Below are 57,671 nucleotides of genomic sequence, written 5' to 3'. Positions count from 1 at the left end.
TCGGTTCGGTAATGGTGCATCTGTGCTATTATCGTCCCTCTATACTCATTATTACTTACTTTCTTAAACGATTCTGATTCCTCACGGACTAAGGTATTCCCAATCCAAATATACGGGTTTTCAATCAAACTTTTAGTATTCGAACTAACTTGTATATTTGAATTTGCGTTTATCGTATAATGCAGCTGAATGTCTTGGCCATGGTTTATGATCGAATAGTCATTGATGGTTAACCTGATTCCGTTATCCTCGGATGAACCTAACCCTATACTTGATTGAGCATTAGTCAAAGTTGGGCAGGCAAATCCAAAGACTAAGGAAATACATAAGGCGGCACCAATGAATCGCACGGTATAATTCAGTAATTTCCTCATTTTACACCATCCTTATTTTTCGTGAATATCTCATGTTTCGCCAATCTATATTCATCCTTTTAAGAAACAATCTAGTAAAAATCATTTCTTTTTGGATAGCCAATCCGCTAGTGCTTCAGCCTCTGCACCTTTAGCCATGCCTGCTGGCATGCGGTCGCCACCATTTAGAATTTTATTCAATATGTCCTCTTTGGACATAGTTTTACCTATATGTTGAAGATTTGGAGCTGTTGCGCCTTGAAGATTATCCCCGTGACAGGAAATACAACTTCTTTTGTAAACCTTTTCCGGATCAATAACTACGTCTGCTTCTCCTTGTAATTTTGCATTTTTATTTATAGCTCCAGGTTTTAACTTGCCCCCGAGACCATAAACAACAACCTTCGTACCACCAGTAATAACTGCAACATATTCATGGCCGTCAACTGTATATATAGAAGGTGCCATTTTGATTTGTTTTCCTCCACTTTGCATACTCCATAATACTTTACCTGTTTTAATATCAAGAGCATTTACATTTCCACCCAATTCCCCGTAAAAAGCAAGACCGGCAGCAGTACTTGTGAATCCGCCATACATCGGATCGTCCGTTTTATTTTGATATACTTTTTTTCCTGTATTCATATCAATTGCTGTAATGGTACCAGAAACATCAACATCCTTTGGCAAAGGAAGTATCTTTGTTCCCGGGAAGGTATTATTATCTTTTGCAATCTCTTCTGCATCCTTAGCTGCCACCATTAAATTAGGACTATTAATACCTGGAATAAGCACATAGTTGGTTGCAGGGTCATAAGTCTGTGGAGCATAGCTTTCTCCACCTGGTGTTCCTGGCCATTGAAGTACAGCTTTACTCTCATCGCTTGGTATGTCCGAATGTTGAATTTTCACAAAAGGTACCCCATCATAAATGGTTTTCCCTGTTTTTGCGTCCCAAGCATACCACTTTCCATTCTTACCGCCTTCAACCACAACCTTTTGCTTTTTCCCACCGACCTTTGCATTGAGGATCATCGGTGTTGCGGCAGCGTCATAATCCCATATATCGTGGTCAACTTGACCAGCTGCCCACTTAAACTTCCCTGTTTTACTATCTAAAGCAACGATAGAATCGGTATATGGATTTTTTCCTTTTCTATCTGCATCGTAAAAGTCCGGAGCGGGATTCCCTACTGCAAAATACATCATATCAGTATCTGGATCAAACGACATCGGTGTCCATACGGAACCTCCGCCCGTATATTTACCTTTCGCCCAGCCCGTTCCTCTTTCAGGAACGGTCCAAAACGGCTCTTTCCATAGCGGTTCCAGGGTATCTGCTTTAAACGCCCAAACAAAACCTCTTGTACCATTATCACCGCCGCTGCTTCCGACGTAAACGTTGCCATCATAATACATCGGAGCTGAAGATTCATAATATCTGTTTTCTAACTTGATAGAAGGTTCATGCTCCCAAAAGTTGACCATTTTTAACAGTTTTCCGTTCTTTGCATCAAGTTTGGCCAGCCGATTATCTATCATCAAGACAAATACATTTCCATTGGCCACTGCAACACCCCTGCTTGCCACATTGGACTGCCATGGCAAACCATTAATATGATCAAGTACGTCTTTGGGCGGTGTCCATGCCCAGAGCTTCTTTCCACTTGCAGCATCGATCGCAAACACATGATTTTTCGCACTAGTCACATACATGACCCCGTCGTGGACAACAGGGAAATCTTCTTGTAAATTTGGAACATCCTTATTCCAATCTAATATATCCTGCTGCCATGCAATCCCCATTTTTTTTACATTATCTTTTGTAATCTCTTTATAGGGCACATGTCGGGTATGTTGAAAATCATATCCCCAATTTGGGAATCCTATCTCATCTTCCTGTTTTGCCTGGTTGGATTCCTTGGTTTCCCCTTTGTTTTTTGCATTATTCTTGTTATTTGACTGACAGCCAACTATAACCATACTCGCTAGCAAAACTAAACCTAATGACTTTAAAAATCGCATTACGGAAATATCCTCCTGGCATTATGAAATAATAAATTGATTTTTGATGATGAATTATTCCACTTAGAGTCTTTATACCTCCTTAAGACATTCTAATTTTTATAAGAACATTGGTATAATTACCTAAAGCACAAAAATTATACAAATAGTGCCTAATTCTTCCTTTCCTCTTTTAAAACTGTTGTACGACCAATTATTTATTTTAAGCATAAAAAAAGACCCCCAGCCAAAATGACTGAGAGTCTTTGAAACGCAATATTAACGTTTTGAGAACTGAGGCGCACGACGAGCACCTTTAAGACCGTATTTCTTACGCTCTTTCATACGTGCATCACGAGTTAATAAACCTGCGCGCTTTAATGATGGACGGAATTCTGGGTCAGCTTGAAGTAATGCACGAGCAATACCGTGGCGGATTGCGCCAGCTTGACCAGTGTATCCACCGCCGCTTACGTTTACAAGAACATCATAGCTGCCAACTGTTTCAGTTGCAACTAGAGGTTGTCTTACAACAACACGTAATGCTTCAAATGGGATATAATCTTCGATTTCACGACCATTAACTACAATTTTACCAGTGCCTGGAACTAAGCGCACACGTGCGACAGAGCTCTTACGACGACCAGTACCGATATATTGAACTTGTGCCATAATTTGTCCCTCCCTCTAAATTAACCGCGAAGTTCGTAAACTTCTGGTTGTTGTGCTTGGTGTGGATGCTCACTGCCAGCATACACGTGTAACTTTTTGAACATTGCGCGTCCTAGAGAATTCTTTGGAAGCATGCCTTTAACTGCAAGCTCGATCATTTTCTCTGCATAGTTAGTACGCATTTCTAGAGCAGTTCTAGTTTTTAAACCACCTGGGTGCATTGTGTGACGGTAGTAAATTTTGTCAGTTAATTTCTTACCAGTTAGTTCTACTTTAGAAGCGTTAAGAATAATTACGTTATCACCAGTGTCAACATGTGGTGTAAAAGTTGGTTTGTTTTTACCGCGTAAGATTGAAGCTACTTCAGAAGCAAGACGACCAAGAGTTTTGCCTTCTGCATCAATCACATACCATTTACGCTCGATATTGTTGGCATTTGCCATAAACGTTGAACGCATGAGTTTCCCTCCTATTAAATCCATTAAAGATTATTATTTTCGCACTTTTAAAGCTATCAGCGTTCGATTCTGTTCCGGGAATAAACATCTGATATCCTCGTGCAGTCATTTTCAAAATCATATATTTTCAATCACGATGAAGACTTTCCGGGGCTTTATCGTGGGATTAAAAACACGCACATCTAATATAATAAATACTACAGGTCAAAATGTCAAGAAAATGTTACACCAGGTTAGGTTGCTTTATAAGAAAGGCGGAAGTGCCTGTTTAGCGACATATGGACTGGAGCGCTCCAACTGAGATAAAGGAAACACGAAGAGCAATAGCGATTCGATGTTGACTTATCGTAGGGCGGAGCGCGAAGTACACTAGTCGCTGGGCACTGAAGCCAGCCACTGCTCAAAGTACCATGTTAATAAAATACTTTCCACAGATATAATCCCTGAGCCGGAGCAGTTTTACCAGCAAAACGGCGGTCTACTTTAACCAGGATATCCGGCATTTCTTCTGGCTTTCGTTTTCCTAAACCTACTTCCAATAACGTTCCTGTCAGGATACGAACCATATTATATAAAAATCCATTGCCCACAAAACGCAGCGTCAGAAAATCGTTGTCTTGTAAAAAATCAATGGTTTCAATGGTCCGAATTCTATCTTCAACTTCTGTCTTTGCTGAACAAAAACTAGTAAAATCATGAGTTCCTATGAAAAAGCAGCTAGCTTCCTTCATGGCCGCTATATTTAAGTCATAAGGGTAATGAACAGAGAAATTCCGTTGAAAAGGATCCCTCATTTTTGAAAGCTGCAGAACATAGCGATATTCTTTTCCAACCGTATCAAAACGGGCATGAAAGGAGGAATCTGCTTTTATAACTGAAAGAACAGATATATCCTGCGGCAGCAGCGAATTAAGAGCTATTTCCCATTTTTCCTCCGAAATCGGAAGTGGAGAATCAAAATGAATGACTTGTCCCTTTGCATGAACCCCCGCATCTGTTCTACCTGATGCAAAAACTTTAATATGTTCTCCTTTATGCATCTTGGCTAAGGCAGTTTCTAGTTCAAATTGAACGGTTCGTTTATTGGGCTGTACTTGGTAACCAAAGAACCCTGAACCATCATAAGAAATAATCGACTTATACCTTTGCATTATTTCGCTCCATTATGACCGTAATATGATAAGTAAAATAGTTAATACAGCTAATAAAAGGATTTGGAGCGTATCTACTGGCCTCCAGCTAAGTTGACGGTACTTTGTCCTTCCCTCACCGCCGCGATAGCCACGTGCCTCCATCGCAATGGCTAGCTCCTCCGCCCGTTTAAAGGCACTGACAAACAAAGGAATCAAAAGTGGAATAACTGCCTTTACCCGCTCCTTTATTGGACCGCTGTCAAACTCCACTCCACGGGCAATTTGCGCTTTCATAATCTTATCGGTTTCCTGCATCAGCGTTGGAATAAACCGTAAGGAAATAGACATCATTAACGCCATCTCATGGACCGGAAACCGGACCTTCTTCAACGGATTTAAAAGAGTCTCCATCCCATCGGTAATTTCTATCGGACTAGTTGTTAGTGTTAATAGAGAAGTCATGAGAATTAAGAAAAAGAATCTTAATGAAATAAAAATTCCCTGTCTTACCCCCTCTTCATAAATCTCCACCGGCCCCCATTTAAAGAGAAGGTCACCCTGTTTTGTAAAAAACAACTGCAGTACTAACGTAAATAAGACAAGCCATATGACCGGTTTGAGACCGCCATATAAAAAGCGGACAGGAATTTTCGACATACCAAGCATATAAAAAGTATAAATTCCAATAAGTACATAAGTAATCCAGTTATTAGCAAAAAAGATGATACAAACAAATAAAAAGATAATTAATAGTTTTGAACGAGGATCCATTTTGTGAATGGTCGAATCAGCAGGGACATAACGGCCAAAAATCATTTTTTCCATCATGAGCGAACACCCCTGGTTAAAACCTCGGCAACCTTTGATGATAACTCATCAATAGTGAGATAAATTTTGTCTAACTTTATGCCTGTTTGTTTTTCTAGTTTCAACTGAAAGCGAACTACTTCCGGAACATCGAGGCCCATTTGTACTAATTCGGCTGGAGCTGAGAAGATTTCTTCCGGTGTCCCTTTTTTTGTCACTCTCCCCTGCTGCATGATAACGATTTGATCCGCATACCTTGCTGCATCTTCCATACTATGGGTTACTAATATAGTAGAAAGCTTTCTTTCTTTATGAAGTTCATAAAACATATCCATAATTTCTTTACGGCCTCTCGGATCTAGCCCTGCAGTTGGCTCGTCTAAGACAATCACATCAGGCTCCATTGCCAGCACTCCAGCAATGGCCACACGACGCATTTGCCCGCCTGAAAGATCAAATGGCGACTTTGCCAAAATTTCCTCTGCAAGACCAACTTGTTGTAATGCCAGCCGCGCTCGTTTCTTAGCCTCTGTTTCAGGAACGCCAAAATTCATTGGGCCAAATATAATGTCCTTTTCCACAGTTTCCTCAAATAATTGATGTTCCGGAAATTGAAAGACGATTCCAACCTTTTGTCGGACAGGCTTTAAATGTTTATTTTTCTGTCCAGATTTAATTTCATGACTACCAATCTTCACAGTCCCCTTGGAAGGCTGCAACAATGCATTCAAATGCTGTAAGACCGTTGACTTACCTGAGCCCGTATGACCAATGATTGCCATGTAAGTGCCAGCTGGAATATCAATCGAGACATCTTCAATCGCCAGCCGTTCAAAAGGGGTATTTGCCTGATATCGATATTCTACTTGCTGAAGCGAGATGTCCATAACTCTGTCACCAACTCTTCTTCCGTTAAATAGTGCTTTGATAGTGTCATTCCATTTTGACGGAAAGCTTTGCTCATCTTTACAGAGAAAGGGATGTCCAATCCTAACTGGATCAATTGTTCATCCATGGCAAAAATCTCTTCCGGTGTTCCCTCACGAAATACTTCTCCTCGGTTCATGACAATAATTCGATCAGCTTTGGCGGCCTCATCGAGGTCATGGGTAATGGAAATGACAGTAAGAGACTTTTCTTGTTTAAGCAGACGTACAGTCTCTAAAACCTCTTCGCGGCCTCTTGGGTCTAGCATTGAGGTGGCCTCATCGAGGATAATAATGGAAGGTCTTAAGGCTAATACACCTGCAATCGCTACACGCTGCTTCTGTCCACCAGATAGATGGTGCGGCTCTTGATATAGAAATTGATCCATTTTTACTCTTTTTAATGAATCTTCTACGCGATGCACCATATCTTCTCGAGGTACCCCATTATTTTCTAAACCAAAAGCCACATCATCCTGGACAGTTGTCCCTACGAATTGGTTGTCAGGATTTTGAAAGACCATGCCAATCTTTTTACGAACATCCCAAATTGTCTCTTCATTCAGCTTTATGCTACCAATGGTGATTTCGCCTTCTTGAGGAAATTGAAGACCATTTAATAATTTCGCCATTGTTGATTTACCAGACCCATTATGTCCGACAATCGCAAGCCATTCCCCTTCATAAATATCAAAGCTTACATTTTTTAAGGCATACCTTTCCTGTGTATCATATTGGAAGGATACACCCTTAAGAGATACAATTGACTTTTTCATCGCGCCATTCTCCTAGCTAAACTATTCTCCGCTCAGATGCTGCTAAAATCATTTTATCTTGAATATAACAAAAAAAGCCTGCACCTCGTCCCTAAGCAGCACGTATTCATCTGCAAGTAAAGGGATTTCTAAAAAGAAATGGGAGGAGGTGCATGAGCTAGACGAGACGTGAAGAAGAAAACAATAAATAGGTTTTCATTCCGAAGAGTATAAAGTACCTCCTGATGGCTCTTAAGATAAGAGTCACGCTCATCATAACACTCGTTTGGCTTGTGTCGAACAATTATAAAAATTTCTTTTACAGAAAAAGGGCAAAGAACAAGTTTGTTTGTAAACTGTCCAGCGCCCTTGTTGTCTGTTTAAGTGTATTAAACTAACTCGATAATAACCATTGGCGCACCGTCACCGCGGCGAGGTCCAAGTTTCATAATACGAGTGTATCCACCTTGACGCTCTTGGTAACGTGGAGCGATATCAGCGAAAAGTTTTTGAACTGCATCTTGACCATTTTCAGCATTAGCAACTTCATTACGAACGTAAGAAGCAGCTTGGCGGCGAGCATGTAGATCTCCGCGCTTACCTAATGTAATCATTTTCTCAACAGTTGAGCGAAGTTCTTTCGCACGAGTTTCTGTTGTTTCGATGCGCTCGTTGATAATTAAATCTGTAGTTAAATCACGTAGCATAGCTTTACGCTGTGCGCTTGTGCGTCCTAACTTTCTGTATGCCATGAAGGGTTCCCTCCTTTGTTGAAGTCATAAAACAGATATCAGCTACGATTGACTAGTCGTCTTTACGTAAGCCTAATCCAAGCTCTTCTAGTTTTGCCTTCACTTCTTCGAGTGATTTGCGGCCTAAGTTACGAACTTTCATCATATCTTCTTCAGTTTTATTAGCTAGTTCCTGAACAGTGTTGATTCCAGCACGCTTTAAGCAGTTGTAAGAACGAACAGAAAGATCTAGTTCTTCAATAGTCATTTCTAGAACTTTTTCCTTTTGATCTTCTTCTTTTTCAATCATAATTTCAGCATTTTGAGCTTCGTCGGTTAAACCCACGAAAATATTCAAATGCTCGGTCAAAATTTTCGAACCAAGAGCAATCGCTTCTTTTGGCCCAGTGCTTCCATCTGTCCAAACATCAAGCGTTAGCTTATCAAAATTTGATAATTGACCTACACGCGTATTTTCTACTTGATAAGACACACGTGAAATTGGCGTATAAATAGAATCAATCGGAATAACACCAATCGGTTGATCTTCTCTCTTGTTCTGTTCAGCCGGTGTATATCCACGTCCACGTCTAGCGGTTAAACGCATACGAAGATGTCCATTTGTAGCCATTGTAGCAATATGAAGGTCTGGATTTAAAATCTCAACATCGCTGTCATGGGTAATGCTGCTAGCTTTAACAGGTCCTTCACCTTGCACATCAATTTCAAGTGTTTTCTCTTCATCAGAGTAAATTTTTAAAGCCAATTTTTTAATGTTTAAAATGATGGATGTTACATCCTCTACGACGCCTTCAATTGTTGAGAACTCATGAAGTACCCCATCGATTTGAATCGATGTAACAGCGGCACCTGGGAGTGAAGATAATAGGATACGACGTAAGGAGTTACCCAAAGTGGTACCATATCCACGCTCAAGTGGCTCTACGACGAACTTACCGTACTTGGCATCATCGTTGATCTCAATCGTTTCGATTTTTGGTTTTTCTATTTCGATCATCAAATAACCCTCCTTCAAAACGTCGAAACTTCATTAGGTATTCCTAACTGAAATTCCCCCATGTATACGTTCCCGTTTTGTGCACAACAACTGGAATAAAATATTCTGTAATAGTGCAAATAATTAATATCATATCCCATTATAGACATATGATAAGAATTCTATACAGAAAAATTAAACACGACGACGTTTTGGCGGACGGCATCCATTATGAGGAACAGGTGTAACGTCTTTAATAGCAGTTACTTCTAGACCAGCAGCTTGAAGAGCACGGATCGCAGCTTCACGGCCAGCACCAGGTCCTTTAACGGTAACTTCTAAAGTTTTCATACCATGTTCGATGGAAGTTTTAGCTGCTGTTTCAGCTGCCATTTGCGCTGCGAATGGAGTAGATTTACGAGAACCTCTAAATCCAAGCGCACCTGCACTTGACCATGAAATTGCATTACCATGAACATCAGTAATAGTTACAATAGTATTGTTAAATGTTGAACGGATATGAGCAATACCAGATTCAATATTCTTTTTAACACGACGTTTACGTGTATTAGTTTTACGAGCCATTTAAATTAACCTCCTTTGCCGATTACTTCTTCTTGTTCGCAACAGTCTTACGAGGACCTTTGCGTGTACGAGCGTTGTTTTTCGTATTTTGTCCACGAACCGGTAAACCACGACGATGACGTAATCCGCGGTAGCAGCCGATTTCCATTAAACGCTTAATGTTAAGAGAAATTTCACGGCGAAGATCACCTTCGACTTTTAATCTGTCGATGATGTCACGGATTTTGTTTAATTCGTCTTCAGTTAGATCACGTACACGAGTATTTTCTGAAACACCAGCTTCAGCTAATACTTTTTGTGCAGTAGCTTTACCAATACCATAAATGTAAGTCAAAGAGATAACTACACGCTTTTCACGTGGAATATCTACACCAGCAATACGTGCCATAATGAGCGCACCTCCTTAAAATTAACCTTGTTTTTGTTTATGTTTAGGGTTTTCACAGATAACCATAACTTTTCCGCGTCTACGGATAACTTTGCACTTTTCGCAGATCGGTTTGACAGATGGTCTTACTTTCATTATCCTAACCTCCTTAATAGTACGGAGTGCAAGCAAGCAGTTTATTTGAAGCGGTAGGTAATTCTTCCGCGTGTTAAGTCATATGGAGAAAGCTCAACTGTTACTTTGTCACCTGGAAGAATCCGAATGAAATGCATACGAATTTTACCGGAAACATGAGCCAGCACTGTATGACCATTTTCTAATTCTACCTTAAACATCGCATTTGGCAAAGTTTCAAGTACTTTACCTTCAATTTCAATAACATCATCTTTGGCCATCGTCTCGTCTCCCTTCTTTAATCAAAAATAGTGTTCGAAAATATATTGCAAAACTATCATTCGTTCAACATTAGCAACCTTATAATATTACCATATTGTTCGTCTTCTGTCCGCAATTTTTTCTACATTTGCAAGAATAAGTAATTCCTCTGTAAGTCTTGCCCAACTCTCGGTTCTACATACTCAGTACTATAGAAAAGCAATTTTCTAGCACATACTTTTAGATCTAATGGAAGAGTTGTCGAGAGTCGCTCGCACATTGGTACCAATGACCATTAACGTAATTCCTCAAGTATTTGTTGGATATCAGCAAATACTTTTCTTATATCCTGCTGGCCATCAATGTTGCGAAGATAGCCTTTAGTTTCATAAAAAGTAAGTAGTGGTTCTTGTTGTTTGATATTAACATCTAAGCGATTTTGAACAGTTTCAGCATTATCATCGGCTCTTTGGTACAGTTCTCCGCCACATTTGTCGCAGACACCCTCTTTTGCAGGAGGATTAAAGATTAGATGGTAAGTTGAACCACATTCTTTACAAATCCGACGTCCAGTCAAACGATCCATTAAAATACTTTTATCAACATTGATATTTAAACAATAATCAATCTTTTTATCTAAATCAGTTAGTAGATTTTCCAAAGCTTCAGCTTGAGGTACAGTTCTAGGAAATCCATCTAAAAGGAAACCCTTTTGACAATCTTCTTTACTAAGTCGTTCACGAACAATGCCGATTGTTACCTCATCTGGAACAAGCTCGCCTTTATCCATGAATGATTTAGCTTGTAAACCTAGTTCTGTTCCTTCTTTCATCGCTGCACGGAACATATCTCCTGTTGAGATATGAGGGATGCCGTATTGTTCGACGATTCTTTCAGCTTGTGTGCCCTTTCCGGCACCTGGAAGCCCCATTAATACTAAATTCACACGTGTTCCCCCTCGTGCTTTAAGTGGGTTTTTAGGGGCCGAAGGTCCCTAAAAACCTATTTTATAAAGCCTTTATAATGACGTTTAACTAGCTGCGCCTCAAGTTGTTTGTACGTATCAAGTGCAACACCGATTACGATTAACAAACTTGTTCCACCAATTTGAGCCGACTGCGGTAAATTCGCTAATTTTATAAAAATAGTAGGAAGAATCGCAATAACGGTTAGGAAAAGGGCACCAACAAAAGTTAAACGGTATAAGACGCGAGTTAAGTATTCCTGCGTACTCTTTCCTGGACGGATACCAGGAATATAGCCGCTCTGCTTTTGTAAGTTTTCCGCTGCTTGTTCAGGGTTAACTTGGATAAAAGCATAGAAATATGTGAACGCGATAATTAAAATGGCATATAACGTCATCCCAATAGGATGAGTATAATCAAGATTCCTTGTAATCCACAATGTCACATCATTAGTTGGAAAGAATGATGCAATGGTTCTTGGCGTTACAATGAAAGATACCGCAAAGATAACCGGGATAACACCTGCAGCGTTAACCTTCAACGGCATATGAGTAGACTGTCCACCTACAGGATTACGACCTGCAACCATACGCTTTGCATATTGAATTGGTATTTTACGATTTGCTTGTTGAATAAAGATAACTCCTACAACTATCGCAATAATCGCAATCACGATTAAAACAACCGTTACAATACGTAAAAATAATGCTTCACCGGCATTCTCAAACTGTTGAACATAAATTTGATTAACAGTTGATGGGATCCCAGCAGCAATCCCTGCAAAGATGATAATGGAAATACCATTTCCAACACCTTTTTCAGTAATTTGCTCACCAAGCCACATTAAAAATGATGTTCCGGCAGTTAAGGTAACCGCAATTAGTAGATACGTACCGATACCTGGATTCTCAATCAATTGTCCGCTGGCTAGATTATTAAATCCGTAGGACATACCTAATGCTTGGATAAATCCAAGCACAACAGTAAAGTATCGGGTAAATTGAGCAATCTTACGACGGCCCGATTCACCTTGCTTGGACCATTCTGTAAATTTTGGAACTACGTCCATTTGTAAAAGCTGTATGATAATCGAAGCGGTGATATACGGCATAATACCCATTGCAAAGATGGAGAATTGTTTTAATGCTCCACCTCCAAAGGTATTAAGGATACCGAAAACACTTAGCTTATCTTGATTAGCAAGTACATCAGCATTTACATTCGGTACAGGAATAAATGTACCTAGTCGAAAAACGACTAACATTAAAAGGGTGAATATTATTTTACGTCTTATCTCACCCACGCGCATAAAATTGGAGATTGTCTGGAACATTAGATCACCTCAGTAGTTCCACCAGCAGCTTCGATAGCTTCCTTAGCAGCAGAGGAGAATTTGTGAGCTTTAACAGTCAACTTTTTCTCTACGTTCCCTTTAGCAAGAATCTTAATTCCTGCTTTTTCGTTACTTACAACGCCTGTTTCGATAAGAAGTTCTGGAGTAACTTCTGTACCGTCTTCAAAGCGATTTAAAGCATCAAGATTGACAACAGCATATTCTTTGCGGCTGATATTGGTAAAACCACGTTTTGGTAAACGACGGAATAAAGGTGTTTGACCACCTTCAAAACCTAAGCGTACACCGCCGCCAGAACGAGCGTTTTGACCTTTATGACCTTTACCTGCTGTTTTACCTTGACCAGAACCGATTCCACGGCCTAAACGCTTGCGTTCTTGACGAGAACCTTCGGCAGGCTTTAATTCATGAAGTTTCATATTGGCACCTCCTTATGAAAGAAAACAATAAATTATTGTTCTTTAACTGTTACAAGGTGAGCAACTTTGTTGATCATACCGCGGATAGCAGCGTTATCTTGATGCTCAACTGTTTGATTTAATTTACGTAAACCTAGCGCTTTAACTGTTTCACGTTGGTCCTCAGGGCGACCAATTACGCTGCGGTTGAGGGTAATTAAAAGTTTCGCCATTTGAATTCCCCCCTTATCCTAACAGTTCTTCTACTGATTTACCACGTAATTTAGCTACGTCCTCAGCACGTTTTAATTGTGTTAAACCATCAATTGTTGCACGAACCATGTTAATCGGAGTGTTAGTTCCTAGTGATTTAGAAAGGATGTCAGCAACACCGCCTAATTCTAGGACAGCACGAACTGGTCCACCAGCGATAACTCCAGTACCTTCAGAAGCAGGTTTTAAGAGGATTTCGCCAGCACCAAAACGTCCAATTACTTGGTGAGGAATTGTAGTTCCAACCATAGGTACTTCGATTAAATTTTTCTTTGCATCTTCGATGGCTTTACGGATTGCATCTGGTACTTCTTGAGCTTTACCAGTGCCAAAACCTACATGACCGTTTTTATCCCCAACTACTACAAGAGCAGTGAAACGGAAACGACGTCCACCTTTAACAACTTTCGCAACACGGTTAACGGTTACTACGCGTTCTTCTAGTTCAAGTTTGTTTGGATCAATACGACGCATCTTTTTGTGTCCCTCCTTTGTCTATTAAAATTGTAAGCCGTTCTCGCGGGCTGCATCAGCTAGTGCTTGCACACGTCCGTGATATAGGTATCCCCCACGGTCAAAGACAACAGCAGTGATACCTTTTTCAACCGCACGTTTAGCGACTAATTCACCGACCGCTTTTGCAGCTTCAAGATTACTTGTAGATTCAAGAGCGAAATCTTTTTCTATTGTAGAAGCACTTGCTAAAGTGACTCCATTCATGTCATCGATTAATTGAGCATAAATGTGTTTATTTGAACGGTACACATTTAGACGCGGACGAGCAGAAGTACCGCTAAGTTTCGCACGAACACGAGCGTGTCTTTTCTTGCGAGTAGCGTTCTTATCTTGCTTCGTAATCATTTACGTCACTCCTTTCGTTTACTTATGCGGCATTACTTACCGGTTTTACCCTCTTTACGACGAACGAATTCACCTTCGTAACGAATTCCTTTGCCTTTATACGGCTCTGGAGGACGAACTTGACGGATATTGGCTGCTAATGCACCAACACGTTCTTTGTCAGTACCTTTAATAATAATTTTAGTATTGGCAGGTACCTCGATTTCAAGGCCAGCTTCAGGTTCAATTTCAACTGGATGTGAGTAACCAACGTTTAATACAAGCTTGTTACCTTGCTTTTGAGCACGGTAACCAACCCCGATTAACTCTAAGCCTCTTGTGAAGCCAGTAGAAACACCTTCAACCATATTAGCGATCACGGCACGAGTAGTACCATGTAATGCGCGGTGTTCTTTCACGTCAGATGGACGAGTAATTGTTACAGTGTTTTCTTCTACGTTAATTGACATATCAGGATTAAAAGTACGAGTAAGTTCGCCTTTAGGTCCTTTAACAGTCACAGTATTGTTGTTTAAAGTAACCGTAACTCCTGCTGGAATTTCGATTGGTTTTTTTCCTACGCGAGACATTTAGTGCACCTCCATTCATTCAAAAACTTAATTACCAAACGTAAGCTAGTACTTCGCCGCCGATTTGTTTAGCACGAGCTTCTTTATCAGTAACAACACCAGTTGATGTTGAAACTAATGCAATACCAAGTCCGTTAAGTACACGTGGTACCTCATTTGATTTAGCGTAAACTCGAAGTCCAGGCTTGCTTATGCGCTTAAGACCAGTAATAACACGTTCGTTATTTGCACCGTACTTTAAGAAGATACGGATAATACCTTGTTTGTTGTCTTCGATAAACTCGACGTCACGTACGAAGCCTTCGCGCTTTAAAATTTCAGCGATTTCTTTCTTTAAATTAGAAGCAGGCACTTCTAATTTTTCGTGACGTACCATGTTCGCATTACGAATGCGAGTAAGCATATCAGCAATTGGATCTGTCATGACCATTATTTTTACCTCCTTCCCAACTTCTAGTTTTACCAGCTAGCTTTTTTAACACCAGGAATTTGTCCTTTGTATGCTAATTCACGGAAACAAATACGGCAAAGCTTAAATTTACGGTATACAGAGTGTGGACGTCCGCAACGTTCGCAGCGAGTGTACTCTTGTACTTTGAATTTAGGCGTGCGTTGTTGTTTCGCAATCATTGACTTTTTAGCCACGTTTTCGCCTCCCTTATTTAACGATTACTTTTGGAATGGCATTCCAAATTGAGTTAAAAGTTCACGTGATTCTTCATCAGTGTTTGCTGTCGTTACGATAACGATATCCATACCACGAACTTTGCTTACTTTATCGTAATCAATTTCAGGGAAGATTAATTGTTCTTTAATACCTAAAGTGTAGTTACCGCGACCATCAAATGCTTTCTTAGAAATACCACGGAAGTCACGTACACGAGGTAAAGAAACGGAAACTAATTTATCCAAGAATTCGTACATGCGCTCACCGCGAAGTGTAACCTTTGCACCGATTGGCATACCTTCACGAAGACGGAAACCAGCGATAGATTTCTTCGCACGAGTTACAACTGGTTTTTGACCAGTAATAGTAGCTAATTCCTCAACAGCATTGTCAAGTGCTTTAGCATTTGCAACTGCGTCACCTACACCCATGTTGATTACGATTTTCTCAAGTTTTGGAACTTCCATAACTGATTTATAGTTGAACTTGCTCATTAGAGCAGGTGTTACTTCTTTAACAAATTTTTCTTTTAGGCGGTTCATTCATTGTACCTCCCTTCTTTTATAAACTATTTATCTAATACTTCACCGGATTTTGCTACGCGTACTTTTTTGCCATCAACCGTTGTGTAACCTACACGAGTTGGGTTACCTGTTTTAGGATCGATAGGCATTACGTTTGATACATGGATAGGAGCCTCAAAGTTAATAATACCGCCTTGTGGATTCACTTGAGATGGCTTAGAGTGTTTTTTCACAATGTTTACACCTTCAACCACTACACGGTTATCTTTTGGATAAGCAGCTAGGATTACACCTGTTTTGCCTTTATCCTTACCAGAGATGACTCTTACTTTATCACCTTTTTTTACATGCATCTGTGCGCACCTCCTTAAAGGCAATTAATTTTAAAATTATAATACTTCTGGAGCTAGAGAAACGATTTTCATAAAGTTGTTGTCGCGAAGTTCGCGGGCAACTGGTCCGAAGATACGAGTTCCACGTGGGCTTTTATCATCTTTAATAATGACACATGCGTTTTCATCGAAACGGATGTAAGAACCATCGGGACGACGCGCACCGCTCTTTGTACGAACAATAACTGCCTTAACAACGTCACCTTTTTTAACAACGCCACCTGGTGTTGCTTGTTTTACTGTACAAACGATCACATCACCAATACCAGCAGTTTTGCGACCAGAACCACCTAGAACTTTAATCGTAAGTACTTCACGAGCACCAGAGTTGTCAGCAACTTTTAAACGTGATTCTTGTTGAATCATGTGTGTAACCTCCCTTCGGAATGAAGCTTATCCGAACAATTAAATAATAACTGCTTTTTCTACGATTTCAACTAAACGGAAACGTTTAGTAGCTGAAAGTGGGCGAGTTTCCATGATGCGTACTACATCGCCGATCTTTGCTTCGTTTTGCTCATCATGAGCTTTAAACTTTTTAGAGTATTTCACGCGTTTACCGTATAAAGGATGCTTTTTATGTGTTTCTACTAGAACAGTAACGGTTTTATCCATTTTGTCAGAAACAACGCGTCCAGTGTAAACTTTGCGCTGGTTACGTTCACTCATTGTGTGAACCTCCTCTCGGATAATTACTTGTTAACGCTGATTTCTCTTTCACGAACAACTGTCTTCATGCGCGCAATTGATTTGCGTACTTCACGAATACGAGCTGTGTTTTCAAGTTGTCCTGTCGCCAATTGAAAGCGAAGGTTGAAAAGTTCTTCTTTTAGAGATTTAACTTTTTGTTCAATTTCAGCAGTGGTAAGTTCACGTAGTTCATTAGCTTTCACTTGATTCACCACCAATTTCTTCACGTTTTACAAACTTACATTTAACTGGAAGTTTGTGCATTGCAAGACGAAGTGCTTCACGAGCGATCTCTTCAGATACACCTGCGATTTCAAACATGATTTTTCCAGGCTTAACAACAGCTACCCATCCTTCAGGAGCACCTTTACCGGAACCCATCCGAACTTCTAGTGGCTTAGCAGTGTAAGGCTTGTGAGGGAAAATTTTAATCCAAACTTTACCGCCACGTTTCATGTAACGAGTCATCGCAATACGAGCTGCTTCGATCTGACGGTTTGTAATCCAAGAAGCTTCTAAAGCTTGTAGGCCGTATTCACCGAATGTTACTTCAGTACCGCCTTTAGCTTGACCGCGCATCTTTCCACGGTGTTGACGGCGATATTTTACGCGTTTTGGCAATAACATAATTATTTGCCTCCTTCCGCATTTTTCTTCTTAGTAGGAAGGACTTCTCCCTTATAGATCCATACTTTAACGCCTAGCTTACCATAAGTAGTATCAGCTTCAGCTGTAGCATAGTCGATATCTGCACGAAGTGTGTGAAGTGGTACAGTACCTTCGCTATAGTGTTCAGAACGAGCAATATCAGCTCCGCCTAAACGACCAGATACCATTGTTTTAATACCTTTTGCACCTGCACGCATAGCACGTTGGATAGCTTGCTTTTGTGCACGACGGAAAGATACACGGTTTTCTAATTGACGAGCAATATTTTCAGCAACTAGTTTAGCATCAACGTCAGCTCTCTTGATTTCAAGGATGTTGATGTGAACGCGTTTGCCAGTTAATTGATTTAGAGCTTTACGAAGTGCTTCAACTTCAGTACCGCCTTTACCGATAACCATACCAGGTTTCGCAGTATGAACAGTTACATTCACACGGTTAGCCGCACGTTCGATTTCTACTTTAGAAACAGAAGCATCTTTTAAACGCTTCGTGATATACTCACGAACTTTAAGGTCTTCGTGTAAAAGATCAGCGAAGTCTTTACCTGCGTACCACTTTGATTCCCAATCACGGATGATTCCGATACGCAAACCGACTGGATTTACTTTTTGACCCACAGCTTATCCCTCCTTCTTTTCTGTTAATACGATTGTAATGTGGCTTGTGCGTTTGTTAATTTGGCTTGCACGGCCCATAGCACGAGGACGGAAACGTTTTAAAGTTGGTCCTTCGTCGACGAATGCTTGTGCTACAACTAGATTGTTAACGTCCATTTCATAGTTGTGCTCAGCGTTTGCCATAGCAGATTTTAATACTTTTTCCACGATTGGAGAAGCAGCCTTAGGAGTGAGATTTAAAATCGCCACCGCTTCACCAACTTGCTTACCTCGGATTAAATCAACGACTAAACGTGCTTTACGAGGAGCAATACGAACTGTTCTTGCAACAGCTTTAGCTTGCATTTGGATGCCCTCCTCTCTTAACGTCTTGTTTTCTTGTCATCATTACCATGGCCTTTGTAAGCACGTGTTGGAGCGAATTCTCCAAGCTTGTGTCCTACCATGTCTTCAGTAACATATACAGGCACATGTTTGCGACCATCATAAACTGCGATTGTGTGGCCGATAAATTGTGGGAAGATCGTAGAACGGCGTGACCAAGTTTTAATAACTTGTTTGCTCTCAGTTTCATTCAACTTTTCGACCTTAACCATTAAATGATCATCAACAAATGGTCCTTTTTTCAAGCTGCGACCCATGAAGGAACCTCCCTTCGTGACTGTTCTACGGTTCTACTCGTGAACCGTAGTTTAGTCCCGTTATTTTTTACGACGACGTACGATAAACTTATCTGACTTGTTTTTCTTCTTACGAGTCTTGTATCCAAGAGTTGGTTTACCCCATGGAGACATTGGTGACTTACGTCCGATTGGTGAACGTCCTTCACCACCACCATGTGGGTGATCGTTAGGGTTCATTACAGATCCACGTACTGTTGGGCGCTTGCCTAACCAGCGAGAACGACCTGCTTTACCAATGTTAATAAGTTCGTGCTGTTCGTTTCCTACTTGACCGATTGAAGCACGGCACTCAGCAAGGATCATACGAGTTTCACCAGAAGTTAAACGTACTAATACGTATTTACCTTCTTTACCAAGTACTTGAGCAGATGTTCCTGCAGAACGAACTAACTGTCCGCCTTTACCTGGTTTTAATTCGATGTTGTGTACTACAGTACCAACAGGAATGTTAGCTAGTGGAAGTGCGTTACCCACTTTAATGTCAGCCTCAGGACCAGACACTACTTCCATACCAACTTCTAGGTTTTTTGGAGCTAAGATATAACGCTTCTCTCCATCTAAATAATTAATTAAGGCAATATTCGCAGAACGATTTGGATCGTACTCGATTGTAGCAACGCGTCCTGGAATGCCATCTTTGTTACGTTTAAAGTCAATTAAACGATATTGACGCTTATGGCCGCCACCTTGATGACGAACAGTTAACTTACCTTGGTTATTACGGCCGCCTTTGCTCTTTAACGGAGCTAATAGAGATTTCTCTGGAGTGCTAGTTGTGATTTCAGCGAAATCAGAAACTGTCATTCCACGACGACCATTGGAGGTAGGTTTGTACTTTTTAATCGCCATATTATTTCCCTCCTCTTCTTGATAGCTTCTTATGCTTCAAAGATTTCGATTTCTTTGCTATCAGCAGTTAATTTAACAATTGCTTTACGACGCTTGTTAGTGTAACCGCCGAATTTTCCCATACGCTTGAATTTACCTTTATAGTTCATGATGTTTACTTTATCAACATCTACGCCAAAGATTTCTTCAATAGCATCTTTAACTTGTGTTTTATTAGCTCTAACATCAACTTCAAACGTATATTTCTTTTCAGACATTAGGTCAGTAGACCGTTCAGTGATAACGGGGCGCTTAATGATATCGCGTGCATCCATTATGCAAGCACCTCCTCTACTTTTTCAACCGCTGCTTTAGTCATGATTAACTTATCATGATTAACAACGTCTAATACGTTGATTCCATCAGCAGTTACTACTGTTACACCAGGGATGTTACGAGCAGATAATGCTACGTTTTCATCAAGATCAGCAGTAACGATTAGAGCTTTCTTCTCAACAGAAAGGCCACCTAATACTGATTTGAATTCTTTTGTTTTTGGTGCATCAAAAGCTAAGCTTTCAAGTACCAAGATATTTTCATCTAACACTTTAGATGAAAGTGCAGATTTGATCGCTAAACGGCGAACTTTTTTCGGTAATTTGTAGCTATAGCTGCGTGGTGTTGGACCAAATACAGTACCACCTCCGCGCCATTGTGGTGAACGGATAGACCCTTGACGAGCACGGCCTGTTCCTTTTTGACGCCATGGCTTACGGCCACCGCCTGCTACTTCTGAACGAACTTTTGTTTTATGAGTTCCTTGACGTAGTGAAGCTCTTTGCATAACAATTGCTTCGAATAATACGTGTTGGTTAGGCTCAATACCAAAAACTGAATCATTAAGTTCGATTTCTCCAACTTGAGAACCGCTTTGGTTTAATAATGCTACTTTAGGCATTCCTTTGTTCCTCCTTTCTTACAAAGTGAATTATGCTTTAACCGCACCTTTGATTTTTAATAATGCTTTTTTAGCACCAGGTACGTTACCTTTGATTAATAGTAAGTTGCGCTCTGTGTCAACTTTTACGATTTCAAGGTTTTGAACAGTAACTTGTTCTCCGCCCATGCGTCCTGGTAATGCTTTACCTTTGAATACACGGTTTGGAGCAACAGGTCCCATTGAACCCGGGCGACGGTGATAACGAGAACCGTGAGCCATAGGGCCGCGTGATTGTCCGTGGCGTTTAATTGAGCCTTGGAAACCTTTACCTTTTGAAATTCCTGTTACATCTACGATATCTCCTGCTGCGAAAATATCAACTTTGACTTCCTGACCAACTTCCAATGCTGCTAAGTCGTCTCCGCGGAATTCGCGAATGAAGCGCTTAGGAGCAGTATTTGCTTTCGCAACATGTCCTTTTTCAGGCTTGTTAGATAACTTCTCACGTTTGTCTTCAAAACCTACTTGAACAGCAACATATCCGTCGCTATCAACTGATTTCTTTTGAAGAACAACGTTTGGAGCTACCTCAACAACAGTTACAGGAATTAAGTGTCCGTTTTCTGCAAATACTTGAGTCATACCAATTTTTCTTCCTAAGATTCCTTTGGTCATGTAAGTCACACCTCCTATTATTTTAAATGTTTATTTGATTAAAGTTTAATTTCGATATCAACACCAGATGGTAAATCTAAACGCATTAACGCATCAACTGTTTGTGGAGTTGGGTTAACGATGTCGATTAGACGCTTATGTGTCCGCATTTCGAATTGCTCACGAGAATCTTTGTACTTATGAACCGCACGAAGAATTGTGTAAACAGATTTTTCAGTTGGTAACGGAATCGGACCAGAAACTGCCGCACCTGAACGTTTTGCTGTTTCAACGATTTTCTCTGCAGATTGATCAAGGATTCTATGATCATACGCTTTAAGACGGATACGAATTTTTTGTTTTGCCATTATTTTCCCTCCTTTATTCGCCTATTTTCAAAATAGACATTCTCAGTGAAAATTTCCCACACACTCGCCATGGCAAAGCGGCCGGGTGTGTCAGCAACCTTCCACATCATCGCAGTCAAAGACCAACATTGTCTATTATACATAAAACATAAAGCAAACGCAACAATTATTATGAAATTTTTTCTTTATGTTTCTGTCTTGAACACTTTTCCTATTATAGCGGCTGTTTAAGTGTTTTTCAACACTTATTCTTAATCTCCAAAAATCTCCTAATACATTTATTTATACTTGCTTAATTTCGAAATTATCTAACTTAAATATATATAGAAGAAACACGAATTTTATTGTTAAGGTTTAACGAGGTGGTACTTCATTGAATTAGATATGGGGGAATTTTTATTGAACGTTTTAGGGCTGATAAGTGTGACACTGAAGGGCTTTATTGGACGGGAGCCTTTCACGATCTCTGGAATTTGTCTTTTAGACTGTTTTTAATTGGAAAATAGACTCTGACCTTCTGAATTTGTCTTATAGACAGAGTCTATTGAGCAAAATTTTTAGATTCCCTTTGCTATTTGTCCATAAGATGCTGCCCTATTAGACAAAACTCCATTGAATAATAAAAAATTGTCCTTTAGGAGCGGACTATTAGACAAAATTCTTGTACAGCCTCTTGAATTGTCTTATAGACGTGTTCTATTGAACAATATTTTAGATTCCTTTTGCTATTTGTCCAATAGCAGATACTCTATTAGACAAAATTCCATTGAATAAAGATAAATTGTACATTAGAAGCGGCCTATTGGACAGAAACCAGGTACAACCTCTCGAATTCGTCCTTTAGACATGCTCTATTGAACAATATTTTAAATTCCTATTGCAATTTGTCCTTTAGCTGCTTCCTAATTTGACAGCATTCCATTGATTAACAAAAAGTTGTCCATTAGAAAGGCCCTAATAGACACATTCCTTTCTGTACTCCCGAACATGTTCAATAGATAGAGTCATGAAATAATACTTAATAAAAATCAACTAAACGAAAAAAAGCAGATGGATCGTCATCCATCTGCTTTTTATAGAGTAATTACTCTTGGATTGTTGTGATTGAACCTGAACCAACTGTACGTCCGCCTTCACGAATAGAGAACTTAGTTCCTTCTTCGATCGCAACTGGAGCGATAAGTTCAACAGTCATTTCAATATGGTCGCCAGGCATAACCATTTCAGTACCTTCTGGAAGATTACAGATACCTGTAATATCAGAAGTACGGAAATAGAATTGTGGACGATAGTTTGTGAAGAATGGAGTATGGCGTCCACCTTCTTCTTTTGACAATACGTAAACTTGTGCTTTAAATTTTGTGTGTGGAGTGATTGATTTTGGTTTAGCCAAAACTTGTCCACGCTCGATTTCTTCACGAGCTACACCACGAAGAAGGGCACCAATGTTGTCACCAGCTTCAGCGAAATCAAGAAGCTTACGGAACATTTCAACACCTGTAACAGTTGTTGATTTTGGCTCTTCAGTGAAACCAACGATTTCAACTACGTCACCAACTTTAACTACACCACGCTCAACACGTCCTGTAGCAACTGTTCCACGACCAGTGATTGAGAAAACGTCCTCAACTGGCATCATGAAAGGCTTGTCAGTGTCACGAGTTGGAGTTGGAATGAACTCATCAACAGCAGCCATTAATTCAAGAACTTTTTCTTCCCAAGCAGCATCGCCTTCAAGGGCTTTAAGAGCTGAACCTTTGATAACTGGAGTGTCATCACCAGGGAATTCATATTCAGTTAATAGGTCACGGATTTCCATTTCTACTAACTCAAGTAATTCTTCGTCATCAACCATATCACACTTGTTCATGAATACAACAAGGTAAGGTACGCCTACCTGACGAGAAAGAAGGATGTGCTCACGAGTTTGTGGCATTGGGCCGTCAGTTGCAGATACAACTAGGATACCGCCGTCCATTTGAGCAGCACCAGTGATCATGTTTTTAACATAGTCAGCGTGTCCTGGGCAGTCAACGTGTGCGTAGTGACGGTTGTCAGTTTCATATTCAACGTGTGCAGTAGAGATTGTGATACCACGTTCTCTTTCTTCTGGAGCACCATCGATTTGATCGTATGCACGAGCTTCTGCTTTACCTGATTTAGCAAGAACAGAAGTGATTGCAGCTGTTAAAGTAGTTTTACCATGGTCAACGTGTCCGATTGTACCAATGTTAACGTGTGGCTTTGAACGGTCGAATTTAGCTTTTGCCATTTGGAAAATCCTCCTTTGGATTATAAGGTTTTAAGTATATTTTAAGTGGAAACTGTTAAATAGGATTAGCTAATCAACAGTTTCCGTTCTTACATAAGTAGTTATACTTTATATAAAGGTGAAAATCAATTATTCACCTTTATTTTTTTTGATGATTTCTTCAGAAATTGATTTTGGAACTTCTTCATAGTGATCAAAGTGCATAGAGAAAACTCCACGACCTTGAGTACTTGAACGAAGTGCAGTTGCATAACCAAACATTTCAGAAAGTGGAACCATTGAACGAACTACTTGTGCATTACCACGAGCTTCCATACCTTCAACACGGCCACGGCGAGCAGTGATTTGACCCATGATATCACCTAGGTAATCTTCAGGGATTACAACTTCTACTCTCATAACAGGTTCAAGGATAACTGGCTGACACTTAGAAGCAGCATTTTTAAGCGCCATTGAGGCAGCAATTTTAAACGCCATTTCAGAGGAGTCAACATCATGGTAAGATCCATCGAATAATCTTGCTTTAATATCAACTAATGGATAACCAGCAAGAACACCGCGGTCTAGTGCATCTTCAAGACCAGCTTGTACAGCAGGGATGTATTCACGTGGAACAACACCACCGACGATACCGTTTACGAATTCAAATCCTTTACCTTCATCATTAGGTCCGAATTCAATCCAAACGTGACCGTATTGTCCACGACCACCAGATTGGCGGGCAAACTTACCTTCAACTTGTGCAGAAGCACGGAATGTTTCACGGTAAGCAACCTGTGGAGCACCTACGTTAGCTTCAACTTTAAATTCACGACGCATACGGTCAACGATGATGTCAAGGTGAAGTTCACCCATACCAGCAATGATGACTTGTCCAGTTTCCTGGTCTGTATGTGCGCGGAAAGTTGGATCTTCTTCTTGAAGTTTTTGTAAAGCAGTTGTCATTTTATCTTGGTCTGCTTTTGATTTTGGTTCAACTGAAAGTTGAATTACAGGCTCTGGGAATTGCATAGACTCTAAGATAACAAGGTTTTTCTCATCACATAGAGTATCACCAGTAGTTGTATCTTTTAGACCTACAGCTGCTGCAATATCACCCGCGAAAACCTTAGAGATTTCTTGACGGCTGTTTGCATGCATTTGCAGGATACGTCCGATACGCTCACGCTTTCCTTTAGTTGAGTTCTGAACATAAGAACCAGCCTCTAAAGTTCCTGAGTAAACGCGGAAGAACGTTAATTTACCAACATAAGGGTCAGTCATAACTTTGAATGCAAGAGCTGAGAATGGCTCTTCATCACTAGAGTGACGCTCAAGGATTTCTTCTTCATCATCAACCGCATGACCTTTAATTGCAGGTACATCTAGTGGAGATGGAAGATAATCGATAACTGCATCCAACATTAATTGAACACCTTTGTTTTTGAATGCTGATCCACAGATTACAGGGTAGAATTCTACGTTAACAGTACCTTTACGAATAGCTGCTTTTAGCTCTTCTTTAGTGATTTCTTCTCCACCAAGGTATTTTTCCATTAACTCTTCATCTAATTCTGCAACTGCTTCAACAAGCTTTTCACGATATTCTTCAGCTTGAGCGCGGTATTCTTCTGGAATCTCACGAACTTCGATATCAGTTCCTAGGTCGTTTCCGTAGAATACAGCATTCATTTCTACAAGGTCAATGATTGCTTCAAACTGATCTTCAGCACCGATAGGTAACTGAATCGCATGAGCATTCGCTTGCAAACGGTCGTGAATTGTTCCTACAGAATATAGGAAGTCAGCTCCGATTTTGTCCATTTTGTTTACGAATACGACACGTGGTACACCGTAAGTTGTTGCTTGACGCCATACTGTTTCAGTTTGTGGCTCAACACCAGATTGTGCATCTAGTACTGCTACCGCACCATCTAATACACGAAGGGAACGTTCAACTTCAACTGTGAAGTCTACGTGTCCTGGGGTGTCAATGATATTTACGCGGTGGCCTTTCCACGATGCAGTTGTTGCTGCAGATGTGATAGTAATACCGCGTTCTTGTTCTTGCTCCATCCAGTCCATCTGAGAAGCACCTTCATGTGTTTCACCAATCTTATGAATACGACCAGTGTAGTAAAGGACACGCTCAGTGGTAGTCGTTTTACCGGCATCAATGTGTGCCATGATACCGATATTACGAGTATTTTCTAAGGAGAACTCTCTTGCCATTGGGTCTTTCTCCTTCCTATTATGAAAGTTTTTATATTGAAGGTTAAATTACCAACGATAGTGAGCAAACGCTTTGTTTGCTTCTGCCATTTTATGTGTATCTTCACGCTTCTTAACAGATGCACCAGAGTTATTAGCTGCATCCATGATTTCGTTAGCTAAACGCTCTTCCATCGTTTTTTCTCCGCGAAGACGCGCATAGTTCACTAACCAACGAAGACCTAAAGTTGTACGACGATCAGGGCGCACCTCAACTGGTACTTGGTAGTTTGCACCACCTACACGACGAGCTCTTACTTCAAGAACAGGCATGATATTTTTCATTGCTGCTTCGAAAGTCTCCATCGGCTCTTTGCCAGTACGTTCACGAATTGTATCGAACGCAGAATAAAGAATTTCTTGAGATTTACCTCTTTTACCATCGATCATCATTTTGTTGATTAGACGAGTAACTAATTTAGAATTATAAAGTGGATCAGGTAACACGTCTCTTTTTGCTACAGGACCTTTACGTGGCATTTTGTTTCCTCCTTTCAAAGAAGCTTCTATTTAGTATGATTTATTTCTTAGCTGCTTTTGGTCTCTTAGTACCATATTTAGAACGGCCTTGCATACGGTTGTTTACTCCAGCTGTATCAAGCGCTCCACGTACGATGTGATAACGTACCCCCGGTAAGTCCTTTACACGTCCTCCACGGATAAGAACAACACTGTGCTCTTGAAGGTTATGGCCGATACCAGGAATGTAAGCTGTCACCTCGATACCATTTGTCAAACGTACACGTGCATATTTACGTAACGCTGAGTTTGGTTTCTTTGGAGTCATTGTACCAACACGAGTACATACTCCGCGTTTTTGTGGTGAAGATACATTTGTTTGAGATTTCTTAAAGCTGTTATAACCTTTGTTAAGTGCTGGTGATTTTGACTTTTCCTCTTTAGATTGACGAGGTTTGCGCACTAATTGGTTAATAGTAGGCATGATTTTTCCTCCCTTCGTTATTTGTAAGTCCACACATCCAGGTGGTTCATTTTTTTGCAAAAACAAAGTTTTTGCAGATTACTCTATCTACAAAAACAGTTTTTAACGGATAATAGCGACAGTTGCTGCACCGACTTCTATACCAGATGCTTTACCGAGGTTTTTCATCGAGTCTACATACTGGATAGGGATCTTCATCAAGAGAGCTTCTTCAACGACTTTTGCTGTTAACTTTGGTTCAGCGTCGTTCGCAACGAGAATCTCTTGTACAGTTCCTTCTTTCAGTGCTTTCACTGCTTGTTTTGTACCTATAACAATCTTGTGTGCTTTTAATACTTTTTCATAAGACATAGAGTATATCCTCCAAAGTATCCGTTGAATAGGAGCACCTTTGATATAATATCATCTTACCAAAAAGATGTCAACAAATGTTTCGTAAATTTTATTCAAAGTACTCGTTGGTAATATTTTTCATAAATGTGGTACCTGCATTTTGCAGGTACCACAGCTTAATTAGTCAATTGCAACAGTTTCTTCAGAGGTGGTATCGCGCAGGACTGGCTCTGCCTTACGATAACGCTGCATTCCTGTCCCAGCAGGAACAAGTTTACCGATGATTACATTTTCTTTCAAGCCGAGTAACTCATCGCGTTTTCCTTTGATTGCCGCATCAGTAAGAACTCTTGTTGTTTCTTGGAATGATGCTGCTGACAAGAATGAATCTGTTTCAAGTGATGCTTTGGTGATACCAAGTAAGACTGGACGTCCAGTTGCAGGCAACTTACCTTCAAGTAAAGCTTTCTCGTTTGCATCAGTAAACTGATGAATATCAAGAAGCGTACCTGGAAGTACATCTGTTTCCCCTGCATCGCTAACGCGGATTTTACGCAGCATTTGACGAACCATTACTTCAACGTGTTTATCGCCAATTTCAACCCCTTGCATACGGTAAACCTTTTGTACCTCACGCAATAGGTATTCTTGAACAGAAGTAACGTCTTTTACTTTGATTAATTCTTTCGGATCAATCGAACCTTCTGTTAGTTCTTGACCACGTTCAACACGATCATTGATTGCTACCTTTAAGCGGGCTGTATATGGAGCATTATAGGTACGAGATTCAACTTCACCTTGAACCACGATTTCATGCTGGCGGTCACGGCCTTCATTAATACCTACAACAACACCATCAATTTCAGAGATAACCGCCTGACCTTTAGGGTTACGCGCTTCAAAAATCTCTTGGATACGCGGTAAACCTTGGGTAATATCATCTCCGGCAACCCCACCGGTATGGAATGTACGCATGGTTAACTGTGTTCCTGGCTCACCGATTGATTGAGCAGCGATAATACCAACTGCTTCACCCACTTCAACCTCTTGACCAGTTGCCAAGTTGCGGCCATAACACTTCTTACAAACACCATGACGAGTATTACACGTAAAGGCAGATCTAATTTTTACTTCTTCAATTCCTGCATTAACGATAATTTCTGCTAAGTCCTCAGTAATTAGGCCGTTTTCAGGAACAAGCACTTCTTTTGTTTCAGGGTGTTTTATAGCCATACGAGCATAACGGCCAATTAAACGTTCATCCAAACCTTCGATGATTTCTGTACCATCTTTTAAAGCACTGATTAGGAAGCCACGGTCCGTTCCGCAATCGTCCTCACGAACAATGACATCCTGGGCTACGTCAACTAAACGACGAGTTAAGTAACCTGAGTCAGCTGTTTTAAGGGCTGTATCGGCAAGACCTTTACGGGCACCGTGAGTCGAGATAAAGTACTCTAATACGGTTAGTCCTTCACGGAAACTTGATTTAATTGGTAATTCAATGATACGTCCAGCCGGGTTGGCCATCAGACCACGCATACCAGCAAGCTGTGTAAAGTTAGAGGCGTTACCACGGGCACCGGAATCACTCATCATAAAGATTGGGTTCGTTTTATTCAAGGACTGCATCAATTTACCTTGAATGGTATCTTTCGCAGCACTCCAGATCGCAATAACACGATCATAACGCTCATCTTCAGTAATAAGACCACGTCTGAATTGCTTCATTACATTATCTACTTTTTCTTGCGCTTCATGAAGAATTTGCGGTTTTTCAGGAAGTACGACAATATCAGCCACACCAACGGTTAAACCAGCTTTAGTTGAATGCTTAAAGCCTAGATCCTTCATACGGTCAAGCATTTTAGATGTTTCGGTAATTTTGAATCGTTTAAAGACCTCAGCAATGATATTTCCAAGAATTTTCTTTTTAAATGGATCAATCAAAGGCATTTCTTTAATTCTAGCTTTTACGTCTTCACCTTTTTCAATAAAATACTTGGCAGGTGTTTCGACTTCTAAATTATGTCTTGTTGGTTCATTGATATATGGGAATGACTTCGGAAGAATTTCATTAAAAATAAGTTTACCAACTGTTGTCATTAATAACTTATTATTTTGTTCTTCTGTAAATGTTTCATTGCCCAATGAACCAGCATGAACAGCTACACGTGTATGGAAGTGTACATAGCCGTTTTGGTAGGCAAGGATTGCTTCACTAGTGTCTTTAAAGACCATACCTTCACCAATCGTGCCTTCACGCTCTAAGGTTAAGTAATAGTTACCTAATACCATGTCCTGAGAAGGAGTAACAACTGGCTTACCATCTTTAGGGTTCAAGATATTTTGAGCCGCCAGCATCAACAGACGAGCCTCTGCTTGGGCTTCAGATGATAATGGTACGTGAACAGCCATTTGGTCACCGTCGAAGTCCGCGTTGTATGCTGTACATACAAGTGGATGAAGGCGAATCGCCCGTCCTTCAACAAGTGTTGGTTCAAATGCCTGAATACCCAATCTATGAAGTGTAGGGGCACGGTTCAATAGAACTGGATGCTCCTTAATAACATCTTCAAGTACATCCCAAACATCTGGAGATACACGTTCGATTTTACGTTTAGCTGATTTAATGTTGTGTGCTAAACCTTTTTCAACTAGCTCTTTCATCACAAATGGCTTAAACAGCTCAAGAGCCATTTCCTTCGGAAGACCACATTGATACATTTTTAGGTTTGGTCCAACAACGATAACGGAACGGCCTGAATAGTCAACACGTTTACCAAGCAAGTTTTGACGGAAACGTCCTTGTTTACCTTTAAGCATATGAGATAGAGATTTTAACGGACGGTTACCAGGACCCGTAACAGGTCTGCCGCGACGGCCGTTATCGATTAAGGCATCGACAGCTTCTTGAAGCATACGCTTTTCGTTTTGAACGATAATGCTTGGAGCACCAAGATCTAATAAACGCTTTAAACGGTTATTACGGTTGATAACACGGCGATAAAGATCGTTTAAGTCAGATGTTGCAAAACGTCCGCCATCCAATTGTACCATCGGACGAAGTTCCGGCGGAATAACTGGAAGTACATCAAGAATCATCCATGATGGTTCATTACCAGAATTACGGAAAGCCTCCAACACTTCAAGACGCTTAATCGCACGAGTACGGCGCTGGCCTTGTGCTGTCTTCAGTTCTTCCTTTAGGATGTCTACTTCTTTATTTAAATCAATATCAGAGAGAAGCTTTTTGATCGCTTCTGCGCCCATGGCAGCTTGGAATTTGTTTCCGTACTTTTCACGATAGGCACGATATTCTTTTTCAGATAAAAGGTGTTTTTTATCAAGTGGAGTATCACCTGATTCTGTCACAACATATGAAGCAAAGTAGATAACTTCTTCTAGTGCACGAGGGGACATGTCTAATACAAGACCCATTCGGCTTGGAATTCCTTTAAAGTACCAAATATGTGAGACAGGTGCAGCTAATTCAATATGACCCATACGTTCACGACGTACTTTTGCTCGTGTTACTTCAACACCACAACGGTCACAAACTACGCCCTTGTAACGGACACGCTTATATTTTCCACAATGACATTCCCAGTCCTTCGTCGGACCAAAGATTCGCTCACAGAATAAGCCGTCTTTCTCAGGTTTTAACGTACGATAGTTAATGGTTTCTGGCTTTTTCACTTCTCCGAATGACCATGAACGGATCTTATCCGGTGAAGCAAGACCAATTTTCATATACTCAAAATTATTAACGTCAAGCAAGGGGCCTACCTCCCTTTCGATATCCAGGTTCTACCCTTATTAGAAAAGCGGAAGCGCACGTCTTAGCCCCGACCAGCGTAAGACGGAATCAGCCGGAAGGCGTTTTTTGCCTTTTGGCTGATTTTGGCTTACGACCTCGAGGGGCTGTGCGCTGCAGCTAGACAATCATATAAGCGGAAGCGCACACACATGTTGTGTGCGCTTCAGCTCGAGAAATTACTCTTTTGAACCTACTTTTTCAGATTCGAAACTTGGTGCATCTGGTGCGATGTTTAATGTGTCAACTTGTTGTAAGTCGTCATCATCTTCTGTATCTCGCATTTCGATTTCTTCTTCATCACCAGAAAGGATTTTTACATCCATACCTAAGCTTTGAAGTTCTTTAATTAATACTTTGAATGATTCAGGAACACCTGGCTCCGGAACATTTTCACCTTTTACAATGGCCTCATATGTTTTCACACGACCAACAACGTCATCCGATTTAACGGTTAGGATTTCTTGAAGTGTATAGGCAGCACCGTATGCTTCAAGTGCCCAAACCTCCATCTCACCGAAACGCTGACCACCAAATTGAGCTTTACCACCCAATGGCTGCTGGGTAACAAGTGAGTAAGGTCCTGTTGAACGCGCATGGAGTTTATCGTCGACCATGTGCGCCAGTTTAATCATATACATGACTCCAACTGATACACGATTATCAAACGGCTCTCCAGAACGGCCATCATACAGAACGGTTTTGGCATCACGAGCCATTCCTGCTTCTTCGATCGTACCCCAAACATCTTCTTCTCGAGCACCATCAAAAACTGGTGTTGCAACATGGATACCTAAGTATCTTGCTGCCATTCCCAAATGAAGCTCAAGCACCTGACCGATGTTCATACGAGATGGTACCCCTAATGGGTTTAACATGATATCTACAGGTGTGCCATCTGGTAGGTAAGGCATATCCTCTTCCGGTAAAATCCGTGAGATAACCCCTTTATTACCGTGACGACCCGCCATTTTATCACCTTGGTGAATTTTTCGTTTTTGAACGATATAAACACGGACAAGCTGGTTTACACCTGGTGGCAGTTCATCGCCATCTTCACGATTAAAGACTTTGACATCATGAACAATACCGCCGCCGCCATGTGGAACTCTTAATGACGTATCGCGAACCTCACGTGCTTTTTCACCAAAAATAGCGTGAAGGAGACGTTCTTCAGCTGTTAATTCGGTTACACCCTTTGGCGTTACTTTACCAACAAGAAGGTCACCATCTTTTACTTCGGCTCCAGTACGGATAATACCACGTTCATCCAAGTTACGAAGAGCATCTTCCCCTACGTTTGGAATATCACGGGTAATTTCCTCAGGTCCAAGCTTTGTGTCACGAGATTCTGATTCATATTCTTCAATATGAATTGAAGTATAGACATCATCTTTTACAAGACGTTCACTCATGATAATGGCATCTTCATAGTTATAACCATCCCATGTCATGAAGGCAACGAGAACATTCCGTCCAAGTGCTAACTCTCCTAATTCCATGGATGGACCGTCCGCTAAAATCTCACCTTTTTTCACGCGATCACCAACAGCCACAATTGGACGTTGGTTATAGCAAGTACCTTGGTTAGAACGGATAAATTTCAATAAACGATATTTTTTAAGATCGCCTTTTACTTCTTGGCCATCTAGTTCTTTAACTTCACGAACCCAAACTTCTCGGGCTTCAACATGTTCAACAATACCATCCTGCTTACAGATAACAGCTGCTCCGGAGTCTTTACCTGATACATATTCCATACCAGTACCAACTCTTGGCGCTTCAGGCTGCATTAAAGGCACTGCTTGACGTTGCATGTTCGCACCCATCAAAGCACGGTTTGAGTCATCATTTTCAAGGAACGGGATACATGCGGTTGCCGCTGATACTACTTGTTTTGGCGATACATCCATGTAGTCGATGCGTTCGCGTTTTACAACCGTGTTTTCACCACGGAAACGAGCTACTACCTCTTCATCAAGGAAGGCACCGTCATCACCAAGACGAGAATTCGCTTGTGCTACTACATAGTTATCTTCTTCATCCGCTGTCAAGTAATCGATTCGGCTTGTCACCTTACCGGTATCTGGATCAACACGACGGTATGGAGTTTCAATAAAACCAAAACGGTTTACCTTTGCATAAGATGAGAGCGAGTTGATCAAACCGATGTTTGGTCCTTCAGGCGTTTCAATTGGACACATACGTCCGTAGTGAGAGTAGTGTACGTCACGTACTTCCATCCCTGCACGTTCACGTGTTAAACCACCAGGTCCTAATGCTGATAGACGGCGCTTGTGAGTTAATTCTGCAAGCGGGTTGGTTTGATCCATGAACTGCGATAATTGTGAGCTTCCGAAGAACTCTTTGATTGAAGCAATAACCGGACGAATGTTAATCAATTGCTGCGGTGTAATGGTTGCAGTATCTTGGATAGACATTCTCTCGCGGACAACACGTTCCATACGGGATAATCCAATCCGGAACTGGTTCTGCAATAGTTCACCAACAGAACGAAGACGTCTGTTACCCAAGTGGTCGATATCATCTGTATCGCCTACTCCATGTAATAAGTTAAAGAAGTAGCTAATTGATGCAATGATATCTGCTGGTGTAATATTTTTAATTGGTTCTGCCACATAGGCATTACCCAGTACATTAATTACTTTTTCATTTTCATCGCCAGGAGCATAGATTTTAATGCCTTGAAGAATGATTTCTTCGCTTACTACACCACCAACAGGGTTGTGGCCTCGAAAATTAATATTCTTTTCAAGAGCAGGGATAATTCTATCAAGGTTTCTCCTATCGAGGAGTGTTCCTTTTTCAGCGATGATTTCACCAGTTTCAGGATCAGCGAGTGATTCTGCTAAACGTTGGTTGAATAAACGATTTTTAATATGAAGCTTTTTATTAATTTTATAACGACCCACATTCGCTAGATCATAACGCTTCGGATCGAAGAAACGAGACACTAACAAACTCTTAGCGTTATCAACTGTCGGCGGTTCGCCCGGACGAAGACGCTCATAAATTTCTAATAGTGCTTTGTCAACACCCTCAGTATTATCCTTCTCAAGCGTATTGCGGATGTACTCGTTATCACCAATCAATTCAATGATTTCTTGATCGGAACCAAAGCCTAATGCACGCAAAAGAACCGTAACGGGCAGTTTCCGAGTACGATCTATTCTTACATAAACTACATCTTTGGCATCTGTTTCATACTCCAGCCAAGCGCCGCGGTTCGGAATTACTGTCGCAGTAAAACCTTTCTTGCCATTTTTATCAAGTTTTCCACTAAAGTAAACGCTCGGTGAACGCACTAACTGTGATACTATAACGCGTTCTGCCCCATTAATGACAAATGTACCTGTTTCTGTCATCAGCGGGAAATCACCCATAAATACATCTTGGTCTTTTACTTCACCAGTTTCTTTGTTTACAAGACGTACTTTTACACGTAATGGAGCAGAATATGTAACGTCCCGTTCTTTAGATTCTTCTACAGAATACTTTGGATCGCCAAGGCTGTAATCAATAAATTCCAGTGATAGGTTACCAGTAAAATCTTCAATTGGTGAAATATCTTGAAACATTTCACGTAATCCCTCATCCAAGAACCATTGATAAGAAGAGGTTTGGATTTCAATGAGATTTGGTAATTCTAAAACTTCACTGATTCGTGCGTAACTTCTACGTTGGCGGTGTCGTCCATACTGAACTAGTTGACCTGTCAACTGATTCACCCCTCAAATCAAGCGTTTTTTAATAAATCTATTACGTCTAATAATAGAAGCTAAAAACTCTACCAATTAGACAAAAAGAAAAAGGGTTTTTTTACTAAAAACCACATTTTCACATTTTGATTATTATTTTGTCATCATTTCCTTCTTATGCCGTTTTTATACTAAGAAAATAAGTATTTTTAGGAATAAATCGGAAATTATTATGATGGCATTTTATAATGCTAACACAACGACAAAGTCGAGTCAACTATTTTTTTGCCTTAATAATAAAATAACCTTTGGTTTTGTCGACGGTCTCGACTTCGGAAAATAAGGTTTTTAATTTTTCAAACGCAGACGGAGCTCCCTGTTTCTTTTGGATAACAATCCAAAGTTCGCCATTAGGAACTAGATGTTCAAAGCTTTGTTCAAAAATATCATGAACGGTTTGTTTTCCTGCTCTAATTGGTGGATTTGTTAAGATGACTGCGAAATGATCACCTTTAATATTTAATAAGCGGTCGCTTTCGTAAATATCAACATTTGTAATTTGATTTATAGAGGCATTTTCCTTAGCTAACTCGATGGCCCGCCCATTTACATCTACCATATGAACAAAGCGGTCATTGAATTCCTTCGCAATCGATAAACCAATTGGTCCATACCCACAGCCTACATCAAGAATATGTCCTTCAACGTCTGGCATCATAAAAGACTCTATGAGTAAACGTGAGCCAAAATCTACTTCTCGTTTTGAAAAAACACCATTATCAGTCTTAAAATGAAAAGTATGGTTTCGTAGTTGATAATCCCAATATTTCGGATGACTTTCCACGTTTTGAGTTCGAGAATAGTAGTGTTCGGACAATAGACTCACCTCCGGAGATCATTATATGAAGAAATAAGAGGAATAGCTCATCATTAAAGTATAACCCTTTGAACCTTAAGAACTATCTGCTCAAACGACTAGCTACAAATGGCCATCTATTCCCCCATACTTTGCAAACCAAGTCGTCTTCGCTTTAAAATAGCCAAAAAAAGCCCGCTTATGCAGCGAGCTTTTTTATAGTAGAATTACTTAACTTCAACGTTAGCTCCAACTTCATCAAGCTTAGCTTTGATTGCTTCAGCTTCTTCTTTAGCAACGCCTTCTTTAATTGCTTTTGGAGTGTTGTCAACAAGATCTTTTGCTTCTTTAAGACCAAGACCAGTGATTTCACGAACAACTTTAATAACTTTGATTTTTTGATCGCCAGCGCTAGCTAGGATTACATCAAATTCAGTTTGCTCTTCAACAGCAGCAGCTCCAGCTCCGCCTACCATTGCTACAGGAGCAGCAGCAGTTACGCCGAATTCTTCTTCAATTGCTTTTACAAGATCGTTAAGTTCTAAAACAGTCATAGATTTAACTGCTTCAATGATTTGTTCTTTAGTCATGATTAGTTTTCCTCCTTAGTTTTCGTTACCTTTTATTAGTTTAACGCTTCAGATTGTCCAGCTTCAGCTCCCAGCAGCTAGTGTCCTTCACTCTTCTCCCTACAATAAGTCAAAGCGCTCCAGCCCATACGCTGCTAAACGGTCGCTTCAGCATTTCTAGCTTACGCGCCTTGTTCTTCTTTTTGATCTGCAACTGCTTTTGCAGCAAGAGCAAGATTGCGAATTGGAGCTTGTAGTACGCTGAGTAGCATAGAAAGCAAGCCTTCGCGTGATGGTAGATCAGCAAGAGCTTTAATCTCTTCAGCTGTTGCAACGTTGCCTTCGATTACACCTGCTTTAAGTTCAAGTGCCTCGTGCTTTTTCGCAAAGTCATTCAAGATTTTCGCTGGTGCTACAACATCTTCAGTACTGAACGCAATTGCGTTAGGACCAGTTAATGCTTCATTTAAGTTAGAAAGCTCAGCTGCATCAGCTGCACGGCGTACCATTGAGTTCTTGTAAACTTTGAATTCAACGCCTGCTTCACGAAGTTGTTTACGAAGTTCAGTTACTTCTGCAACTGAAAGACCGCGATAATCAACAACGACAGTTGATACACTTGACTTTAACTTATCAGTAATTTCGTCAACTAATTGTTTCTTTAGTTCGATTACACTGCTCATCTTTACACCTCCTGTAGATTATCTACATTTATACCAGGCAAGTTAAAGCCTCCATATCGAGCAAGACATGGAGGCAGCATTCAAAAGCTGAACAATCAGCTTAATCTATTCGCTCTACCTCGGCAGGAAATTAAGCTTTTAAGCACCTGCTGTCTACAGTACAAATGTTTTATTTTAAACAACAAAATAGATTATATAAAATATACTCTAGATTGTCAATTGGTAATAAATTACTTCGCTGCTACAGTAGAAGGATCTACTTTTACACCAGGTCCCATTGTTGAAGAAACTGTAACGTTCTTCATGTAAGTTCCTTTTGCAGCTGCAGGTTTAGCTTTCAACATTGTATCAAAAATAGTGTTGAAGTTTTCAACAAGCTTTTCGTTTTCGAAAGATGATTTACCGATAGGAACATGAATGTTACCAGACTTGTCTACACGGTATTCAACTTTACCTGCTTTAATTTCATTGATCGCTCTTGTTACATCAAATGTAACTGTACCAGTTTTAGGGTTTGGCATTAAGCCTTTAGGTCCTAATACACGACCAAGTTTACCAACTTCACCCATCATGTCAGGAGTTGCTACGATTACATCAAACTCAAACCAACCTTGTTGGATTTTGTTGATGTATTCTGAATCACCTACATAATCAGCTCCAGCTGCTTCTGCTTCTTTCACTTTTTCACCCTTCGCAAATACTAATACGCGTTGAGTTTTACCAGTTCCATTTGGAAGCACTACTGCGCCACGGATTTGTTGGTCAGCTTTCTTAGGGTCAACACCTAAACGGAAAGCTACTTCAAGAGTTGCATCAAATTTAGTGAAGTTTGTTTTCTTAGCAAGATCAATTGCTTCTGCAATTGGGTATGCTTTTAAGCGATCTACAAGCTTTGAAGCTTCTAAATACTTTTTACCTTTTTTAGCCATTTTTATTTCCTCCTAGATTGTGGTTTTAGCGAATTATTCTCCCACGCCGAAAAGCGGAGGCACTTCTGTATTTTTAAGAATCTATTGACCTTAAAACGAAATGCCGCTGCTAGACAGAACAAAGGTTGCGAGTATATTAAAATATCGCAACCCCTTCATTACACACTTGTGCTTCAGTTACATGGATTAGTCTTCGATAACGATACCCATGCTGCGTGCAGTACCTTCAACCATGCGCATTGCTGCTTCAACGCTTGCTGCGTTTAGGTCAGGCATTTTTTGTTCCGCAATCTCGCGTACTTTATCACGCTTTACTGTTGCTACTTTATTACGGTTAGGTTCACCTGAACCAGACTGGATTCCAGCTGCTACTTTTAAAAGAACGGCAGCAGGAGGAGTTTTCGTAATAAATGTAAATGAACGGTCTTCAAATACCGTAATTTCAACAGGAATGATTAATCCAGCTTGATCTGCTGTACGAGCGTTAAATTCCTTACAGAATCCCATGATATTAACACCTGCTTGACCTAGTGCAGGACCAACCGGTGGCGCTGGATTTGCTTTACCAGCAGGAATTTGTAATTTAACGACTTTAATTACTTTTTTAGCCACGAGACACACCTCCTTAAAGTCCGTGATGTGGTAATAGGGACCAATTAGACCCTCCCACTCAACATATGTCTTTATATAAAAATCATAAAGAACTTAAACATTAGTCTAATCTCACAATGGAGACATACTGACCTATGAAATAGTAACATTTTTTAAATATGATTTCAAGTTTTTTTACAATAACTGATTATTTTTCTTTTAAATCACACAAAAATTCTATTCAAACATATAGATTTTTATAATTTTTCAATCTGTGTAAAATCAAGTTCTACCGGGGTGTCACGGCCAAACATATTAACAAGGACCTTGAGTTTTGAACGGTCTTTATCCATTTCTTCAACAGACCCGGTGAAGTTGGCAAAAGGACCTTCCTTTACGCGTACTGTTTCCCCAATCTCATAATCGACATCGATTCGTTTTTCCTCCACACCCATCCGTTTAAGTAAAACGACTACTTCCTCAGGAAGTAATGGTGTTGGTTTGGAGCCAGAACCGGCAGAACCGACAAATCCTGTTACACCAGGTGTATTACGGACTACATACCAAGAATCATCTGTCATAACTAGTTCGACTAATACGTAACCAGGGAATACCTTTCGTTTGACAACCTTCTTTTTGCCGTTTTTAATTTCTGTTTCTTCTTCTTCAGGTACAACGACACGGAATATTTTATCTGCCATGCCCATTGATTCAACCCTTTTTTCTAAATTCGCTTTTACCTTATTTTCATAACCAGAGTAAGTATGAACTACGTACCAATTCTTTTCCATTTAAGAGGACTAGATCGTCCGTCCCTCCCTCAATTTTGCAGAAGTTTTAATGCCTTTCTCTGAGCTTCACGAGGTTAAACCAACCGCTGCCATTTTTCCAGACAAATTAAAAAACCCGTTTATACGGGTTTTCAGATAAAACTTCCTTTAATAATTTCCATTATACCATGAATGATGGCTATTTATTCAAGAATTAGTCGAATCAATTTAGAGATTCCTAAATCCAGAACAGCAAAGAACGCTGCAAAAAAGACTACTGTAGTTAAAACAGTAACTGTCGAACGAATCAATTCCCCGCGTTTCGGCCAGCTGACTTTTCTCATTTCACGGAATATATCACTGAAGAATTTCGTTATGCGCTGCATTATCTCGTAACCCCCAACAACTGTAAGTAAGCAATGCTAGTATCTATCTTTATTTTGTTTCCCGGTGGATCGTATGGGCCGCACAGGTCTTACAAAACTTTTTTAGTTCTAAGCGTTCCGATTGTGTGTCTTTACCGACTGTCGAATAATTTCGGGAGCCGCACTCCACACAAGCTAAGATGACTTTTTTACTCATATTCGATCACCTATACATTCTTCTTATGTTTCACTAAAAATGTAACATGACCCCTATTTATTGTCAATAACTCCTAAAACGGGTTACTAATATTGACAAATATTTTACCCTTCTAATCTACAACGAGAATTCTCGAATTTCCAAATACCGTTCAAGTTTTCGTTTTACCCGCTGTAAGGCATTATCAATGGATTTCACATGACGATTCAGCTCTTCAGAAATTTCCTGATACGATTGGCCGTCTAAATAGAGTGCTAGCACCTTTCGTTCTAAGTCGCTTAATAGCTCAGTCATTTTTACTTCAATATGATCGAATTCTTCTTGATTGATAATTAATTCTTCAGGGTCCAGCACCTTCGCACCTGATAGAACGTCCATTAGAGTACGGTCAGATTCTTCATCATAAATAGGCTTGTCCAATGATACATACGAGTTTAACGGGATATGCTTTTGCCGTGTTGCCGTCTTAATTGCCGTGATGATTTGCCGGGTAATACAGAGCTCCGCAAACGCTTTAAAGGAAGTCAGCTTGTCCTCGCGAAAATCACGAATGGCCTTATATAAGCCAATCATTCCTTCTTGAACGATATCTTCCTTATCTGCTCCAATTAAAAAATAGGATCTTGCTTTTGCACGCACAAAATTACGATACTTGTGAATCAAATAATCCAATGCTTCACTGTCTCCTTGGTGTACCAAGTCGACAATTCCCTCGTCTTCCATTACGAAAAAGTGTTCGTTAATCTTTGCTCCGAAGTCCGTACTCAAAGTAGATCCCCTCCACCGAACATGCATAGATATTATTAGTATACATTAGAAATTTTTTGAAGTCGAGGGCTCATTTCTCACCTCTGCGCCATTTTTCAAAAATTTCTGCCATTTCTTCGCTAATCGGTATTTTTGAGACCGGCTTCTTGTCTTGAATCTTTTTCACTTTCTTTTCGATCCCTTTTTCAATGGAGGACATTTCAATCAGCAGTTCACGAGCAGATTTTCTTAATGCACCCTGTCCAAATATTGCCCATTGCTCTGTAAAGTCGGAGGTCGCTACATGGATTTGTGTTCTTCGATTGCTTAAGCTAATCGCCATTTTTTCAATCCGCTCATCTGCTGTTTCATTTTCCTTTGTAAAAATAACCTCAACCTTATGATTTTTATATTTCTTCTCTATCCCCTGGACATAATAGGCATCGAATACAATAATTACACGGTAGCCGGAAAAGGCCTGATATTCAGCCATTTTTTCGATTAGCCGATCCCTTGCAGCCGGTAAATCTCTGTCCTTGAGTACTTTTAATTCTGGCCAGGCCCCAATAATGTTATATCCGTCGACAAGCAGGATGTCCATATCGACTACCTGCCAAGCGGATGACGTTTGCGATATACCTCATACATGAGTAGGGATGCAGCTACAGAAGCATTTAATGATGTTACTTTACCGGCCATTGGCAAATGGATGAGAAAATCACATTTATCACGAATTAACCTTCCCATTCCTTTTCCTTCGCTGCCAATTACTAAACCAAGTGGAAGAGTTCCATCCATCTGACGGTAGTCTTCCTTTCCCTTGGCATCTGTTCCAGCAATCCATACGCCCCGTTCTTTCAGTTCATCAATCGTACGTGCCATATTCGTTACCCGTACCACGGGAATATATTCGATTGCCCCGGTTGAAGCCTTTGCCACCGTTGCGGTTAATCCAACCGCCCTGCGTTTTGGAATGATGATACCATGTGCCCCGACTGCATCCGCAGTCCTCATAATGGAACCCAGGTTATGAGGATCCTCTATTTCATCAAGCAGTAAAAAGAACGGTGCTTCATTCCTCTTCTCTGCTGCAGCAAATAAATCATCGATTTCCGCATATTGGTATGCCGCCACATAGGCAAGTACACCTTGATGATTTTCTTCGGCAATTTGGTCAAGTTTTTTCTTTGGAACAAATTGCACAAGGACATTGGCCTCTTTTGCCAATTGTGTAATCTGCTGCATCTGCCCCCGTTGTGAACCTTCGGCAATTAGTATCTTATTAATATCTCTTTCCGATTTTAGTGCTTCGATAACTGGATTTTTTCCAACAATGTATTCCTGACTCATTTTTTTCGTTCCTCCTTTCATTGGAAAGCGCCATAGCCTGTTATCATGCATTTTCAACACAGCTGAAGGCCTTCTCCACTAACTCCTCTAACCGTTCTAGTCTTCCTTCTAAAAATAAATAGCCGATTAAAGCTTCAAACGCTGTGCTGTAGCGGTATGTTTGAACATCGGTATTTTTAGGAACGGTACCTGACTTTGCATTCCTGCCGCGCATAACAACAGCAGCTTCCTCTTCATTTAAAAGCTTTTCATTCATAAATTGAAAAAGGATCCGGCACTGGGCCTTAGCTGAAACGTATCTTGTAGCCAGACGATGCAATTGATTGGGCCTCACTTTGCCATTATAGAGAAGGTGCCGTCTAACATAAGATTCAAATACGGCATCTCCCATATACGCCAAAGCAAGACCATTCAATTGCTTGGCATCAATATTGTTCTCATAATCAAGCATGAATTAGCCTCTTTTCCACCTTGTGCCTTGCGGTGTATCCTCTAGAATGATATTCATTTCCTTTAATTGGTCCCTAATTTGATCGGACAGTTGAAAATTCCTGTCTCTTCGTGCCTGGTTCCGCTGTTCAATTAGCGCATCAATTTCTTCATCTAGCATTTCTTCACTTCCAAGTGTTAATCCTAGTACCCCGAATAACTCTTCAAATTTACTGGTGAAAGCCTCAATTACCTCAATAGCTGTATTTTTTTCCAGGAGATAATAATTCGCCAGCTTAGATAGTTCAAATAGGACCGAAATGGCTAAAGCTGTATTAAAATCATCATCCATCGCCTCAATAAATTGTTCATGCAAGACAGTCACTTTATCCAGCCACTCTTGATTATGGTCCGTTAAATCGGTACTTGCCTCTTTCCGATGATTTAAATTCTGATACGAGGTCGTTAAACGCTCAAACGCAGCCTTTGTACTTTCCAGTAATTCCTCACTATAGTTAATCGGATTCCGATAATGAACAGAAAGCATAAAGAACCGTAATACTTGTGGGTTGTGTCTTTTGATAATGTCATGAACGAGGACAAAGTTTCCAAGTGATTTAGACATTTTTTCGTTGTCAATATTAATATACCCATTATGCATCCAGTACCTGGAGAATAATTTACCGGAAAGAGCTTCTGATTGAGCAATTTCATTTTCATGATGCGGGAAGGTTAAGTCCTGACCGCCCGCGTGAATATCTATTGTCTCACCTAGGTACTTTTTCGCCATTGCGGAGCATTCAATATGCCAGCCCGGGCGTCCAAGCCCCCAAGGACTTTCCCAATAGATTTCCCCTTCTTTTGCCGTCTTCCATAGAGCAAAGTCTAAGTCGTCTTCTTTCCGATCACCGACTTCAATTCTAGCCCCTACTTGGAGGTCATCAACCGATTGGTGGGAGAGTTTTCCGTAATCATCAAAGCTTCTTGTCCGGAAATAAACATCCCCCTCTGATTCATAAGCAAAGCCCTTTTCTACTAATTGGCTGATAAAATCAATGATGATATCCATATTTTCCATTACTCGCGGATGGACATCCGCCTTTTGGCAGCCTAATGCAGAAACATCCTCAAAGTATGCATCGATAAAGCGATTCGCAATGGTCGGAACATCCTCCCCAATTTGATTAGCTGCGCGTATTAATTTATCATCCACATCTGTGAAATTTGAAACATACTTCACATCAAAGCCGCGATATTCCAAGTATCGGCGGACCGTATCAAATACGATCGCCGGGCGGGCATTTCCTATATGAATATAATTATAGACGGTTGGACCGCAGACATACATTTTTACCTTTCCTTCTTCAAGCGGTACAAAGGTTTCCTTTTTTCTGGTTAAGGTATTATATATTTGAATGGCCATTGACTTCTATCCTTTCATTTTTTAATTCTTGGAGCTCTCGCCTTAATTGAATGAGTTCACTTTCTATCTCACGGATGCGGTCAGCGATTGGATCAGGAAGATCGCAATGGTTTAAATCTTTTTCCTTTTGGATGCGGATGCCATCTTGAATAACCACCCTTCCTGGGATCCCGACTACTGTTGAGTTGGGTGGTACCTCTTTTAATACAACCGAACCGCCGCCAATTTTAGAATTTTCACCTACCGTAATGGAACCAAGCACCTTAGCGCCAGTGGCAATGAGGACATTATCCTTAATCGTCGGATGGCGTTTACCTTTTTCTTTCCCTGTTCCGCCAAGTGTAACACCTTGATATATAGTTACATTATCCCCAATTTCACAGGTTTCCCCTATGACTACCCCCATACCATGATCAATAAAGAATCTCCTGCCTATTTTTGCACCAGGATGTATTTCAATTCCGGTAAAAAAACGGCTTGCTTGTGACATGAAACGGGCTGGGAAATATAATTTTCGCTTGAAGAGTGCATGTGCAATCCGATGTGCCCAAATGGCATGCAAACCTGAATAAGTCAAAACGACTTCAAAAGCGCTTCGCGCCGCAGGATCTTGTTCAAAAACAACCTCAATGTCCTCCTTCATTCGTTTGAACATCGCTCTTCCCCCTTTGCTGTAATATATAAAAAGAAAAAGCGCCCCTGTCGCAATCGACAGAGACGCATAATACGTGGTTCCACTCTGATTAGGTTGATTAGCTTTTCCCAACTGATTGGGCATAAGCTTATCGTTACCTCACTCTACTTGTTAACGGATTGCTCCGCCCAAATCTACTCGAGTTGACTCCTTTCGAAATGGGGCTCGGAGGTGCATTTCAAAAAATGGGAGGCTTAAACCACTTTCAGCCGGTGATGGTTCTCTCTATAAAGCATCATTTTTTTACTTTTCCTCTTCTTCGCTTTATCTTATGTGATTAGGATTCTACCATTAGACCTTGATAACTGTCCAGCTTCAGCGGCTAGTGTGCTCCGCTTTTCTTGTTTCCTTTACTATATTACATTTTCTTTATATTGTTAACTAATAATTTTATTAATTCTGTTTTGAACCTTCGTTTTTCCCAATAATTCGATTGTTTGCGGAAGGTCTGGGCCATGTGTTTGACCTGTTACTGCAGCACGAATTGGCATAAACAGATTTTTTCCTTTTTGGCCAGTTGATTTTTGTACAGCTTTCATAGCTGCTTTTATTCCATCGGCGCGGAAGCTGTCAAGTTGGTCAAGTTCATGAGAAAACGCCCTTAACACTTCCGGAACTGTTTCACCTGCTAAAATTTCCTTTGTATCTTCTTCATAGACTGCATCTTCCTCGAAGAACATATCCGATAATCCTACGATTTCCGCCCCAAAGCTCATTTTTTCTTGTAATAGTCCAACAAGGCCGCGAGCCCATTCATGCTGTTCGTCTGTTAAACTTTCGCTTAGCCGCCCAGCTTTAATTAAATGCGGCAGAGCAAGTTCCAATGCTCGGTCAACTTCGATCTTTTTCATGTATTGATTGTTCATCCATGTTAGCTTTTGTTGATCAAATAACGCTGGTGATTTTGAAAGACGATTAGCATCAAAAATCTCAATAAACTCCTCTTTTGAGTAAAGTTCCTCTTCACCAGCCGGTGACCAGCCTAACAGTGTAATAAAGTTAAATAATGCTTCTGGAAGGTAGCCAAGTTCTTCATATTGTTCAATAAATTGAATAATCGATTCATCACGCTTACTTAACTTCTTACGGCTTTCGTTTACAATTAAGGTCATATGTCCAAAAATAGGTGGTTCCCAGCCCAATGCTTCATAAACCACTAATTGTTTTGGGGTGTTTGAAATATGGTCATCACCACGGAGTACATGACTGATTTCCATTAGGTGATCATCGATTGCAACCGCAAAGTTATAGGTTGGTGTTCCATCCTTTTTCACCATGACCCAGTCACCCATACCTTCAGATTCAAACGAAACAACCCCTTTGACCATATCGTCAAATGTATAGGTTGTATTTTCTGGTACAACAATTCGAATACTTGGCTGGCGGCCTTCTGCTTCTAATTGACGGCGTTCATCCTCTGTTAAGTGACGGCATTTGCCAGAATAGTGAGGAGTTTCACCTCTTTCAGTTTGCGCTTCTCGTTCTGCCTCGAGCTCTTCTTCTGTACAGTAGCATTTATACGCATGGCCGGTCTCTAATAACTGATTGTAGTAAGTTTCATAAAGATCATTTCTTTCTGATTGGCGGTAAGGACCGTATTCGCCGCCGACATCAACACTTTCATCCCAATCCATTCCGAGCCATTTTAAATATTTTAATTGGCTTTCTTCACCACCGGCGATATTGCGTTTCTTATCTGTATCCTCTATCCGGATAATAAATTTACCACCTTTATTCCGCGCAAATAAATAATTGAATAGCGCAGTACGGGCGTTTCCAATATGTAAATGTCCCGTTGGACTTGGAGCATACCTTACACGAACTTCGTTTGACATAACAATGCCTCCATCGATATATATTGTCTCAACCGATATTTTACCATTGTGATTTCTATCTATAAAGTCTAATCGCTAACCTTTTTTAATAAAACAACTGCCTGGGAGGCGATTCCCTCACCTCTGCCGGTAAATCCCAGTTTTTCCGTTGTGGTGGCCTTGACGTTAATTTGATCCGGGGCCGCTTCTAATAATTCAGCAATCCGTACTCGCATCTGCTCAATATAAGGGGCCATTTTTGGTTTTTGGGCAATAATGGTGCAGTCAGCATTGACTAACTCGTATCCCTTATCTTTGACTAGCTGCCACACGTGTTCGGTAAGTTTGGCAGAGTCGGCATCTTTAAACTCAGGGTCTGTATCAGGAAAATGTTTACCGATATCACCTTCGCCAATCGCGCCCAGACACGCATCACAAACCGTATGTAATAACACATCTGCATCAGAATGGCCCAGAAGCCCCTTTTCGTATGGGATCGTAATACCGCCAATGATTAACGGGCGCCCTTCTGTTAATTGATGAACATCAAAGCCCTGTCCAATTCGAAACATTAAAATAACCCCTTTTCTCTCTTTTTTATAATTGCTTCAGCAAAGAATAAATCCTCTGGTGTTGTCAGTTTAATATTATCGTAATCCCCTTCGACAACAGTCACAGGATATCCTATACGCTCGACCAAACTAGCATCATCTGTTCCGAGAAACTGATCCTTTTCCGCTTCTTCATAAGCCTTCTTTAGTAAGGAAACGCGAAAAGCTTGTGGGGTTTGAACAGCCCACAAGCTTGAACGTTCGACAGTCTCCACTACCACACCATCATTTACTTTCTTCATAGTGTCTTTGGCCGAAACGCCCATAATAGCAGCACCCGTTTTTTCTGCCTTCTCTGTTAAAGAGTGGATATGGTCCTTTTGAATAAATGGCCGAGCTGCATCATGGACAAGGATAACGCCATCTTCTTTGACTGTCTTAAGAGCATTGTATATGCTGTACTGGCGTTCGTCCCCGCCCGGTACCAAATGAGATACTTTCGTAATTTGATACTTTTTTAACAGTTCATTAATTTCCTCGGCATCCTGAGTATGTATCGCTAAAATAATTCCAATGCAGGCTTCATCCTCTTCAAATACCCTTAAGGTATGAATTAGAACCGGAAGACTATTTAACTCTAATAAAAGTTTGTTTTTCCCCGCTCGCATTCTTTTTCCCAGGCCAGCTGCCGGGATAATGACTTGGTAAGTCATAAGATATACCTCTCTATCTGTCCTGCTGCAGCACCTAAAGGCACTGCAGCTTTTCTTTCTAAAGTGCTTTTTCTAACAACTTGGGTTTGGCAAATATCATTCTGCCGGCAGAGGTTTGAAGAACACTTGTTACGAGAACTTCAATTCTCTTTCCAATATATTCTCTTCCTTCTTCTACAACAATCATTGTTCCGTCATCTAAATAAGCAACACCTTGATGATATTCTTTTCCGTCTTTTATTACTTGAACCGTTAATTCCTCTCCTGGAAGAACCACTGGTTTGACTGCATTTGCTAAGTCATTAATGTTTAATACCGAGACATTTTGTAACTCACATACTTTATTTAGATTAAAGTCATTCGTTACAAGGATTCCATTTGTTAATTTTGCCAGTTTTACAAGTTTTGAGTCTACCTCGCTAATCTCCTCAAAATCACCTTCATAGATTTCTACCTTAATGGATAATTCTTTTTGAATTCGATTTAATATATCCAAGCCTCTACGGCCGCGATTTCGTTTTAACACATCAGAGGAATCGGCAATATGCTGCAATTCCTCAAGAACAAACTGCGGAATAACAATTGTTCCTTCTAAAAAGCCTGTCTGACAAATATCAGCAACCCGGCCATCAATAATGACACTCGTATCCAAGATTTTTAAAGCCTTGCCGGCTGCAGGATCCACTTCTTCTTCCTCACCGGACTTCTTCTTGCTGCCACGGTTTCCAAATAGACCTAATAGCTCATCACGCTTTTTAAAACCAACTTGAAAGCCAAGATAACCAAACAAAAGCGTCAAAAGGATGGGTGCAACAGCATTTAAAATTGGTACTTGAACGGCATTAAGAGCAAAACTAATCAAAAAAGCAACAAACAAACCAAAAATTAATCCAACACTGCCAAATAATACATCTGTAACTGGAATTTTAACTAAAGAATCTTCCGTCCATTTAATAAAATTAAAGACATAATCTACTGCCCAAAAGGTAATAAGGTAAAAAATAATAGCCCCTATAATAGCAGTAACATATGAGTTATTAATCAGTGGAATGTCATTGATATGAAGTAATTTAAACAACTCCGGCAGTAATAAAATTCCGAGCGTACCTCCAATAATGAGGAAGCATGCCTGCACAATTCTTTTTAACATTCCTTCACCTCCTCTAATTCATTATAAACATATTCTCAAAATTGAAACCTTGATTTTGTGATTATTTTTCCCAATTTCCATCTTCTAAAAATTAATCCATTTTGTAAAAATCTTACTCCTCATAGGGTAGCATTGGAAATTTTCTGTGTCAAACAAATTGGGGCTGGACATTTTAGCATACTCGATTTTCTTTTTCAATCATTTTTATAGATGCCTGTCTGTATATAGCCGGTCTTTAATCAACCGAAAGCCCTCTTTAATTTTCTTTGCACGTACTTCCCCAATTCCCTCCACATCATCCAGCTCTTCAACCGTTGCTGACAAGATGTTGGCGAGCTCCCCAAAACTTGTGATTAAGTTTTCAATGATAATTGAAGGTAATCTCGGAATTTTATGCAGAATCCGATAACCCCGCGGGAATTTATTTTCGTCAAGATGGACATAGCCTAGGTAGCCCATTAATTTCAATAATACCAAGTCCTCAATCGTGCCGTTATTTGCCAATGACTGCATCCGCTGAAGCACATCCCGGGCTTGGATATCCCGCTCATTAGCGTAATCTTTAATAATCAGAATAATTTCTTCTTCAAGGTCTGTTAGAATTTCATTCATTTGCAGCCGAATTAGTCTGCCTTCTGTCCCTAGCTCATGTAAAAAGGTTAATAGTTCATTTTTTATTTTCAAGACCATTTCAAAACGATGAAGAACGACTAAAAAGTCATTATAAGTTACCGATTCTTCAAACTCTAAGATACTTAAATTCGTTATACTTTGTTCCAAAACAACCTTATATTTTTCCAGTGTCTGAATTGCTTGATTCGCTTTGGTCAAAATGACAGCAATATCCTTTAAGGAATAACGAAAATTCCCTTGATATAGGGTAATCACATTTCTTCTTTGTGATATAGCAATGACCAGGGCCTTCGTTTGTTTGGCGACTCTTTCTGCAGTACGATGCCGCATACCTGTTTCTGTTGAAGGGATCTCGGAGTTTGGTGCGAGCTGGGCATTGGCAAATAGAATTTTATTACCTAACTCGTTAAGAATTATCGCACCATCCATTTTGGCTAGTTCATATAAAAAGCTTGGTGAAAAGGAGCAATTAATTGAAAATCCACCATCGACAATGCTCTTTACCTTTTCGTTATACCCAATTACAATCAGTCCGCCTGTATTGGCTCTTAAAACATTATCAATTCCCTCTCGAAGAGGCGTTCCAGGTGCGATAAACTGCAATACATCGATTATCGTAGTTGCCTCGCCAAGTTTCTTATTTTCCATCTGCTACCCTCCTAACGCTGCTTGCAGTGCCTCACTAACGGAGGAAACACCTATAAGCTTAATCCCCTCTGGGCCCGTCCAGCCGCTTAAATTATTAGCTGGTAAAATAACACGCTCAAATCCTAATTTGGCTGCCTCCTGAACGCGCTGTTCTATTCTTGACACCCTTCTTACCTCTCCAGTCAAACCAACTTCACCGATAATACAGTCGGTAGGTCTTGTTGGGCGATCCCTAAAGCTGGAAGCAATACTTACGGCAATCGCTAAATCAATCGCGGGTTCATCCAGCTTGACTCCCCCAGCAACCTTTAAATAGGCATCCTGGTTGGCCAGAAGCATACCAACCCGCTTTTCCAAGACTGCCATTAAAAGCGGTACCCTATTATGATCGATTCCTGTTGCCATTCTTCGTGGATTTCCAAAACTTGTAGGTGAGATAAGCGCCTGGATTTCAACGAGAACCGGACGCGTTCCCTCCATTGAAGCAACAACCGTTGATCCAGCTGCCCCGCGAGACCGTTCTTCCAAGAAAATTTCCGATGGATTTTCTACTTCTTCCAGTCCAAATTCTTTCATTTCAAAAATGCCCATTTCATTTGTTGAGCCGAAACGATTTTTGACTGCTCTAAGGATTCGGTAAGTATGATGTCTTTCCCCTTCAAAATAAAGCACCGTATCGACCATATGTTCTAAAAGTCTTGGCCCAGCAATAGACCCTTCCTTGGTCACATGCCCAACAATAAAAATGGCTACCCCTTTGGTTTTGCCGATCCTCATCAATTCAGATGTACATTCCCGGACTTGAGAAACACTCCCAGGTGCTGACGTTACCTCTGGATGGAAGATTGTTTGTATAGAGTCGATAATGACAAAGCTAGGATTCTCACTATCAATCGTCCGATTTATTTCTTCAAGGTTTGTTTCTGAATAGACTAATAGGTTCTCTGACGAAATCCCCAGCCGTTCAGCACGAAGCTTTGTCTGTCTTAATGATTCTTCACCAGATATGTAAAGAACAGAATTCCCTTTATTCGCGAGCTGTGAGGAAACCTGCAAGAGAAGTGTAGATTTCCCTATTCCCGGGTCACCGCCAATTAGAACTAACGAGCCCTTAACGACACCACCGCCCAATACGCGGTTTAGCTCTTGTAAATCGGTTAAGATTCTCGGTTCGTTCTCCATTTCAATCGCATTAATCTTCATTGGTTTGGTTAATAGATTGGAACCGGTTTGTGAATGAGCAAATGCCCCTCTTCTCTGAGCCCCAGTTACTTCTACTTCCTCGACCATCTTATTCCATTGTCCACAGCCTGGGCATTTCCCCATCCATTTCGGGGATTCATATCCGCATTCTTGGCAGATGAACTTTGTTTTCCTTTTTACCATTACCTTCAACCTTTCCTAACCACATGGAGTTTTATCCATCCCGCTACTACCTTGAGTATTTATTGATAAATAAAAAAGAGGCACACGGGTTGACTTTATTCACGTGTACCTCTTGCAATGTGTTGTTAAGCACTAATCTATTCGTAAGTCTTAATTTATTTTGCTAAACTTGGTTGTTCTGCCATTCTAACAACGAACTCGCCGTTGACTACATCTATTATAGCATGCTGGCCCGTTAATAAAGTCCCTTTTAATAATTCTTCAGACAGACGATCTTCAATATGCTTTTGAATAGCACGGCGCAGTGGTCTTGCCCCATACTCTGGATCGTAGCCTTCCTGAGAAATCTTCTCTTTTGCTGCAGATGTTAATTCTAATGAGATATTCTGCTCTTTTAATCGTTTTACCAACTGTTCAGATAATAGGGTGACAATTTCCTCAAGATGCTTTTTCTCTAATGCATGGAAGACAATAATTTCATCGATACGATTCAAGAATTCCGGACGGAAGGCCTTTTTAAGCTCATCCATCACCTTCCCCTTCATATCTTTGTAATCTTGTTCCCCATCTTGAATATTAAAGCCCACAAACTTATTACGCTTTAATGCCTCTGCACCCACATTGGATGTCATAATAAGAACTGTGTTTCGGAAATCAACTGTTCTTCCCTTTGAATCAGTTAACCGCCCATCTTCAAGAACTTGAAGCAGGATATTAAAGACATCTGGATGTGCCTTCTCGATTTCATCCAACAAGATGACAGAATACGGTTTCCTGCGGACTTTTTCGGTTAATTGTCCCCCTTCTTCATAACCGACATACCCAGGAGGAGAACCAACAAGGCGGGATGTAGAGTGTTTCTCCATATACTCTGACATATCGATTCGAATCATCGAGTCCTCATCACCAAACATAGCTTCCGCAAGGGCACGTGCTAATTCTGTTTTCCCTACCCCTGTAGGACCAAGGAACACAAATGAACCTATTGGACGTTTTGGATCCTTTAATCCCGCTCTGGCACGGCGGACTGCCTTGGAAACAGCTATAACTGCTTCCTCTTGCCCAATTACGCGGGAGTGTAACGTTTCCTCTAAATTAAGTAATTTCGCTGTTTCAGTTTGTGCAAGCTTAGAGACTGGTACACCCGTCCAGCTTGAAACCACACTGGCAATATCCTCTACGGTCACTTCATTATTTTCTTTTCCTTGTTTTTCTTTCCATGTTTTCTTCGTCTCTTCCAACTGTTCACGAAGACGCTGCTCTGTATCTCTTAAAGAAGCCGCCTTTTCAAATTCTTGACTCTGAACAGCTGAATCTTTTTCTTTTCTAACATCCTCCAATTTAACCTCTAACTCTTTTAAATTTGGAGGTGTAGTATACGACCGAAGTCTTACCTTTGAACCTGCTTCATCAATTAAGTCAATTGCTTTATCAGGAAGGAAACGATCAGAGATATAACGATCTGAAAGCTTAACGGCTGCCTCAATTGCCTCATCGGTAATGGAGACGCGGTGATGGGCTTCATATCGGTCACGTAAGCCTGCTAGAATCTGAATGGATTCCTCCATTGTTGGTTCATCCACCCGAATTGGCTGGAAGCGGCGTTCAAGCGCAGCATCTTTTTCAATATATTTACGATATTCATCCAGTGTGGTAGCTCCGATACATTGTAACTCACCACGTGCAAGGGAAGGCTTTAGGATATTAGACGCATCAATTGCCCCTTCTGCGCCTCCCGCACCGATTAGGGTGTGCAGCTCATCGATAAATAGAATAATGTTTCCTGCTTGACGGATTTCATCCATTACTTTTTTCAAACGGTCTTCAAATTCTCCACGATATTTCGTTCCAGCAACAACCGTCCCCATATCGAGTGTCATAACACGCTTATCACGCAGGATTTCAGGTACTTCATTATTGACAATTTGCTGAGCAAGCCCTTCAGCAATAGCTGTCTTACCAACACCAGGCTCCCCAATTAATACAGGGTTATTTTTCGTTCTACGACTTAATACTTCAATAACACGTTGTATTTCTTTACTTCGGCCAATGACTGGATCCAGACTGCCTTCTCGGGCAATCGCCGTTAAATCCCTTGCAAGACTGTCAAGTGTAGGTGTATTAGCACTCACGGATGTCCCCCCTTGGTGAGAACCTGATTCATTGCTTCCCAATAACTGGAGTACTTGCTGACGTGCCTTATTCAAGCTGACACCAAGATTATTCAGTACCCTTGCTGCCACCCCTTCGCCTTCACGAATTAAGCCGAGGAGAATATGCTCGGTGCCAACATAGGAGTGTCCTAATTTTCGAGCTTCATCCATTGAGAGTTCAATCACCTTTTTAGCTCTCGGAGTATAGTGAATGGTTTGAGAAGTTTCCTGTCCTTTGCCGATTAAATTTTCTACTTCTTTCTGAATTTTTTCTGAACCTAACCCAAGGCCATAAAGTGCTTTTGCAGCAATCCCTTCACCTTCGCGTACAAGTCCTAATAAAACATGCTCAGTTCCAATGTTATTATGACCAAGCCGAATTGCTTCCTCTTGTGCCAGTGCCAGAACCTTTTGTGCTCTCTCGGTAAAACGTCCAAACATCATATTCTCTTCCTCCTCACCTATTTTTCATTCTCCAAGTTTATACGGTCCCTAATTAATGCGGCTCTTCGAATATCCCTTTCATGCGGCCGTAATGGACCGCCCGCATACTGCTGAAGAAAACCCGGCTGGGTTAAAATCATTAATTCATTTAAAATGGTCTTCGGCATATTTTTTATATACCCCATATCTATACCAAGCCGAACATCCGATAGGCAGCGGGCTGCTTCCTTCGTTTCAATAATCCGGCTATTAGATAACACCCCTAATGAGCGGAACACCCTGTCTTCTAATTGTATGTTAGAAGTTTTGCGTAATGCTTCACGAGCAGACCTTTCTTGTGAAATTAGCTGACTCGCTACTCCTTTTAAATCCCGGCTAATATCTTCCTCTGATTTCCCCAGGGTGATCTGATTAGAAATTTGAAAGATATTCCCCAGTGCTTCACTGCCCTCTCCGTAAATACCTCTAACCACGAGGCCTAACTGGTGGATAGCAGGAATGATCCGATTAATTTGCTGTGTTAAAATTAACCCTGGCAGATGCATCATTACAGATGCTCTGAGACCTGTTCCAACATTGGTGGGACAACTTGTTAAATAACCATATTTCTCATCAAATGCATAATGGATTTGTTCTTCAAGCCAGTCATCTATTTCATTTGCAGCATGTAACGCTTCTGCTAATTGCAGACCAGGAAATAAACACTGAATACGAATATGGTCCTCTTCATTTATCATAATACTAACTTCTTCATTTTCTGTTAATAGAACAGCACCATATGGAGAATCTTCCGCCAATAGTGGACTAATTAAATGCTTTTCTACTAAAACCTGCTTCTGAAGAGGCTGCATTTCATCCATTTTCAATAATTCCATTTTACCGTAATTCTCAACTGGTGATTTTTTTAGGATGTCCTTCATCGTATCTATAATCACTTTTGCCTCTTCATGTGAAAAGACAGTTGGAAAATTATAAGCTTCAAAATTTCGTGCAAGCCGAATCCGGGAACTAAGGACAATATCGGAATCCGGACCTTCTTCGCTCATCCAAGAGCTGACGGCTTGATTAAAAAATCTTTCAACCGACACTTTTATTCCCCTCCCTCATCATTTCCAGCTACTTGTTTCTCTAATGACCGGACATGATCGCGAATTTCAGCTGCTTTCTCAAATTCCTCTTGTCTGATAGCCTCTCTTAATTCTAATTTCAACTCTTCAATTTGTTTGCGAAGTTGAAACTCACCGCCTATTCTTTTCGGTATTTTACCATTATGGGTCCAATTCCCACTATGAAGGCGCCTTAAAACAGGCTTTAACTGATCTTTAAATGTCTCATAACATTGAGCGCAGCCAAAACGGCCAACTTTTAAAAACTGTGGAAATGTCATTGAACAATGTTGACATTGAAGAATTTCCTCTTGTTGAAATGGACTTTCACTCGGCTTTTGAAAAGATGGATCAATATTTAATAACCCTGCCAATAGGTTGTTAAACGCAAAGCCCGATTCCCCATTCAAGATAAACATTTCACCTTTCTCCTGAGCACACTTCTCACATAGATGGACTTCCGTTTTTTCCCCATTAATAATTTTGGTAAAATGAAGTGCTGCAGGCCTTTGATTACATTCCTGACAAATCATCTATTTTCACCTCTTTAGGCTGCATAATTATTTATATTTTAAAGAAGTTAACATTGCTTTTAACATTCGCGCTCTTAATTCATCACGGAATGGAAGATCAATATATAATACAGAACGATCAATCACACTTAGCATAATTTTTGCTTCTCGTTTTGTAATGACCTCCTCGTGAACAAGTCTTATAATCACGTCCTCGGCAGTGGTCTGACTTATTCGATTGTTGACAAGGGAAAGCAAATGGTCAATTAAATGGGCTAAGTCGTGGGATTGAACCTTCATTATCCGAATATATCCACCGCCGCCCCGTTTACTTTCAACAATATACCCTCTTTCAATCGTAAATCGGGTATTAATAACATAGTTTATTTGTGAAGGAACACATTGAAATTTATCTGCTATTTCACTTCTTTTAATCTCAACAAGGTCTTCTTCACTCATTTCTAAAACCTGCTTTAGATATTTTTCAATAATGTCGGAAATGTTTCTCATCTTCCCACCTCCCATCTTCTGACTTTGACTATATTTGACTTTAATTATACTGAAAATTTTATGGAGATGCAACGATTCACTATTACTGATTTTCTCCAAATTTCACGGTTGTGAAACCTAAAAAGCCTAGAAATTAAGCTTTATATAATTCGACTATTTTCGTAAATACCGCCTATCTAAAATATGGCTCTCATTGTAAGATAGAATTAGGTAAAATTATGTAAAGGAGCAATAATATGGTACAAAATCGCAGACATGATATTGACTGGTTAAGGATTTGCGGAATCCTGCTGCTATTTCCCTTTCACACCGCGAGAGTGTTTGATCACTGGGATCCTTTTTATGTGAAAAATGAGACATTAAGCTGGGGGGCAAGCTGGTTTATTACCATAGCGAACCTATGGTTCATGCCCTTACTATTCTGGTTAGCGGGATCTGCAAGCTGGTACGCACTAAGGGTTAAATCTACTACCGTTTATATAAAAGAGAGATTCACACGTTTGTTCATCCCTCTGCTTATGGGAATATTATTGATTGTTCCACCCCAAGGCTATTACGCCATCTGGGATCATACCGGGAAATCACCTGGATCGTATATTGCATTCTTAAAAATTTTCTTTACTGATTTCACTGACTTATCAGGTTACTACGGGACCTTTACTCCTGCCCATCTCTGGTTTATTCTTTATCTGTTTGTTCTTTCCATAACTGCATTGCCAATTTTTCATTTTTTTAAAAATCATCCAAAAACCGACTCTTTCAATAGCTTCCTTAGTAAGCCATTGCTTTTTATATTGCTTTTTATTGTTTTAACTTTGAGTCATTTATTACCTGCCCCCGGCGGGCAAAACCCCTTTTACTTCTTTGTGCTTTTTGTAACTGGCTTTATATCTTGCAGCGACCCGAGATATCAAGATATGTTTAATAGGGTTCGCTTTAAGCTGCTGGGATGTATGCTTATCTTTGTACCTGTCTGGATTCTATTAGCATGGCGTTATCCACATGTAGATAACATTTCTTCAATTGCAATTTTATTAACAGTGCTGAGGACTTTTAATGTTTGGGTTGGTTTAATTGTTATTTTAGGATATGGACATAAATTTTTAAATTTCCAGCATAAATGGCTGCCCTATTTAAATGAAGCTGCTTTTCCTGTTTATATCATTCATCAAACTGTACTAGTCATACTTGGGTATTATGTCATTAGACTAGACCTGAGTATACATTATAAATACCTGTTGATAATGTTTGCAACTTTAACTATTTCACTTGTTATTTATGATTTAATTATAAAACGGACAATCATTACACAATTCTTGTTCGGAGTTAAAGCTAAAAAGACAAATCTTGATCGAGTACACTCTAAGAACAAAAGTTTCTAAATAATAGCACTAAAAAAATAAACAGCAAAAAAAAGACAACCCTTTACGGATTGTCTTTTTTTGCCTGGCAACGTCC

69 protein-coding genes and 2 other annotated features (1 of these 71 running past the window's edge) are annotated in these 57,671 nt (G+C 40.4%); of the genes, 1 reads left to right on the top strand and 68 read right to left on the bottom strand.

Annotated features, from left to right (window positions below; all coding sequences use genetic code 11):
* From V7077_RS16680 to V7077_RS16345, 68 genes are all read right to left on the bottom strand, one after another.
* Positions 1-374, bottom strand: partial view of a hypothetical protein gene (locus V7077_RS16680; RefSeq protein ID WP_335503946.1) — the 5' portion only. Its footprint begins 91 nt before the window's first position; the window shows 374 of its 465 coding nt (coding positions 1-374); it begins with the start codon at positions 372-374; the stop codon falls past the left edge of the window.
* Positions 375-455: 81 nt separating this feature from the next.
* A complete protein-coding gene (locus V7077_RS16675; protein ID WP_335503944.1) occupies positions 456-2,378 on the bottom strand; it encodes an outer membrane protein assembly factor BamB family protein in 1,923 nt (640 codons plus the stop codon).
* 258 nt (positions 2,379-2,636) lie between these two features.
* Complete coding sequence (gene rpsI, locus V7077_RS16670; protein WP_215047056.1) at positions 2,637-3,029, bottom strand: 30S ribosomal protein S9; 393 nt, start codon at positions 3,027-3,029, stop codon at positions 2,637-2,639.
* 20 nt (positions 3,030-3,049) lie between these two features.
* Complete coding sequence (gene rplM / locus V7077_RS16665) at positions 3,050-3,487, bottom strand: 50S ribosomal protein L13 (protein WP_335503942.1); 438 nt, start codon at positions 3,485-3,487, stop codon at positions 3,050-3,052.
* 413 nt (positions 3,488-3,900) lie between these two features.
* Positions 3,901-4,638, bottom strand: a complete 738-nt coding sequence (gene truA / locus V7077_RS16660; RefSeq protein ID WP_335503939.1) for a tRNA pseudouridine(38-40) synthase TruA — start codon at positions 4,636-4,638, stop codon at positions 3,901-3,903.
* Positions 4,639-4,650: 12 nt separating this feature from the next.
* On the bottom strand, positions 4,651-5,448 hold the full coding sequence (locus V7077_RS16655) for an energy-coupling factor transporter transmembrane component T family protein (RefSeq protein ID WP_335503937.1): 798 nt from the start codon (positions 5,446-5,448) through the stop codon (positions 4,651-4,653).
* The gene (locus V7077_RS16650) at positions 5,445-6,314 is read right to left on the bottom strand and encodes an energy-coupling factor ABC transporter ATP-binding protein (protein ID WP_335503936.1); all 870 of its coding nucleotides are present in this window, start codon (positions 6,312-6,314) and stop codon (positions 5,445-5,447) included. The genes V7077_RS16655 and V7077_RS16650 overlap by 4 nt, the downstream gene beginning before the upstream one ends.
* Positions 6,290-7,129: an energy-coupling factor ABC transporter ATP-binding protein gene (locus V7077_RS16645; RefSeq protein WP_335503934.1), complete on the bottom strand. Its 840-nt coding sequence runs from the start codon at positions 7,127-7,129 to the stop codon at positions 6,290-6,292. Before V7077_RS16645 ends, V7077_RS16650 begins: the two co-directional genes overlap by 25 nt.
* Positions 7,130-7,497: 368 nt before the next feature.
* The gene (rplQ, locus tag V7077_RS16640; RefSeq protein WP_215047068.1) at positions 7,498-7,860 is read right to left on the bottom strand and encodes a 50S ribosomal protein L17; all 363 of its coding nucleotides are present in this window, start codon (positions 7,858-7,860) and stop codon (positions 7,498-7,500) included.
* A gap of 52 nt (positions 7,861-7,912) precedes the next feature.
* Positions 7,913-8,857, bottom strand: a complete 945-nt coding sequence (locus tag V7077_RS16635; protein WP_215047070.1) for a DNA-directed RNA polymerase subunit alpha — start codon at positions 8,855-8,857, stop codon at positions 7,913-7,915.
* A 174-nt stretch (positions 8,858-9,031) separates the two neighbouring features.
* Positions 9,032-9,421, bottom strand: coding sequence for a 30S ribosomal protein S11 (rpsK, locus tag V7077_RS16630; protein WP_024027886.1), 390 nt, complete (start codon positions 9,419-9,421; stop codon positions 9,032-9,034).
* Positions 9,422-9,443: 22 nt separating this feature from the next.
* Complete coding sequence (rpsM, locus tag V7077_RS16625; RefSeq protein ID WP_335503930.1) at positions 9,444-9,809, bottom strand: 30S ribosomal protein S13; 366 nt, start codon at positions 9,807-9,809, stop codon at positions 9,444-9,446.
* A gap of 21 nt (positions 9,810-9,830) precedes the next feature.
* Positions 9,831-9,944, bottom strand: a complete 114-nt coding sequence (gene rpmJ, locus V7077_RS16620) for a 50S ribosomal protein L36 (protein WP_000868344.1) — start codon at positions 9,942-9,944, stop codon at positions 9,831-9,833.
* A gap of 41 nt (positions 9,945-9,985) precedes the next feature.
* A complete protein-coding gene (gene infA / locus V7077_RS16615) occupies positions 9,986-10,204 on the bottom strand; it encodes a translation initiation factor IF-1 (RefSeq protein ID WP_034676129.1) in 219 nt (72 codons plus the stop codon).
* Between the two features lie 275 nt (positions 10,205-10,479).
* Positions 10,480-11,130 (bottom strand): adenylate kinase, encoded by a 651-nt coding sequence (locus tag V7077_RS16610; RefSeq protein WP_335503928.1) that lies wholly within the window; start codon positions 11,128-11,130, stop codon positions 10,480-10,482.
* 56 nt (positions 11,131-11,186) lie between these two features.
* The gene (gene secY / locus V7077_RS16605) at positions 11,187-12,482 is read right to left on the bottom strand and encodes a preprotein translocase subunit SecY (protein WP_335503926.1); all 1,296 of its coding nucleotides are present in this window, start codon (positions 12,480-12,482) and stop codon (positions 11,187-11,189) included.
* Positions 12,482-12,922, bottom strand: a complete 441-nt coding sequence (rplO, locus tag V7077_RS16600; RefSeq protein ID WP_335503924.1) for a 50S ribosomal protein L15 — start codon at positions 12,920-12,922, stop codon at positions 12,482-12,484. Before rplO ends, secY begins: the two co-directional genes overlap by 1 nt.
* A 32-nt stretch (positions 12,923-12,954) precedes the next feature.
* Entirely contained in the window at positions 12,955-13,134 is a 180-nt protein-coding gene (gene rpmD, locus V7077_RS16595) for a 50S ribosomal protein L30 (RefSeq protein WP_098533198.1), read from the bottom strand.
* Positions 13,135-13,147: 13 nt separating this feature from the next.
* Positions 13,148-13,648, bottom strand: a complete 501-nt coding sequence (rpsE, locus tag V7077_RS16590; RefSeq protein ID WP_215047081.1) for a 30S ribosomal protein S5 — start codon at positions 13,646-13,648, stop codon at positions 13,148-13,150.
* A gap of 24 nt (positions 13,649-13,672) precedes the next feature.
* A complete protein-coding gene (gene rplR, locus V7077_RS16585; protein WP_215047083.1) occupies positions 13,673-14,035 on the bottom strand; it encodes a 50S ribosomal protein L18 in 363 nt (120 codons plus the stop codon).
* 32 nt (positions 14,036-14,067) lie between these two features.
* The gene (rplF, locus tag V7077_RS16580) at positions 14,068-14,604 is read right to left on the bottom strand and encodes a 50S ribosomal protein L6 (protein ID WP_335503921.1); all 537 of its coding nucleotides are present in this window, start codon (positions 14,602-14,604) and stop codon (positions 14,068-14,070) included.
* A 31-nt stretch (positions 14,605-14,635) separates the two neighbouring features.
* Complete coding sequence (gene rpsH, locus V7077_RS16575; protein WP_098533206.1) at positions 14,636-15,034, bottom strand: 30S ribosomal protein S8; 399 nt, start codon at positions 15,032-15,034, stop codon at positions 14,636-14,638.
* 29 nt (positions 15,035-15,063) lie between these two features.
* Complete coding sequence (gene rpsN, locus V7077_RS16570; RefSeq protein ID WP_007085277.1) at positions 15,064-15,249, bottom strand: 30S ribosomal protein S14; 186 nt, start codon at positions 15,247-15,249, stop codon at positions 15,064-15,066.
* 24 nt (positions 15,250-15,273) lie between these two features.
* On the bottom strand, positions 15,274-15,813 hold the full coding sequence (gene rplE, locus V7077_RS16565; RefSeq protein ID WP_251571052.1) for a 50S ribosomal protein L5: 540 nt from the start codon (positions 15,811-15,813) through the stop codon (positions 15,274-15,276).
* 26 nt (positions 15,814-15,839) lie between these two features.
* The gene (gene rplX / locus V7077_RS16560) at positions 15,840-16,148 is read right to left on the bottom strand and encodes a 50S ribosomal protein L24 (protein WP_215047087.1); all 309 of its coding nucleotides are present in this window, start codon (positions 16,146-16,148) and stop codon (positions 15,840-15,842) included.
* A 36-nt stretch (positions 16,149-16,184) separates the two neighbouring features.
* Positions 16,185-16,553: a 50S ribosomal protein L14 gene (gene rplN, locus V7077_RS16555; RefSeq protein ID WP_034676100.1), complete on the bottom strand. Its 369-nt coding sequence runs from the start codon at positions 16,551-16,553 to the stop codon at positions 16,185-16,187.
* 39 nt (positions 16,554-16,592) lie between these two features.
* Entirely contained in the window at positions 16,593-16,856 is a 264-nt protein-coding gene (gene rpsQ / locus V7077_RS16550) for a 30S ribosomal protein S17 (RefSeq protein WP_066094707.1), read from the bottom strand.
* Between the two features lie 23 nt (positions 16,857-16,879).
* Positions 16,880-17,080: a 50S ribosomal protein L29 gene (rpmC, locus tag V7077_RS16545; RefSeq protein WP_098533209.1), complete on the bottom strand. Its 201-nt coding sequence runs from the start codon at positions 17,078-17,080 to the stop codon at positions 16,880-16,882.
* A complete protein-coding gene (gene rplP, locus V7077_RS16540; RefSeq protein WP_098533210.1) occupies positions 17,070-17,504 on the bottom strand; it encodes a 50S ribosomal protein L16 in 435 nt (144 codons plus the stop codon). Before rplP ends, rpmC begins: the two co-directional genes overlap by 11 nt.
* A 2-nt stretch (positions 17,505-17,506) precedes the next feature.
* Positions 17,507-18,163 carry a 30S ribosomal protein S3 gene (rpsC, locus tag V7077_RS16535; RefSeq protein WP_098533212.1) on the bottom strand — a complete coding sequence of 219 codons (657 nt, stop codon included), beginning with the start codon at positions 18,161-18,163 and terminating at the stop codon, positions 17,507-17,509.
* A gap of 3 nt (positions 18,164-18,166) precedes the next feature.
* Positions 18,167-18,508 carry a 50S ribosomal protein L22 gene (rplV, locus tag V7077_RS16530; protein ID WP_098533214.1) on the bottom strand — a complete coding sequence of 114 codons (342 nt, stop codon included), beginning with the start codon at positions 18,506-18,508 and terminating at the stop codon, positions 18,167-18,169.
* Between the two features lie 17 nt (positions 18,509-18,525).
* Positions 18,526-18,804, bottom strand: a complete 279-nt coding sequence (gene rpsS, locus V7077_RS16525; RefSeq protein WP_026565526.1) for a 30S ribosomal protein S19 — start codon at positions 18,802-18,804, stop codon at positions 18,526-18,528.
* A 60-nt stretch (positions 18,805-18,864) separates the two neighbouring features.
* Positions 18,865-19,695, bottom strand: a complete 831-nt coding sequence (gene rplB, locus V7077_RS16520) for a 50S ribosomal protein L2 (protein ID WP_235741832.1) — start codon at positions 19,693-19,695, stop codon at positions 18,865-18,867.
* Positions 19,696-19,724: 29 nt separating this feature from the next.
* Complete coding sequence (gene rplW / locus V7077_RS16515; RefSeq protein WP_098533217.1) at positions 19,725-20,009, bottom strand: 50S ribosomal protein L23; 285 nt, start codon at positions 20,007-20,009, stop codon at positions 19,725-19,727.
* Positions 20,009-20,632, bottom strand: coding sequence for a 50S ribosomal protein L4 (gene rplD / locus V7077_RS16510; RefSeq protein WP_335503914.1), 624 nt, complete (start codon positions 20,630-20,632; stop codon positions 20,009-20,011). The genes rplW and rplD overlap by 1 nt, the downstream gene beginning before the upstream one ends.
* Positions 20,633-20,662: 30 nt before the next feature.
* Entirely contained in the window at positions 20,663-21,289 is a 627-nt protein-coding gene (gene rplC, locus V7077_RS16505; RefSeq protein ID WP_335503912.1) for a 50S ribosomal protein L3, read from the bottom strand.
* A 38-nt stretch (positions 21,290-21,327) separates the two neighbouring features.
* The gene (rpsJ, locus tag V7077_RS16500) at positions 21,328-21,636 is read right to left on the bottom strand and encodes a 30S ribosomal protein S10 (protein WP_007085291.1); all 309 of its coding nucleotides are present in this window, start codon (positions 21,634-21,636) and stop codon (positions 21,328-21,330) included.
* A gap of 1,084 nt (positions 21,637-22,720) precedes the next feature.
* Positions 22,721-23,908 (bottom strand): elongation factor Tu, encoded by a 1,188-nt coding sequence (tuf, locus tag V7077_RS16495; protein ID WP_335503910.1) that lies wholly within the window; start codon positions 23,906-23,908, stop codon positions 22,721-22,723.
* A gap of 129 nt (positions 23,909-24,037) precedes the next feature.
* The gene (gene fusA / locus V7077_RS16490) at positions 24,038-26,119 is read right to left on the bottom strand and encodes an elongation factor G (RefSeq protein WP_335503908.1); all 2,082 of its coding nucleotides are present in this window, start codon (positions 26,117-26,119) and stop codon (positions 24,038-24,040) included.
* A gap of 48 nt (positions 26,120-26,167) precedes the next feature.
* The gene (gene rpsG, locus V7077_RS16485) at positions 26,168-26,638 is read right to left on the bottom strand and encodes a 30S ribosomal protein S7 (protein WP_215047099.1); all 471 of its coding nucleotides are present in this window, start codon (positions 26,636-26,638) and stop codon (positions 26,168-26,170) included.
* 40 nt (positions 26,639-26,678) lie between these two features.
* On the bottom strand, positions 26,679-27,101 hold the full coding sequence (gene rpsL / locus V7077_RS16480) for a 30S ribosomal protein S12 (protein ID WP_026565517.1): 423 nt from the start codon (positions 27,099-27,101) through the stop codon (positions 26,679-26,681).
* A 102-nt stretch (positions 27,102-27,203) separates the two neighbouring features.
* Positions 27,204-27,452, bottom strand: a complete 249-nt coding sequence (locus V7077_RS16475; RefSeq protein WP_335503905.1) for a 50S ribosomal protein L7ae-like protein — start codon at positions 27,450-27,452, stop codon at positions 27,204-27,206.
* A gap of 162 nt (positions 27,453-27,614) precedes the next feature.
* Entirely contained in the window at positions 27,615-31,214 is a 3,600-nt protein-coding gene (gene rpoC / locus V7077_RS16470) for a DNA-directed RNA polymerase subunit beta' (RefSeq protein ID WP_335503903.1), read from the bottom strand.
* Positions 31,215-31,430: 216 nt separating this feature from the next.
* Positions 31,431-34,991, bottom strand: coding sequence for a DNA-directed RNA polymerase subunit beta (gene rpoB / locus V7077_RS16465; protein ID WP_335503902.1), 3,561 nt, complete (start codon positions 34,989-34,991; stop codon positions 31,431-31,433).
* Between the two features lie 256 nt (positions 34,992-35,247).
* On the bottom strand, positions 35,248-35,847 hold the full coding sequence (locus V7077_RS16460) for a class I SAM-dependent methyltransferase (RefSeq protein WP_335503900.1): 600 nt from the start codon (positions 35,845-35,847) through the stop codon (positions 35,248-35,250).
* Between the two features lie 206 nt (positions 35,848-36,053).
* Positions 36,054-36,416, bottom strand: a complete 363-nt coding sequence (rplL, locus tag V7077_RS16455) for a 50S ribosomal protein L7/L12 (protein WP_101645926.1) — start codon at positions 36,414-36,416, stop codon at positions 36,054-36,056.
* A gap of 161 nt (positions 36,417-36,577) precedes the next feature.
* Positions 36,578-37,078 carry a 50S ribosomal protein L10 gene (gene rplJ / locus V7077_RS16450; RefSeq protein WP_335503898.1) on the bottom strand — a complete coding sequence of 167 codons (501 nt, stop codon included), beginning with the start codon at positions 37,076-37,078 and terminating at the stop codon, positions 36,578-36,580.
* A gap of 33 nt (positions 37,079-37,111) precedes the next feature.
* Positions 37,112-37,255: a sequence feature (ribosomal protein L10 leader region), on the bottom strand.
* Positions 37,256-37,308: 53 nt separating this feature from the next.
* Complete coding sequence (gene rplA, locus V7077_RS16445) at positions 37,309-38,007, bottom strand: 50S ribosomal protein L1 (protein WP_335503896.1); 699 nt, start codon at positions 38,005-38,007, stop codon at positions 37,309-37,311.
* Positions 38,008-38,193: 186 nt separating this feature from the next.
* The gene (rplK, locus tag V7077_RS16440; RefSeq protein WP_141561102.1) at positions 38,194-38,619 is read right to left on the bottom strand and encodes a 50S ribosomal protein L11; all 426 of its coding nucleotides are present in this window, start codon (positions 38,617-38,619) and stop codon (positions 38,194-38,196) included.
* Positions 38,620-38,855: 236 nt separating this feature from the next.
* Entirely contained in the window at positions 38,856-39,389 is a 534-nt protein-coding gene (nusG, locus tag V7077_RS16435) for a transcription termination/antitermination protein NusG (RefSeq protein WP_215047111.1), read from the bottom strand.
* Positions 39,390-39,571: 182 nt separating this feature from the next.
* The gene (secE, locus tag V7077_RS16430; protein ID WP_098533249.1) at positions 39,572-39,754 is read right to left on the bottom strand and encodes a preprotein translocase subunit SecE; all 183 of its coding nucleotides are present in this window, start codon (positions 39,752-39,754) and stop codon (positions 39,572-39,574) included.
* 49 nt (positions 39,755-39,803) lie between these two features.
* Positions 39,804-39,950 carry a 50S ribosomal protein L33 gene (rpmG, locus tag V7077_RS16425; RefSeq protein WP_215047115.1) on the bottom strand — a complete coding sequence of 49 codons (147 nt, stop codon included), beginning with the start codon at positions 39,948-39,950 and terminating at the stop codon, positions 39,804-39,806.
* Positions 39,951-40,067: 117 nt separating this feature from the next.
* The gene (gene sigH / locus V7077_RS16420; protein ID WP_420489664.1) at positions 40,068-40,745 is read right to left on the bottom strand and encodes an RNA polymerase sporulation sigma factor SigH; all 678 of its coding nucleotides are present in this window, start codon (positions 40,743-40,745) and stop codon (positions 40,068-40,070) included.
* Positions 40,746-40,788: 43 nt separating this feature from the next.
* On the bottom strand, positions 40,789-41,298 hold the full coding sequence (locus tag V7077_RS16415; protein ID WP_335503892.1) for an NYN domain-containing protein: 510 nt from the start codon (positions 41,296-41,298) through the stop codon (positions 40,789-40,791).
* 5 nt (positions 41,299-41,303) lie between these two features.
* Entirely contained in the window at positions 41,304-42,047 is a 744-nt protein-coding gene (gene rlmB, locus V7077_RS16410; protein WP_335503890.1) for a 23S rRNA (guanosine(2251)-2'-O)-methyltransferase RlmB, read from the bottom strand.
* A gap of 43 nt (positions 42,048-42,090) precedes the next feature.
* A complete protein-coding gene (locus V7077_RS16405) occupies positions 42,091-42,498 on the bottom strand; it encodes a Mini-ribonuclease 3 (protein WP_335503888.1) in 408 nt (135 codons plus the stop codon).
* Between the two features lie 3 nt (positions 42,499-42,501).
* A complete protein-coding gene (gene cysS, locus V7077_RS16400) occupies positions 42,502-43,899 on the bottom strand; it encodes a cysteine--tRNA ligase (RefSeq protein ID WP_335503886.1) in 1,398 nt (465 codons plus the stop codon).
* On the bottom strand, positions 43,880-44,554 hold the full coding sequence (cysE, locus tag V7077_RS16395; protein ID WP_335503884.1) for a serine O-acetyltransferase: 675 nt from the start codon (positions 44,552-44,554) through the stop codon (positions 43,880-43,882). Before cysE ends, cysS begins: the two co-directional genes overlap by 20 nt.
* A gap of 55 nt (positions 44,555-44,609) precedes the next feature.
* Positions 44,610-44,862 (bottom strand) — a binding site (T-box leader).
* Positions 44,863-44,970: 108 nt separating this feature from the next.
* Positions 44,971-46,428, bottom strand: a complete 1,458-nt coding sequence (gene gltX / locus V7077_RS16390; RefSeq protein ID WP_335503882.1) for a glutamate--tRNA ligase — start codon at positions 46,426-46,428, stop codon at positions 44,971-44,973.
* A 68-nt stretch (positions 46,429-46,496) separates the two neighbouring features.
* Positions 46,497-46,979, bottom strand: a complete 483-nt coding sequence (gene ispF / locus V7077_RS16385; protein ID WP_335503880.1) for a 2-C-methyl-D-erythritol 2,4-cyclodiphosphate synthase — start codon at positions 46,977-46,979, stop codon at positions 46,497-46,499.
* A complete protein-coding gene (gene ispD, locus V7077_RS16380) occupies positions 46,979-47,671 on the bottom strand; it encodes a 2-C-methyl-D-erythritol 4-phosphate cytidylyltransferase (protein WP_335503878.1) in 693 nt (230 codons plus the stop codon). Before ispD ends, ispF begins: the two co-directional genes overlap by 1 nt.
* A 58-nt stretch (positions 47,672-47,729) precedes the next feature.
* Positions 47,730-48,821 (bottom strand): PIN/TRAM domain-containing protein, encoded by a 1,092-nt coding sequence (locus V7077_RS16375; protein ID WP_335503876.1) that lies wholly within the window; start codon positions 48,819-48,821, stop codon positions 47,730-47,732.
* 204 nt (positions 48,822-49,025) lie between these two features.
* Positions 49,026-50,102, bottom strand: coding sequence for a DNA integrity scanning diadenylate cyclase DisA (disA, locus tag V7077_RS16370; RefSeq protein ID WP_335503874.1), 1,077 nt, complete (start codon positions 50,100-50,102; stop codon positions 49,026-49,028).
* A 3-nt stretch (positions 50,103-50,105) separates the two neighbouring features.
* Complete coding sequence (gene radA / locus V7077_RS16365; RefSeq protein ID WP_335503872.1) at positions 50,106-51,488, bottom strand: DNA repair protein RadA; 1,383 nt, start codon at positions 51,486-51,488, stop codon at positions 50,106-50,108.
* Positions 51,489-51,643: 155 nt separating this feature from the next.
* A complete protein-coding gene (clpC, locus tag V7077_RS16360) occupies positions 51,644-54,085 on the bottom strand; it encodes an ATP-dependent protease ATP-binding subunit ClpC (RefSeq protein ID WP_335503871.1) in 2,442 nt (813 codons plus the stop codon).
* Between the two features lie 17 nt (positions 54,086-54,102).
* On the bottom strand, positions 54,103-55,173 hold the full coding sequence (locus tag V7077_RS16355; protein ID WP_335503869.1) for a protein arginine kinase: 1,071 nt from the start codon (positions 55,171-55,173) through the stop codon (positions 54,103-54,105).
* 2 nt (positions 55,174-55,175) lie between these two features.
* On the bottom strand, positions 55,176-55,724 hold the full coding sequence (locus V7077_RS16350; protein WP_335503867.1) for a UvrB/UvrC motif-containing protein: 549 nt from the start codon (positions 55,722-55,724) through the stop codon (positions 55,176-55,178).
* A gap of 27 nt (positions 55,725-55,751) precedes the next feature.
* A complete protein-coding gene (locus tag V7077_RS16345; protein WP_215047148.1) occupies positions 55,752-56,213 on the bottom strand; it encodes a CtsR family transcriptional regulator in 462 nt (153 codons plus the stop codon).
* A gap of 236 nt (positions 56,214-56,449) precedes the next feature.
* On the opposite strand from V7077_RS16345, the gene V7077_RS16340 reads away from it, so the two are divergent.
* Complete coding sequence (locus V7077_RS16340; RefSeq protein WP_335503864.1) at positions 56,450-57,595, top strand: acyltransferase family protein; 1,146 nt, start codon at positions 56,450-56,452, stop codon at positions 57,593-57,595.
* Positions 57,596-57,671: the final 76 nt, after the last annotated feature.

Origin of the sequence: Neobacillus vireti (assembly GCF_036962465.1) — a bacterium.
Classification (GTDB): Bacteria; Bacillota; Bacilli; order Bacillales; family Cytobacillaceae; genus Neobacillus; species Neobacillus vireti_B.
The sequence above is the reverse complement of the archived record's forward strand: the minus strand, read 5'-3'. Positions and strand labels throughout refer to the sequence as shown.

Coding starts and splice junctions, on each gene's coding strand:
- V7077_RS16675 (WP_335503944.1), bottom strand. CDS start 2,378: ATGCGATTTTTAAAGTCATTAGGTTTAGTTTTGCTAGCGAGTATGGTT.
- rpsI (WP_215047056.1), bottom strand. CDS start 3,029: ATGGCACAAGTTCAATATATCGGTACTGGTCGTCGTAAGAGCTCTGTC.
- rplM (WP_335503942.1), bottom strand. CDS start 3,487: ATGCGTTCAACGTTTATGGCAAATGCCAACAATATCGAGCGTAAATGG.
- truA (WP_335503939.1), bottom strand. CDS start 4,638: ATGCAAAGGTATAAGTCGATTATTTCTTATGATGGTTCAGGGTTCTTT.
- V7077_RS16655 (WP_335503937.1), bottom strand. CDS start 5,448: ATGATGGAAAAAATGATTTTTGGCCGTTATGTCCCTGCTGATTCGACC.
- V7077_RS16650 (WP_335503936.1), bottom strand. CDS start 6,314: ATGGACATCTCGCTTCAGCAAGTAGAATATCGATATCAGGCAAATACC.
- V7077_RS16645 (WP_335503934.1), bottom strand. CDS start 7,129: ATGAAAAAGTCAATTGTATCTCTTAAGGGTGTATCCTTCCAATATGAT.
- rplQ (WP_215047068.1), bottom strand. CDS start 7,860: ATGGCATACAGAAAGTTAGGACGCACAAGCGCACAGCGTAAAGCTATG.
- V7077_RS16635 (WP_215047070.1), bottom strand. CDS start 8,857: ATGATCGAAATAGAAAAACCAAAAATCGAAACGATTGAGATCAACGAT.
- rpsK (WP_024027886.1), bottom strand. CDS start 9,421: ATGGCTCGTAAAACTAATACACGTAAACGTCGTGTTAAAAAGAATATT.
- rpsM (WP_335503930.1), bottom strand. CDS start 9,809: ATGGCACGTATTGCTGGTGTAGATATTCCACGTGAAAAGCGTGTAGTT.
- rpmJ (WP_000868344.1), bottom strand. CDS start 9,944: ATGAAAGTAAGACCATCTGTCAAACCGATCTGCGAAAAGTGCAAAGTT.
- infA (WP_034676129.1), bottom strand. CDS start 10,204: ATGGCCAAAGATGATGTTATTGAAATTGAAGGTAAAGTACTTGAAACT.
- secY (WP_335503926.1), bottom strand. CDS start 12,482: ATGTTCCAGACAATCTCCAATTTTATGCGCGTGGGTGAGATAAGACGT.
- rplO (WP_335503924.1), bottom strand. CDS start 12,922: ATGAAACTTCATGAATTAAAGCCTGCCGAAGGTTCTCGTCAAGAACGC.
- rpmD (WP_098533198.1), bottom strand. CDS start 13,134: ATGGCGAAACTTTTAATTACCCTCAACCGCAGCGTAATTGGTCGCCCT.
- rpsE (WP_215047081.1), bottom strand. CDS start 13,648: ATGCGTCGTATTGATCCAAACAAACTTGAACTAGAAGAACGCGTAGTA.
- rplR (WP_215047083.1), bottom strand. CDS start 14,035: ATGATTACGAAGCAAGATAAGAACGCTACTCGCAAGAAAAGACACGCT.
- rplF (WP_335503921.1), bottom strand. CDS start 14,604: ATGTCTCGCGTAGGAAAAAAACCAATCGAAATTCCAGCAGGAGTTACG.
- rpsH (WP_098533206.1), bottom strand. CDS start 15,034: ATGGTCATGACAGATCCAATTGCTGATATGCTTACTCGCATTCGTAAT.
- rplE (WP_251571052.1), bottom strand. CDS start 15,813: ATGAACCGCCTAAAAGAAAAATTTGTTAAAGAAGTAACACCTGCTCTA.
- rplX (WP_215047087.1), bottom strand. CDS start 16,148: ATGCATGTAAAAAAAGGTGATAAAGTAAGAGTCATCTCTGGTAAGGAT.
- rplN (WP_034676100.1), bottom strand. CDS start 16,553: ATGATTCAACAAGAATCACGTTTAAAAGTTGCTGACAACTCTGGTGCT.
- rpsQ (WP_066094707.1), bottom strand. CDS start 16,856: ATGAGTGAACGTAACCAGCGCAAAGTTTACACTGGACGCGTTGTTTCT.
- rplP (WP_098533210.1), bottom strand. CDS start 17,504: ATGTTATTGCCAAAACGCGTAAAATATCGCCGTCAACACCGTGGAAAG.
- rplV (WP_098533214.1), bottom strand. CDS start 18,508: ATGCAAGCTAAAGCTGTTGCAAGAACAGTTCGTATTGCTCCTCGTAAA.
- rpsS (WP_026565526.1), bottom strand. CDS start 18,804: ATGGGTCGCAGCTTGAAAAAAGGACCATTTGTTGATGATCATTTAATG.
- rplB (WP_235741832.1), bottom strand. CDS start 19,695: ATGGCGATTAAAAAGTACAAACCTACCTCCAATGGTCGTCGTGGAATG.
- rplW (WP_098533217.1), bottom strand. CDS start 20,009: ATGGATGCACGCGATATCATTAAGCGCCCCGTTATCACTGAACGGTCT.
- rplD (WP_335503914.1), bottom strand. CDS start 20,632: ATGCCTAAAGTAGCATTATTAAACCAAAGCGGTTCTCAAGTTGGAGAA.
- rplC (WP_335503912.1), bottom strand. CDS start 21,289: ATGACCAAAGGAATCTTAGGAAGAAAAATTGGTATGACTCAAGTATTT.
- rpsJ (WP_007085291.1), bottom strand. CDS start 21,636: ATGGCAAAACAAAAAATTCGTATCCGTCTTAAAGCGTATGATCATAGA.
- tuf (WP_335503910.1), bottom strand. CDS start 23,908: ATGGCAAAAGCTAAATTCGACCGTTCAAAGCCACACGTTAACATTGGT.
- fusA (WP_335503908.1), bottom strand. CDS start 26,119: ATGGCAAGAGAGTTCTCCTTAGAAAATACTCGTAATATCGGTATCATG.
- rpsG (WP_215047099.1), bottom strand. CDS start 26,638: ATGCCACGTAAAGGTCCTGTAGCAAAAAGAGACGTGTTACCTGATCCA.
- rpsL (WP_026565517.1), bottom strand. CDS start 27,101: ATGCCTACTATTAACCAATTAGTGCGCAAACCTCGTCAATCTAAAGAG.
- V7077_RS16475 (WP_335503905.1), bottom strand. CDS start 27,452: ATGTCTTATGAAAAAGTATTAAAAGCACACAAGATTGTTATAGGTACA.
- rplL (WP_101645926.1), bottom strand. CDS start 36,416: ATGACTAAAGAACAAATCATTGAAGCAGTTAAATCTATGACTGTTTTA.
- rplJ (WP_335503898.1), bottom strand. CDS start 37,078: ATGAGCAGTGTAATCGAACTAAAGAAACAATTAGTTGACGAAATTACT.
- rplA (WP_335503896.1), bottom strand. CDS start 38,007: ATGGCTAAAAAAGGTAAAAAGTATTTAGAAGCTTCAAAGCTTGTAGAT.
- nusG (WP_215047111.1), bottom strand. CDS start 39,389: ATGGAAAAGAATTGGTACGTAGTTCATACTTACTCTGGTTATGAAAAT.
- secE (WP_098533249.1), bottom strand. CDS start 39,754: ATGCAGCGCATAACGAAATTCTTCAGTGATATATTCCGTGAAATGAGA.
- rpmG (WP_215047115.1), bottom strand. CDS start 39,950: ATGAGTAAAAAAGTCATCTTAGCTTGTGTGGAGTGCGGCTCCCGAAAT.
- sigH (WP_420489664.1), bottom strand. CDS start 40,745: ATGCATGTTCGGTGGAGGGGATCTACTTTGAGTACGGACTTCGGAGCA.
- V7077_RS16415 (WP_335503892.1), bottom strand. CDS start 41,298: ATGGACATCCTGCTTGTCGACGGATATAACATTATTGGGGCCTGGCCA.
- rlmB (WP_335503890.1), bottom strand. CDS start 42,047: ATGAGTCAGGAATACATTGTTGGAAAAAATCCAGTTATCGAAGCACTA.
- V7077_RS16405 (WP_335503888.1), bottom strand. CDS start 42,498: ATGCTTGATTATGAGAACAATATTGATGCCAAGCAATTGAATGGTCTT.
- cysS (WP_335503886.1), bottom strand. CDS start 43,899: ATGGCCATTCAAATATATAATACCTTAACCAGAAAAAAGGAAACCTTT.
- cysE (WP_335503884.1), bottom strand. CDS start 44,554: ATGTTCAAACGAATGAAGGAGGACATTGAGGTTGTTTTTGAACAAGAT.
- gltX (WP_335503882.1), bottom strand. CDS start 46,428: ATGTCAAACGAAGTTCGTGTAAGGTATGCTCCAAGTCCAACGGGACAT.
- ispF (WP_335503880.1), bottom strand. CDS start 46,979: ATGTTTCGAATTGGACAGGGCTTTGATGTTCATCAATTAACAGAAGGG.
- ispD (WP_335503878.1), bottom strand. CDS start 47,671: ATGACTTACCAAGTCATTATCCCGGCAGCTGGCCTGGGAAAAAGAATG.
- V7077_RS16375 (WP_335503876.1), bottom strand. CDS start 48,821: ATGTTAAAAAGAATTGTGCAGGCATGCTTCCTCATTATTGGAGGTACG.
- disA (WP_335503874.1), bottom strand. CDS start 50,102: ATGGAAAATAAGAAACTTGGCGAGGCAACTACGATAATCGATGTATTG.
- radA (WP_335503872.1), bottom strand. CDS start 51,488: ATGGTAAAAAGGAAAACAAAGTTCATCTGCCAAGAATGCGGATATGAA.
- clpC (WP_335503871.1), bottom strand. CDS start 54,085: ATGATGTTTGGACGTTTTACCGAGAGAGCACAAAAGGTTCTGGCACTG.
- V7077_RS16350 (WP_335503867.1), bottom strand. CDS start 55,724: ATGATTTGTCAGGAATGTAATCAAAGGCCTGCAGCACTTCATTTTACC.
- V7077_RS16345 (WP_215047148.1), bottom strand. CDS start 56,213: ATGAGAAACATTTCCGACATTATTGAAAAATATCTAAAGCAGGTTTTA.
- V7077_RS16340 (WP_335503864.1), top strand. CDS start 56,450: ATGGTACAAAATCGCAGACATGATATTGACTGGTTAAGGATTTGCGGA.